This is a genomic window from Rossellomorea marisflavi (assembly GCF_009806575.1).
Taxonomy (GTDB): Bacteria; Bacillota; Bacilli; order Bacillales; family Bacillaceae_B; genus Rossellomorea; species Rossellomorea marisflavi_A.
Genome location: NZ_CP047095.1, coordinates 1,236,233 through 1,292,906 on the forward strand (window position 1 = coordinate 1,236,233; position 56,674 = coordinate 1,292,906).

The following is a 56,674-nucleotide window of genomic DNA, read 5'->3' on the forward strand; positions in this document are numbered from 1 at the left end:
GATCAAATGATCGCATCGCCACCTTTTCAGGTGGGATGAAACAACGACTTGGGATAGCCCAGGCACTCTTACATAAGCCCTCACTCGTCATTATGGATGAACCTGTATCAGCCCTTGATCCTGTCGGTAGAAGGGAAGTGCTCTCGATTCTGGAAGAGATCAAAAATCAGACGACCTTGATCATCTCCACTCATATTCTGAGTGACGCAGAGGAAATCTGTCAGCGCTTCGTCATGATGAGGGAAGGGAAAAAGGTTGAAGATGCCATGCTCCAAGATCTTCTTGATCGTTACTCCCATCCGATCATTCGGTTGGATGCAGCTTCTATCGATAGGGGATGGGTGGATCATGTTGCCCGGTTGTCATTTGTAGACTCGGTCAATGTTACAGGGAGAAGCATGAGCATTCTGCTTGAAGATCCGGTTCGCGATAAGGGAAGACTCTTGCAGGAAGCATTGGACCACTCGGTGGATATCCGTAAATTCGAATTGGGCAGGGATTCCCTGGAAGAGATCTTTATAAGGATGGTGACGAAACCATGAGGAATACCTGGACCATTTTCAAGAAAGAGAGCAGGCAGATGGGAATGGAGTATAAGTGGGTCTGGCTTCCGGTCGTTTTTATCCTCTTAGGGGCTACGCAGCCTGTTATAAGCTATTACCTTCCTTTCATCCTTGAAACGATGGGTGGAGAGCAGGGGATTACCGTGGATCCATCGAAGCTTGTGCAGAACGGAGATACCATACTCGCAACCACCCTCAGTTCTCAGTTTGATCAGATGGGACTCATCATCATCGCTCTCTCGTTCATGGGGATCATACAAGGGGAAAAGGCATCGGGGATGCTTTCATTCATGATGACGAGACCTTTGAATCTACGATCTTATCTTTATGGAAAATGGGTGGCAGCATTCAGTTTGATTGCCTTCAGCATGATGGCGGGGTTCGGAACCTCCATGCTCTATTCTCACTTTCTATTCGAAGGAGTGGATTGGGCTATGGGAATAAAGGCATTTTCGATTTATCTTGTGTGGAGCATGTTCATCCTGACTGTGATCATGACAGTCAGTACGCTCCTGAGTGGGAGCGGGGCCGTGGCATTCGTATCAATCCTCTTCCTGCTGTCATGTAGAATGCTTGCGGGTCTGAATCCAATACTCGATTTGTTCAATCCTGCTTCTTTAAGTGTAGTGGCTGCCGGTGTACTGACAGGTGTAGAGGTCATGCCAGGTATTCTATGGGCATTCCTATTTGCGGTTGTCTGGATCCTCTTCCTTTTCTCCATTAACGAATGGCTGATCAAAAATAAAAAAGTATATCTCCGCCACAGCTAAGGCTGGTTCTCCGAAACTCGGTATTTATAATATGATTCTCCCTCTGTATAATGGATAATATTGGAGGGTTTTGAGATGATACGGAATGCACAGATGAAAGATTACGGGAGTCTCACGGTTTTGATGGGATATCTCGGCTATCCCGCTACATCAGAACAGATGCATGCGAGGCTTGAAAGAATCGTAGAAAAAGAGGATCACTATACACTGGTGGCGGAACTCGACGGCAGGGTCGTGGGAATGATCGGCTTCCATACGGGTTATCTGTACACTCAAGATGAGATGTATGCGAGGGTCATCGCCCTAGTGGTGGATCCATCGATCAGGAACAAAGGCATCGGCGGGGAGCTGCTGAAAGAAGCGGAAACCCTGGCGAAAAGCCTGGGGGCAACCGGCATGGGACTGAACAGCGGGAACCGCACGGAGCGTGAAGACGCCCACCGGTTCTATGAACGAGTGGGGTATACGGCAAAGAGCACAGGGTTTGTGAAGAGCCTTCACTCATGAAAGGGAGGACAGCGATGAATATCACATCACAATGGAACCAGGAGGAACGCGACCTGATACGAAGCAGGGTGATCGAATACAATGGGGACAGGCTCCTGGATGAAGTCAAGCATCCTGTGAAGCAGGTGGGCTTCATGCTCAAAGATGATGACGGAATTGTCTTCGGCGGGATCACCGGTACGATCTTCTGGTACCATCTGCATATTGATTTCCTTTGGGTGGATGAAAGACTCAGGGGGAATGGGTATGGTCAGGATCTGCTACGTCAAATGGAAGAGGCTGCAAAGGAAAACCGCTGCAGGCTCATCCAGCTTGATTCGTTCAGCTTTCAGGCCCCGCACTTTTATCAAAAGCTTGGGTACACTGTTGCAGGTGTGGTGGAATCACATCCGACCCCGGAACACCAGCAGTATTACCTTGTCAAAAGGCTGGACTGATGGTGCAGTGGGATGGAAGCTGGAAGACAAGACTGAAATGGGGGTTCTCGGCGTTAGGGATCGTGTCGATCCTGTTATATGGGTCGATTGTGATCTTCGGGTATAAAGGGTCCGGTGACCTTCAGGGATTTCCTGTCCCTGTGTCGGCCCATGTGATGAATGAAACGAAAAGTATCAAAAACTACAAATGGAAACCGGCTGCCCGTGAAGGAGATCTCCCACTATCCTATAAAATAAGGCTTCTTTCTGCAGGATGGAGGGTGCGGGATAAAGAAGGCCACACCGTGACATACGGGAAGAGGGCCTATCGAGTCGAGATGGTGACGGGAGAAGACTATCTATTCCTTGAACAGGTAAAGTAAAACCGGTTTGGAGAATGGATCTTGGCTTACCGGCATACCTATATATCAGATGCCTCTTTGGGTATCTAAAATCGGTGGAGCGGGAGAAGGGATAGGATGGGTACGGTTGCCATGGTCCTTCAGATTTTACTTGGTGCAGGCTTTCTCATGTTCGGCTGGATGAAGTTCACCTCGAAACAGATGGTGGATGAATTCCATCGTTACCGGATGCCGGTGTGGTTCCGGATCTTTACAGGAGTGGTGGAGGTCTTAACAGCAGTTCTGCTGATTTCAGGTCTCTGGAATGAAACCTGTGCGGCTGTCGGCGCACTGCTCGCTGCCGTGACGATGGTCGGGGCGATCTTCACTCATCTGATCCGTGTGAAGGATCCGGTTGCCAAGTCGGGGATGCCCTTCCTTTTGTTGATCCTGAGCTTGATCGTCCTCTACTTGAACAGGGGAGGATTGGGCCTTTAAAGGAGAGCGGGGATGAAGGAAATGTGGAGAGCCCCCATGTGCCGGCCAGCCGGATCATGGGGGCTCTTCGTATTCTGTTCTGTTTGTTACTGTGTACGGCGAAGCTGCAGGGCGGTTTGGACATAGTTCTTGGCAGTGGCTTGATAGTAGGCAGACTGGACGGTCATGGCGGCTACGATCAGCACGTTCCAGACGACGGTCAAATCTTCTTCTGTCACATCGTGCAGTCCGGGTAACAGGCTCCTGCACTCTTCCTGGATGAACTGGTCGATCGCTTCATTCACGGACGTGTCGCCGGTGGTGGTCGCCGTGGGGAGGGCATGATGGTGGATGCGATCGAATACAGAAGCGTAGGCGCTGTAAAGTTCGATCGGATTGATGATGTCATCATGGCGGTCTTCTATATTATTGAACACAAGGGTAAGGACCCCGCGTATGGACTCGAAATCAAGGGATCCTTTCAGGTCTTCGACGATGAAGAGCATGGCTGCCTGGGCCGTCGTATATTTTTTCCCGTGGAGTGGGGAACCGATGAGTTCCCTTACATCCCGCTTCACCCAGTTCTGTACGGTGCTTTGCGGGAAGTTGGTGAATTCGATCTGGTTCCCCAGGGACACGATCTCATTCAGGGAGAATCCTGTATTCCCGACGGGGGAGTCGAGGACCTTAACCAGTATGGGCGGCATTCCCTGTGAAGGGTCACATGTCCCCCAGGCTTCCATGAGCACTTCCTGCGGACTGCGGGAGATCTGTCCTGATAGGGCCATGAGAAGATCGGCCATGTTTTTTCGTGTAAGTTTGTAGGTCTCCACCGCAATCGCTCCGTTTCTTTGCTTTATCTTCTACTATAGTATCGACTGGGGAGAAGCTCGTCAATCGAAGTTTCATGTGCACTTTATTCTTGTCTTTTATAGGAAGAAAACGTATAATAAACTCATATATAAGTTCATTTGAACTTGAAAATAGGAGTGAGGATCTCGATGGGTAAACGCATATTTTATTTTCTGTTGACGAACGTACTCGTCCTTCTGACCATCAGTATCATTTTTTCACTGACTGGTGCAGGGCGCTACATCAATGCTGATGGCAGTCTTAATCTGGTTGCGCTGCTGATCTTCAGTGCGATCATCGGTTTTACCGGTTCATTCATTTCACTTGCCATGTCCCGTTGGATGGCGAAACGCATGATGAATGTCCGTGTCCTCGACCCGAATGGGGCTTTGACGGCGGATGAGCAGAGTGTCGTGGAAAAGGTCCACCGCCTTTCAAGGGCTGCAGGTCTTACGCATATGCCGGAAGTAGGAATCTACGATTCACCTGAAGTGAATGCGTTCGCGACAGGTCCTTCCAAGAAGAAATCACTTGTGGCCGTATCGACCGGCCTCCTTTACGAAATGGATGACGATGCCGTTGAAGGTGTCATCGCCCATGAGGTTGCCCACGTGGCAAACGGTGATATGGTGACAATGACCCTCCTGCAGGGTGTGGTCAATACCTTTGTGGTGTTCCTGTCCCGTATCGCTGCCTGGATCGCTACACGTTTTGTAAAAGAAGAACTTGCGCCGATTGTCCACTTCATCGCCGTGGTTGTCTTCCAGATCGTGTTCTCCATCCTTGGAAGCCTTGTTGTATTCGCGTATTCCCGTCACCGTGAATTCCACGCTGACCGCGGCGGAGCGGATCTTGCAGGTAAGGATAAGATGGTTCATGCCCTCCGCATGCTGAAGGATTATACTGGACGCATGAAGGGTAACGATGATACAGCCATCGCCACGTTGAAGATCAATAATAAGAAAAAGTCTTCCATCTTCTCGACTCACCCGGATCTTGATGTCCGCATCAGTCGCCTGGAAGGCAAATAAGAAGAATGAAAGCTGCATCCTTATCCGGATGCAGCTTTTTCTTTTTCGCATCCCTTCACTTCGGCGGTTGAACGGGAAATATGATACCATGGGACAAAAGAAGAAATCTATTGCAGATGAAAGGAGCCACTATGACAAATCAGTCAGGCTGGAAACTAGAGAATACGTATGAAGGGTTGTCACCATTCTTCTACTCGTCGATGAAACCCGTTCCCGTAGAAAATCCTGAATGGGTCCTCTTTAATGAAGAGCTCGCCACATCCCTTGGCATCACGGATCAGGATGTGGCCGTCTATGCAGGGAACCGTGTGCCGGAGGGGGGGCACCCCCTTTCCCAGGCTTATGGAGGTCATCAGTTCGGATATTTTAACAGGCTGGGTGATGGTCGTGCCGTCCTCCTGGGTGAACAAGTGACTCCTGAGGGGACCCGGGTGGACATACAGCTCAAAGGCGCGGGTCGCACCCCGTATTCACGCGGAGGAGATGGGAGGGCAGCGCTTGGGCCCATGCTTCGTGAATATGTGATCAGTGAAGCGATGCACGCCCTTGGCATCCCCACCACCCGGAGCCTTGCCGTCGTCAAGACGGGAGAGGACATCGTCAGGGATCGTATCCTTGAGGGAGCAGTGCTCACAAGGGTCGCGTCCAGCCATATCCGGGTGGGGACCTTCCAGTTGGCCGCAAAAGCAGGGAGCCTGGAAGACTTGCGATCCCTCGCGGATTATACGATCGACAGACATTATCCGGGTGTGAAGGGGACAGACCAGCCTTATCTTTCCCTCCTTGAACAGGTGATGGACGCTCAGGCATCACTGATTGCCAAGTGGCAGCTTGTAGGGTTCATCCACGGGGTCATGAATACGGATAATATGGCGATTAGTGGAGAAACCATCGACTATGGTCCATGTGCGTTCATGGATGCATTCAATCCTGAAACGGTCTTCAGCTCCATTGATGAACAGGGGCGCTACGCATATGGAAATCAGCCCCCGATCGCAGGATGGAATGTAGCCCGCTTCGCCGAAAGCCTGTTGCCTCTCCTTGATGAGAATGAGGAAAAGGCGGTTGAGCTTGCACAGGAGACGATTTCCACTTATCCTGCCCTCTATCATTCGTACTGGCTGGACGGAATGAGGTCGAAGCTCGGCTTGTTCCATCCCCATGAATCGGACCAAAAGCTTGTGGAAGATCTTCTGGCGATGATGGGGAATCGCGGGGCCGACTACACGAATACCTTTCTTGACCTGACCCATGACAGGGAAGAGAGGAATCCCCTTGCCGGTACGGTCGAATTTGCCCAGTGGCAGGAAAGATGGGAAGAGCGTTTGGATGAACAGCCGGAGTCAGAAGCAGAGGCAAGAAAGCTGATGCGCGACCATAACCCTGCTGTGATCCCGAGGAATCATCAGGTGGAACGGGCGCTTGATGCCGCAGTGGAGGATGGGGACCTTTCCGTTTTGACCACACTCCTTCACGTACTTAAGACGCCATATGACCATGAGGGAAGTCCTGGAGCGTATCAACAACCACAGGATCCGGAGGACGGACCATACCGCACATTTTGTGGGACCTGATTTTTTAAGCAGCCGCCTTTCGCACTGGGCGGCTCATACATAGAAGAGGAGAGATGGGAATGCTTGAACTAGTAGAGAAGCTGCGAACAGACCGACCGCTTGTCCACAACATCACCAATGTGGTGGTGACCAATTTTACTGCAAATGGTCTTCTGGCCCTTGGGGCATCGCCTGTGATGGCGTATGCAGAAGAGGAAGTTGAAGAAATGGCCGGTATTGCCGATGCGCTCCTTTTGAATATCGGGACCCTTTCTTCGGGGATAGTGAGGTCCATGATCCTGGCTGGAAAAGCGGCGAATAGGAAAGGGATTCCTGTGGTTCTCGATCCAGTCGGTGCGGGAGCCACGAGCTTCCGTACCGAGATGACGGCCCTCATCCTTAAGGAGGTTGATGTGTCCATCATCAGGGGGAATGCGGGAGAAATTGCTTCAGTCCTTGGGGAGAGTTGGATCATGAGAGGGGTCGACTCCGGAGTCGGGGATGGCGACCGTACGGCCTTGGCCGTAAAGGCGTCCCGAGAATTCGCCTGCATCGTCATCCTGACGGGTGAGGTGGATGTCGTGACAGATGGATCCACTGTGTATCGTATACGGAACGGTCATCCGATCATGACCCAAGTGACGGGGACCGGATGTTTATTATCTTCCGTGGCCGCAGCTTTTGCAGCCGTGGGGCACGATCCGTTGCAGAGTGCTGTCGCAGCTGTTGCCTGCTACGGGGTTGCAGCTGAAAAGGCAGAGCGACACTCAAACGGACCGGGTAGCTTCTGCGCTGCATTCCTTGATGAGCTGTCCCGACTTCAGCCAGACGATGAAAAAGACTTCAAGGTGGAAAAGGGGAAAGCGTGATGGAAAAGAGGACATCTGCAATCAAAAAAGCACTGAAGGTGTATTTCATCATGGGAAGCACCAACTGTCACGGAGATCCCGTGAACGTCCTTGAAGAAGCCATCCGCGGTGGAATCACCCTCTTCCAGTTCCGTGAGAAAGGGCATGGGGCCCTGTCGGGTACACAAAAGAAGGAGCTTGCCACAGAACTCCAACAGATATGCCGACAGGCGAACATCCCCTTTATCGTCAATGATGATATCGACCTGGCTGTGGAGATCGATGCAGACGGAGTCCATGTCGGGCAGGAGGATCAAGCGGCCTCCATTGTCCGGCAGCGGCTCGGTGGTGACAAATGGGTCGGCGTTTCTGCCCACACAATCGAGGAAGCCGAGCGTGCGATCAAGGATGGTGCTGATTATCTCGGCCTGGGCCCAATCTACCCGACAAGCTCAAAGGACGACGCAGAGAGCGTAAAGGGAACCGCGATCATCCGGGAATTCAGAGAGCATGGTTTCTCTATTCCCCTCGTTGGCATCGGCGGGATCACGGCAGCCAATGCGGCTGATGTGGTGAACGCAGGTGCGGATGGAGTGTCGGTCATATCGGCCATTTCCAGCGCTGATAATGTGAAGGATGCTGCTATTCAACTAGAGCAGGCCGTTCATTCCGGAAGTGCAAAAGGATAACAAATAATGAAATCCGCCTTGAGTTTTGGCGGGTTTTTTTCGTGTATACGTTGAGCGTTTTATGGAATGGGAAATGGGGAAACTGATCAAATGGTACATCCTATCCACGGCATTTACATAAAAGTATTGTCCGGGCAATTTCTGCGAAAGCTATCCCTATCAGCTTTTGTGAGAATGTGCTGATACAGCAGGATGTTCAAAGTTTATTCATTGTTATGTTACTTAATCTATGATAGGATTTATTTAAGTTACATTAGTGGGGAGGGTTCTGGATGGAATATGTCGATCCCATAAGGGATATTGAAAACATCAATGCCATCAAGGATATCCTGCGAACGCAGTCCCAGCGGGATTTGCTTCTGTTCGTGTTCGGGATCAATACAGGAATACGGATCAGTGATCTCCTTTCATTGAAGATCGCGGACGTCTGGGAAGAGGGGAAAGGGAAGGAGTTTTTATGTCTAAAAGACTCTAAAAGTGAAGAGGAGGGTGCTTTCTATCTGAACGGAAAGATTCAGGAAGAACTTCAGGCTTATCTCAGCCCCCTAGACTATTCACCTGATGATTTTCTTTTTAAGTCTAAGAAGCATGCTCAGGCCATAACCAGACAGCAGGCCTATCGCATCATAAACAAGGCTGCGAAAGAAGTGGGTATACCAGGGAAAATCGGAACCCATACGTTGAGGAAAACATTCGGGTATCATGCCTACAGGAAAGGGATCGCCATTTCCATCCTCATGAAAACCTTCCATCATCATTCTTCCTCTGAAACCTTAAGGTATATCGGGATCCATCAGGACGAACTCCGCTTGGTGAAAGTGGATGTCAATCTGTAAAAAAACATATGAAAAACCCCCGCCCATTAAGGCGGAGGCTCGTGTAGAACTTATAGATAGTCGTCATCTTCTGAATCATTCGGTTGTACGGAAACATTCGTCAAGTCCTTGACGATTCCTTCTTCGACTTGAACCTGGAGGGTTTCCCGGTCTTTCATGAACTTGAAAAGCCCATTGTTGAAATCGGTCCCGGATTCCTTGAAGAAGATTCCTTCGTAGCGCATGGCCTTTGTGTGCTTGAATGTGAGACGATATTGATCGTCTTCTTCCACGAGGTAAGCACGGCAGCCTTTCTCAAAATGTCCGTCAGGGTTCTTGAGGGCGCGGGACACTGAAATGATGTGAAGGTCCACAAATGGGACTTCACGCAGCAAAGAGTTGATGATGGACCCTTTGGCGATTTGTTCCCAGCGGCTCTGGGCAGTCTGTCCAAGGATGATCTGAGTGACGTTCCGCTCTCGTGATACTTCGGCGATCACCTTGGAAATCGGGCGCTTTTCGTTATCTTTTATGATGAAGGCATCGGCATTGTGCTTCTCGGCTAGTTCTTTCCACTGGGAAATGTAGGCCGATTTCTCTGCATCCAGTTCATCGAAGGGTTTCGGATCGACAGTAAGGATGTAAAGAGGGCATTTCATCATATTGGCGATCTTGCATCCGCGCTGGATGAGACGCTCCCCGTTCGGTCCGTAATAGACACACACCAGGATGCTTTCATCCATCCGTTCTTTTATCGGTTTCATGATTATTTTCACCTCGAAGCTGTGTAAATTTCCCTTGCTATCTTCAAACTATGTATGACTATAACGCATGCCATAATAGTCGTCAATGGATTTCTTACTATATCTAGAAGTTCCGAAAGATTAAGAAATAGATTGTTGAAAATTATTCAAAAAGGAGGGGCTCATTTGTCTTGGATCCATTTAGCCGTCTTGCTCCCGATTTTGTTCGCCATCTTGGTTCCATTCATCTATAAACTGGTTTCACCGAAGATCCATACCGGCTGGTTCGTTCTCGTTGTTCCACTTTTGATCTTCATCTACCTATTAACCTTTATCCCCAATATTTCAGCCGGAAATACGTATGAAGCATCTGTGTCATGGATTCCTGCATACGATATCGACTTTGTCCTCACTGTCGATGGCCTCAGTCTATTATTCGGCCTTCTGATCACCGGGATCGGAAGCTTGGTCATCTTTTATTCCATTTACTATATGTCGAAGCACCGTGAAGCGCTACACAACTTCTATGTGTATCTGCTCCTCTTCATGGGGGCCATGCTCGGTCTGGTGTTCTCGGATAATATTTATGTCCTGTATGTTTTCTGGGAAATGACGAGTATATCCTCGTTGCTCCTCATTGCGTACTGGTATGAACGGGAGCGTTCCCGCTACGGGGCGCAGAAGTCCATGCTCATCACCGTGTTCGGCGGTCTTGCCATGCTTGCGGGCCTCATCATGATCAGCATGATGACAGGAACAAACAGTATAAGGGACATCTTGTCACAGGCCAATGGCCTTCAGGATCACCCACTCTTCCTTCCTGCCATGATATTGATTCTGTTGGGGGCATTTACGAAATCTGCCCAATTTCCTTTCAGTATATGGCTTCCGGACGCCATGGAAGCACCGACACCCATCAGTGCCTATCTTCATTCAGCGACCATGGTCAAAGCCGGTATCTATCTTGTCGCACGCTTCACAGCCTTCTTCGGTGGATCGGCCGAATGGTTCTGGATCGTATCCGGCGTCGGTCTCATCACACTCCTGTATGGATCAGTCAACGCCGTTCGCCAGACGGATCTCAAAGCACTCCTTGCGTATTCGACGATCAGTCAGCTTGGAATGATCATGAGCATGCTCGGCCTCGGTTCCGCCGCCCTGTACTTTGGGTATGGGGATGAATCCACCGTCTATGGGACGGCAATATTCGCGGCGATCTTCCATATGGTGAATCACTCCACGTTCAAGGGTGCCCTCTTCATGGTGATCGGTATCATCGACCATGAAACCGGTACGCGTGATATCAGGAAACTTGGAGGGCTCGTACGATTCATGCCAATTTCCTTTACCCTGACTGTTGTCGGTAGTTTTGCCATGGCCGGCCTTCCGCCGTTCAATGGCTTCCTCAGTAAAGAAATGTTCTTCACTGCCTTGGTAAAAGCGTCGGAACTATCGATCTTCAATGTCGGGTTCATCGGCCTCCTCATCCCGATCATCGGGTGGGTGGCAAGTGTCTTCACCTTTGTATACTGCATGATCCTTGTATTCAAAACATTCGGTGGACGCAACAAGCTCGCAAAGAAAGGGAAGGTCTTACATGAAGCGCCATTCGGGTTGCTGTTGAGTCCGGTCATTCTGGCTCTGATTGTCATCATCTCATTCTTCGTACCGAATGTGATGGGGGATTATCTATACAAACCGGCCTTCAACGCCATTCTTCCCGAGCTTCATGAAACCATCAAGCTGAAAGAAATCAGCGCATGGCATGGATTCAATCTGGAGCTGTTCATGACCTTTGGTGTCATCGTCTTCGGTATCATCCTTTACAAGACGCTCCGGAAATGGTTCCGTCTCTATTTGAAATATCCGCAGGCCCTAACGCTGAATAACGCCTACAATGTCGGGATCGAGAAGATGGAGAAAGTTTCAGGTGCTATGACCGATCGCTATATGACAGGGTTCTTGAGGGACTATCTTGTTTATATCTTCGTGTTCTTCATCCTGATGGTGGGAGGCTCCTTGTTCCTTACCGGCGGGTTTGTCCTTGATACATCGAACGACAGTCCGATCACGATTTATGAAGCCGGGTTTGTAGTGATCCTTGTCCTGTCGGGACTATCGGTCCTGTTCGCCAAAACGAGGCTGACAGCAGTCGTTTCCGTAGGGGCTCTCGGGTTCCTTGTGTCATTCCTGTTCGTCTTGTTCAGGGCGCCGGATCTTGCCCTCACCCAGCTGGTGGTGGAAACCGTTACGACGACGCTCTTCCTGCTATGCTTCTACCATCTTCCGCAGCTGAAGAAGGAAGTGAGCAAGATCCCATTCAAGCTGACAAACGCCGTCATCGCCATTTTATCAGGAGTGGTCGTGACCCTGGTTGCCCTGTCTGCAAACGGTACACGAATGTTCGATTCCATCTCGAGCTACTATGAGAATTCGTATGAAATCGCTGGTGCAAAAAACATCGTCAATGCGATCCTGGTAGATTTCCGGGGGATTGATACGATGCTTGAAATCCTGGTTCTTTCGGTGGCAGGACTGGGTGTGTATACATTGATCAAAATGAGAGGAGGAGGGGATAAGAATGAAAAAGCCAAATGATATCATCATCAAGAATGTCACCAGGGTGGCCATCGTCATCATCCTGGCCTTCGCCATCAACTTATTCATTTCCGGACATCATCACCCCGGAGGCGGATTCATCGGCGGTCTGGCGTTTTCTTCAGCCTTGATCCTCCTGTTCCTCACCTTTGATATGGAATCGGTCCGTCGCAACCTGCCTGTCGATTTTAAGGTCCTGTCTGCCGTCGGTGTTCTCATCGCCGTCCTGACGGGTGTCGGGGGAATGGTGTTCGATAAGCCGTTCCTATTCCAGACCTATGATTACTTCGACCTCCCCATCTTCGGTAAGACGGAGCTTGCCACTGCCGTCCTGTTTGATATAGGAGTGGCGCTCGCTGTCATCGGGACGTCCATGACGATCATACTGAGCATAGGGGATGATCGCTGATGGAAACACTGATGTCCATTGTTGTCGGTATTCTTTTTGCCATTGGAATCTATTTGATTTTGACAAAGACGCTTCTGCGAATCATTTTGGGCACTTCAATCCTGGGTCATGCCGTGAACCTTTTGATCATCACCATGGGAGGGCTGAAGAAAGGTGGTCCGCCCCTTCTCGGGATCAAATCCCTCACCTATGCGGACTCACTGCCTCAGGCCCTCCTGTTGACGGCGATTGTGATCAACTTCGCCACGACGGCCCTTTTTCTGGTGTTGAGCTACCGTGCCTACAAAGTGCTGGGCACCGATGACACAGAACAGATGAGAGGTTATGAGAATGAATAATGTGATCATATTGCCCATCATCATCCCGATCATCGCGGGGATGGTGATGGTAATCTTCAGAAAAAACATACCGTTTCAAAGGTTCCTCGGAATCACAGCTCTCCTGGCATCGATTGCCGTTTCCTTCGTACTGATGGAGGAAATCAAAGTGAACGGTCCCCAGTCCCTTCAATTGGGCGGGTGGGAAGCCCCATTCGGTGTCACGATGGTAGCGGATATGCTTTCGGCGCTCCTGCTTTTGATTTCCGGTATCGTGGCCCTATGCTGTCTCTTTTATTCCTTCCGGTCAATCGGAAGGAGCAGGGAAGAGCATTACTTTTATCCGTTATTCCTGTTCCTCATCACCGGGGTGAACGGGTCATTTTTGACGGGGGATATCTTTAACCTGTTTGTCTGCTTCGAAGTGATGCTTGTTGCATCGTATGTGCTAATTTCCCTTGGAGGGGAGAGGGTCCAGCTCAGGGAAAGTTTGAAATACATCCTCATCAACATCATTTCGTCTTTCTTGTTCCTTGTCGGGATTGCGTACCTCTATGCGACCCTAGGGACATTGAATATGGCCGATCTATCCCTGCGGGTGGAAGAAGCAGGTCAGGATGGGCTGATCACGACGATCGCCATCGTCCTGCTCACGGTGTTCAGCCTGAAAGCCGGTCTCTTCCTGTTCTTCTGGCTTCCTGGTTCATACGGTGCGCCTCCGACGGCCGTGTCAGCCGTATTCGCCGCACTTTTGACCAAAGTGGGAATCTACGCCATCATCCGGATGTTCACTCTTGTGTTCTATCATGACCCGCAGGTGACCCATCTCCTCATCGGCATCCTCGCAGCCCTCACCATGCTGTCAGGGGCGATAGGGGCCGTCGCCTACTGGGATATCAAGAAGATCCTGACCTATAACGTCATTGTCGGTGTCGGCTTCATACTGGCGGGGCTTGCTTCGTTCAATCCAAACGGAATGACAGGATCCATCTTTTATCTGATACACGATATGATCGTGAAAGCCCTGATCTTCCTATTGGGATGGACGATCATCCACTTGACGGGAACAAGCAAGCTCAGGGATATCAGCGGACTCATCACGCTCCATCCGCTATTCGGCTGGATGTTCTTCATTGCCGCGCTGTCCCTAGCAGGAATCCCCCCATTTGGAGGGTTCCTGGGGAAAGTCCTCATCACGAAGGGGACATTTGAGGCAGGCTACTACTGGCTGGGCGGCATCGGTCTTTTGACCAGTCTCATGGTCCTCTATTCCATCATGAAGATCTTCATGAACGGGTTCCTCGGAGATACCGAGCTGACCGAGGAAAAAGAAAAAGGAAGCATCAAAGGCCTCATGTGGCCGATCGGTATTTTAACGGCCCTCACCATCTTCCTTGGACTCGGTGCCCAAGGGGTCCAAGAGTATGTGAATATAGCGGTGGAGGGATTGATGAACCCGTCCATTTACATTGAAGCCGTCATTGGTGTCAATCGATAAGAAAAGAGGTGGTACCCCATGCCCATGCAAATCCTGATCAATCTTCTGATCGGTTTCATATGGATGTTCTTTCAGGAAAGCTTCAGCTTCCTCACCTTCTTCAGCGGGTATTTATTCGGTATACTGGTCCTGTTCATTTTGAGGCGTTTCCTGCCTCATAAGTTTTACCTGGAGTCGCTGGTGGCCATCATCCATTTATTCCTTGTCTTCATCCGGGAGCTGTTTGTTTCCAGCGTCCAGGTCTCTCGTCATATCATCAAGCCCAAGATCGATGTGACACCGGGTGTATTCAAGCTTGAGACGGATCTTGAGGGAGAGCTTGAAGTCACGCTTCTTGCCCTCCTGCTGAACTTGACCCCGGGTTCCGTCGTCATGGAGGTTTCTGATGACAACAAACGATTTTATCTTCACGGCATCAATCTTCCGAGTGCAAAAGAATCGGCATACAAATCCCAGAAGAAGCTGGAGACTGCCATAAAGAGGGTGACCAGAAATGATTAAAGCCATATTGATCTGTTCCCTTGTCGTCCTGACCATTGCCATCCTGGCGACCGTCTACCGGATCATCAAGGGGCCGTCAGCCCCGGACCGCGTCCAGGCGTTGGATGCCCTGGGAGTAAAGCTGATCTCGGCGGTGGCGATCTTTTCGGTACTGCTTCAGAATTCGGGCTTCTTCGAAGTCATCCTCCTCATCGGGATCCTTTCATTCATCGGCACGCTTGCATTTGCGCGCTATATAGAGAGGGGTGTCGTCTTTGAACGTAACAAGTCCGATTGAAGTCGTCGCCGTATTCCTGATCCTGATCGGAACGATCTTCAGTTTGCTGAGTGCCATCGGCCTCGTCCGTCTGCCGGACATCTACACCCGGTCCCACTCGGCTTCGAAGAGCTCCACAGTTGGGGTGTTGTTCACCCTCATCGGTGCCTTCCTGTTTTTCATCATGGAAGGGGTCTTCAGCATCCGGCTCTTCCTTGGCATCTTCTTCGTGTTCCTTACAGCCCCTGTCGCGTCCCATGTCATCGTCAGGGCAGCATACCGCTCCAAAGTCGAAATGTGCAACGAAACGGTACAGGATGAATTGAAAGATCTGCTGGAACAGGACGAAGCCAATTATCATACGGAAACGAAGGATGAGGAAACGGATGCTTCTTCATCCAGTAAAACAGAAAAGGCCACTGAGTGAATCGGTGGTCTTTTTTATGTGAAATTTGACTGGTGCTATGCGGTTCATCCACCTTTTTACATGTGTCGAAACACACCAATAAGCACCAAACTTTGTAAAAATATGTTTGCCGTGAGAGAGTGCGGGTATAAAACTGGTAACAAAATGGTTGACAAATAAGGAGGTAGCTACATGAAGCGAAAGGCAGCATGGTTCAGCATTCTACTGGCAATGATATTGACCCTCGGGGGTTGCAGCAGCCTGCAGACAGCCATCAGCGGTGACAAGGAAGAGAAGAAAGAAAAGACGGAACAAACGGGTGAAGAAAAGACCGCCAAGAAAGATGACAGTGATCAATCTGGAGAAGCAAATGCGGAAGAATCGACGGATGCCACGGCAACAGAGGAAGAAGGTACTGCATCGGGGGATGGGGGAACGGCATCAATCGATGACATTCCGGCAGATGGAAGCGTCCAGGATGATTCACTGAGCACTGAAGAAGACCCATTCAATGATGATTCTTCCGATGCGTTCGATAGTCCGGCTGCAGGTGATGCGGAGACCACGATGCCAGGTCAGGGACCCAGTATTGAAGCCAGTGAAGAAGAATTTGCTGCTTTCGATAAAGAAATTCAGCTTGCCTTATTCCAGGCTAGGATGATGGAGGTCATGTTGTACTACGATTATGGAATTGGCAATCCCGATTTTTACATTAAGGAAAACATGACCGAAGAGGATGTACAGATGGTCAAATCGGAACTTCAGACCATCCAGATAGAGGAACCTGTCTATAAGAGCATGCATGATGAGGCCTTGGGTTTGCTTGATTCGATCGACAACAGCAAAGAAGTGGATGGGGATATCAAGAAATACAAAGAAACGCAGGACAAATACCTGGCAATCTCAGAAGAGATGATCAAAACGATTGAGAAAGTGAACGTGGACAATGCTGCGGAAACAAGGAAGAAGCTTGATGATATGACGACAGAATACTTGAGGATTTCCACTGAACTGGGTGTGATCATGAAGGACATCGTCGTCAAACAGGGACTTGACCACGCCTATTTTGTAGAGGCACTAGATGGGATCATGACGAGTGCAGGGATGGACGGCGTCATCTGATAGTAAATAGAGGCTGCGACAAATGTGTTTCAGTCACAGTAAAACCCGGATTCATTTGCGGATAAGGCAAATGAATCCGGGTTTTCAATTGGTTTCATGACGATTACTATTTACTTGTTTCTAGCGATTGATTGGAGTGCAAGACGAAGACTCCTGCGGAAAGCGAAGTTATACTGATTTGTTCGTCATGACCTTTTTTGTTTTGACCAACCTCTTTTTATTTGGATTGACAATGTGGGCAGTAATACAGCCTTCTGGAAGCGGCCGTGATTTTCTCAATCTCGGTCCCGCATCGATAGCATGAGGAACCTTCACGATTGAAGACCCAATGGCGATAACGGGACCGCGTCTCGCCTTCTTTTCTCAGCTTTTCTACCAACTGCAGGTCATTGGTGATCCCGGCGGTTTCATACGATTGCGTCATCAGATGAATGATGGCTTCGGCTGCAAGGGTCAACTGGTCCTCACGACAGTCCATGGGACGGAGGGTCGGATGGATTCCAGAGACGAATAGAATTTCAGACCGAAGGTAGTTCCCGATTCCGGCAACAAAACCTTGATCAAGCAGTAGATGCGCCCATTTGCGCTTCCTGAATGCTTCCATCCGGGTGATGATGTCTCCGCTTGTTACGTGTTCACTGAGAATATCCGGTCCGACCCTTGCAATGAATGGATGTAAATGAACCTCCTCATCCCGCATGACGTTAATATCAGAGGCGCTGTAGAGCAAAGCGGACTTCTTCTCATTGTGTATGGCTACGCGCAGCTGGCGATTGGTTTTGGGGTATTCATAGGCATGCTTTACATACCACCGCCCATACAGCTGGTTGTGTGAATACATCGTATAGCCGTTGTCGAAGCGGATCAACATCGCTTTTCCTTTCGTGTCCACCCTGGTGATCTTTGTTCCCTGCAGGAGACTTTCATATCCCTTTAAGTGCGGGAAGGCAAAGAAAATCTCCATGACGGGAAGACGGGCGAGTGCTTTTTGAACACGGTCTGCGGCCCGTCTGATTTCCGGTCCTTCCGGCATGGTGTCATCCCCCTTTTTCTATATACGTTCCCGTATTCCCGTGGAAATAATCAAAAGGGTGTTTTATTGCTAAGGATGAGGGATGAGCACGCTTACATATTTTTTGTGCGGTCATTTTTATATTGACAGGAATGAGGGTTCTTGTTAATGTTTATACCAATCTCATAATTCTTATCCAGAGAGGTGGAGGGACTGGCCCTTTGAAGCCTCAGCAGCAGATCTTCTTTAGAAGAAACTGTGCTAATTCCAGCGGGTGATCAAACCTGATAGATAAGCAGTTTATTTGTCGGTAACGCACTCGTTTTGAGTGCGTTTTTTGTTTGTCTACTCATCCCAGAATCAAGAACGCGGAGGATGCCAACATGAAAATTGAAGCAAAAGACTTTAAGAGGAAAATGAAAACAAGGCATTTGATCATGCTTTCCCTTGGGGGCGTGATCGGGACGGGGCTTTTTCTCAGCTCGGGGTATACCATCCATCAGGCAGGTCCATTCGGCACGATCCTTTCTTATTTGATCGGAGCCATCGTCGTGTATCTTGTCATGATGTGTCTTGGAGAGCTATCTGTCCATATGCCCGAGACGGGGTCCTTCCACAGCTACGCGGCCAAGTATATCGGGCCGGGTACCGGTTATGCCGTCGGATGGTTGTACTGGCTGACTTGGACGGTTGCCCTTGGATCTGAATTCACGGCTGCCGGTCTGATGATGCAGCGGTGGTTCCCATCGGTGAGCGTATGGATCTGGAGTGGGTTATTCGCAGCCATCATCTTCGGTATGAACGCGTTCACGGTCCGATTTTTTGCAGAATCGGAATTCTGGTTCTCCCTTGTCAAGGTAGTGGCCATTGTCTTTTTCATCATAGCAGGAGGAGCTGCCATCGTCGGCTTCGTGCCGCTTGCCGATTCATCCCCGGCACCATTCTTCACGAATATCACCGATGCGGGGTTATTCCCGAATGGGGCATTTGCCATCATCATGACAATGCTTGCCGTCAACTTCGCCTTCTCCGGCACCGAGCTGATCGGGGTAGCCGCGGGTGAAACGAAGGAGCCCACCAAAACGATTCCAAAGGCGATCCGGACAACCCTTATCAGACTCGTCATCTTCTATGTAGGGACGATCGTGGTACTTTCTGCCCTCCTCCCAAGTGAAGCGGCTAGCGTATTGGAAAGTCCATTCGTCGCCGTACTCAGCAGGATCGGGATTCCATATGCGGCAGACCTGATGAATGTGGTGATCATCACCGCCATCCTCTCCGCAGCCAATTCAGGCTTGTATGCTTCTTCCCGGATGCTTTGGTCCCTTGCAGATAAAAAGACCATCCCGTCTTTCTTCGGCAAACTGACCAAATCTGGCGTCCCGCTCGTTGCCACCATCACCAGCATGTTGGGCGGTGGGCTTGCACTCTTATCAAGCATTTACGCACCCGACACGGTCTATATCCTACTGGTGTCGATTTCTGGACTGGCCGTCGTATTTGTCTGGATGAGCATAAGTGCATCGCAGTTCTTCTTCAGGAGACGCTTCATCAAAGAAGGCAACAGTGTGAAGGACCTGGCATATAAGACCCCATTGTATCCATTCGTTCCGATTGCTTCGTTTCTTCTCTGCCTTGCATCCGTTATCGGGATCGCTTTCGACGAAGGTCAGAGGGTGGCGCTTTACTGCACGATCCCATTCGTGGGCTTCTGTTATGCGGCGTATTATGTGACAAACTATGTGAAAAAGAAAAGGAGTGTCGAGTATGTCAACACAAGTGAAACACAATCCCATTGAAGCCATCCTGAGGACTCACGCCACGGTCATCCTGGACGGGGCGCTCGCCACAGAACTGGAGTCCCATGGATGCGATCTGGATGATCCCCTGTGGTCTGCCCGGACGCTCATTGAAAACCCGGGGGCGATCTCGGCCGTCCATACGGACTACTTTCGTGCCGGGGCCGATTGTGCCATTACTGCAAGCTACCAGGCAACAGTGGAGGGCTTCGGTCAAAGAGGGATAGGAGAAGGAGAGGCCATCGATCTGATCAAGCAAACCGTATTCCTGGCAAAAGAAGCAAGGGATTCATTCTGGGATGAAGAAGGCAGTCGGGACAACGGCCGTCATAAGCCTTTCGTAGCGGCCTCTGTCGGGCCGTACGGTGCGTACCTGGCAGATGGGTCCGAGTATCGGGGAGAGTACGGCATTTCAAAGGAAGAGCTTGCAGCCTTCCATCGTCCCCGCATTCAGGCCCTCATAGAAGCCGGAGCGGACGTTCTGGCATTTGAAACCATCCCTTCTTTTGAAGAAGCGGAAGTGTTGGTGTCCTTATTGCATGAGTATCCCGGTGTTTATGCCTGGTTGTCCTTTTCGTTGAGAGATGGGTCCCGGATCAGTGATGGGACGAGGGTGGCCGATTGCGCACTTGCCTTCAAGGATGAAGAACAGATTGCAGCGATCGGGGTGAATTGTGCACCGATCCCTGAAGCGACGGAAGCTGTCAAAATCCTTCACCAGCATACAGATCAACCGATCATCGTCTATCCGAATTCAGGTGAAACCTATGATGCTGAGACCAAAACCTGGCATGGAGAGGAAGCGTGCGGAAGTTTCATTGACCAGTCCGATGCCTGGTTCGAAGCAGGTGCGAAAATCATCGGTGGCTGCTGCCGAACCGGACCTTCCCATATTCAGGACCTGTCTGATAAGTGGAGGAAACGCGAAAGATAAATCAACAATAAAAAGGAGGCCGATGCGCCTCCTTTTTATGTGGGGTCAACCTGCTGCAATGAGACTTGCCACAATGGCGATGATGGGGACCGCCGTCATGAGGGCATATCCAATGAAAAATGTGGTCTGTACCATCGCTTTTGTTTGCTTATCCGCATGAGGATCTTTCACCACGTCCAAAAATGTCCGCAATAACACGACGAAGTTGACGGCGGTAACCGCAATCGTTATGGCGACAGGAATGACGACGGATCCTGTAAAGGACTCGATCATGATGAAGCCAAGGACGATAAGGATCAATGGGAGTGCTTCTGCTATCGCCACCCCGATGAACATCCTCGACTGGATCTGCTGACGCTGATCAGGATGAGCCACCATCTCCCTCATGGCTTTCCGTATTACAATTCCAATTCCCGTGGTCGCAATGATGGCTGCTAATGCCATTAAGTATAAAGCCAAAGAATCACCTCATCGTTTCATAGTATTGAAGATTTTGCCACATACCCATATTATAGGAAATGCAGGATATGCAGGCAACCATTAACAAAAGTAGATTCTGAGAATGGAGTGGAAAGATGAATGCAGACCTTGAATCACTGGGATTACCCCTTCGGGACCTGGAGAGGGAATTTAAAGAAAAAATCGAGCCATACCGGTCCGATCTATGGAGATACTGCCGGACCTTGACGCGATCCCCGTGGGATGCAGAAGATCTGGTCCAGGATACGCTCCTCCGTGCGTTTTCATTATTGCCCAAGCTCTATCAGCCTATTGAACCTAAAGCCTATCTATTCAAGATTGCAACGAACCGTTGGATCGATCAAAGGAGGAAGCAGGAACGGATCGAGATGAGGGAGGACATGGAGGAAATCAATGCAGCAGGAGAATTCGACTATCAGCTTCTGGAAAATCTGGAGCATCTCGTCCACATTCTTACCCCTGTTCAATACGTATCGATCATTTTGACTGATGCATTCCTATACAAAGGGAAGGAAGTGGCTCATATCATCGGGACGACGGAAGCGTCCGTCCATGCTCATGTAAGCCGTGCACGAAAGAGTTTGCGGAAGTATAATCCTGTCTCTAATGCCAAATCAGGAACGAGCGCATCTGTGGATTCTCTTCAAGCTGATCAGGTCATCGCCACCATGTTGGAAGGATTCCGGTCCAAGGACCCCGAAAGGATCGCATCTGTCCTTCATGAAGAAATCCAGACGGAGATTGTCCATTCAGGGCTGGAGATCGGCTTGGAAGAGACAAAGAGGCATTCCTTGGAGGATTGGCATCAGAATGTCCAGGATCAACAAACCATCATCGGGGAGTACCGTCTGCTATGGGGTGCCCCGGTGATTGTGGAACTGGAGGAGAAGGAGGACGGGAAGAGGTATCTCAACAATCTTCACCGTATCAAGATCGAGGAAGGCCTCATCATCTCCTGGAGATTCTACTGCTTTTCATGGGATCTGATGAAGCAGGCTGCCGAAGAACTGAATGTAGAATTGAACGCAGCCTACTTTTATCATGTGTTCTAAATACCATTCTCCCTGATGAAGGTAATCAGGGAGAATGCCTGATCGTCACAATTCGATAGTACGGTGATCATCCGGTCGTCCTCCGGGATGATCACAGATCTGAAGCTCACGCCAGGATCAAGGCCCATCAACGAATAAACCGGCGTATCATCCCCTTCGTCCTGGATTACCCATACCCCATATCCATAAAAGGTTCCCGTACCGGACGCTACGTGCGGCTTCAGGATGAGATCCGTGCTTTCTCTCGTCAGGAGATGGTGCTTAAAGAGGGAATCGAGCAGGGCATGGAAATCCTCTGTTGTCGTATAGGCGCCTCCGTCGGGTCCTCCTTTCACGGGAAGGGAGTAGATATTGCTTTTATACAGCCCATCCCCTAGACCGATGTAGCCCGTGGCTGTTCCATCCGGCAGCTGGTCCATCCTGAAGTAACCCGACTTCTCCATGCCTGCCGATTCGAATATATGGGTCTCCACATATTCGGAAAATGTGATTCCTGTGTGTGCCTCGATGATCAAGCCCAAAAGCACATAGCCCGAATTATTGTAGGAAAAGCGCTCACCGGGTGTGGATTTCATAGGCTCTTGTTCAAACAAGGGGAGGAAGTCAGCCGGTGATTCCATCCGGTAGGAAGGACGTTCTTTCCATAGATCCTCGAAGTCATCCATCTCTTCTTCATCAAAATAATCCGGTATGCCGGAAGTATGGGTCAACAACTGGTGAACCGTGATGCTTTCGTGAAAGTGAGAGTGCTTCAGGGGAAGTACATCCCGTAGCCGTGAATCCAAGGAGAAACAGCCTTTCTCGATCAGCTGCAGGATGGCAATTGCCGTGAAGAGCTTGCAGCCAGAAGCTATCCCGAAACGGGTGTGAGTGGAATTGGATATGTTGTGCACCCGGTCTGCCAGGCCGTAAGCCTGCTTGAATTCTATCTGGGATCCATTTGTCACAAGGATGGATCCTTGGAAGTCCGTATTGATACAGTGGGTATGAAGATCATGTTTTTTCATGGAATCAGTCCCTTCGTTTCCTTCATCATACCGTTTCCCGTGATAGGTTGATAGGCAAAGAATGGTGATAGAATAAGTTTTCCTTATGGCGATTTTGGGGATAAGGTTGTATGAAAGCCAAATGCAGGAAAAATCCACAATAGAATGAAAAAAGTCTGTCAGGTTTTCATCGTTTCATCCGTCTTACTAAATGAAGACAAAAAGGAGAGTGAACCATGAAGACGCCAATTCAAAATAGGATCCACACCATCTTTATCCATGTGAGTGATTTGAAAGCCTCTGCCCTCTGGTATGCAGAGCTCCTCGGGCAGGAAATCGACCTGAATGATGTCACAAGACCGGTCCACACGATTCCTGTCGCCGATTATACGAGCCTGACGTTGGATGCAGGGCCTGAAGGGGAGCAAAAGGACATCGTGCCTGCCCGCTTCCCGATCTTCAATTTTCATGCGGACGATATTCATGAAGCCCATGGCTACGTGGAGGGAATCGGAATCGAAGTCGTCCAGCCCATCACGAGCTTCGATGATTTCTCGTTTTTTACGGTGAAGGATCCTGACGGTCATCTTATCATGATCTGTACAGGATGAAACAAAAGCATCCCATATCGCGGGATGCTTTTGTTATGTTATGTATGGAAGAGTGTGCCTTCAAGTGCGGCAATATAGCGTTCTGCCGATGCCTGAACCTTCGCATTAGCTCCACGCGTGACGATCCGGTGAAATGCGTTGTATAGCCTGTCGAATGGGAGCGGCTTCACCTGGTCCGCCATCTCCTTAACTTTAAGGGCAGGGAGCGGGATGAGATTCGGATAGCTGTACATGAAGCTGACCCAGTTCCGGTCTGCTACCACCTGGATGACATCCCCTGTGAGGAGCACGCCGAGCTTTTCTGCACCGCTTCTCCAGTGGAGGATGCTTCCTCCTTTGAAATGCCCGCCGATGCGATGGATGGTGACTTCTTCGTGCAGTTCAAGCGCTTCCCCGCTCCAGTAAATGATGCGCTCACTCGGCCGGGTCACCCATTCCCTGTCGTCTTCGTGAATATAGATCGGTGCATCGAACTCTTCTGCCCATTCCACCTGGGTGGAGTAATAGTGCGGGTGGGACAGGGCAATCGCCTGGATGCCGCCTAACGTACGGATGGTCGCAATGGTTTCATCATCAAGGTAGGAGATGCAGTCCCATAGGACATTGAAGCCTCCTTCTTGGATGAGATAAGCGGTTTGACCGATGCCGAACGAAGGAGTGGTGGTGATGCTGAAAAGGCCCTCTTCTTCTTGAATAATCTCATTCTTGTATTCTCCTGATGCAGTAAGCTGCTCAAGAGTGGTCCACGACTGACCGTTTGGACTCACGTATTGTCGTTCCTCCGTACAGATCAGACAAGATGACGGCTCTGCAGCCGAGTGGTATTGCACGCCGCATGTGGTGCATATTTTCTCATTCATGATGATCTCACTTCTCCTCTTATTGGGAATTCATTAAAATTATACCATGAACAGGCTGGGATCAACGTGTTTTAGTCATAGTAAAACCTGAATTCATTTGCCTAAGATAAGGCAAATGAATTCAGGTTTTTAATATGTTTTATGACCCTTACGATTTCATTGTTTCCAGCGGTTGATTGGGGTGCAAGACGTAGACTCCTGCGAGTAGCTGATGTGAGACCCCGCAGGATTGGCTCACGGGCTACCCGCGGAAAGCGAAGTCTTGCATGGAAATCATGAGCAGTAGTATGAACCTACACTAATCGTGTTCGTTTATTTTGTCCCAACCTACTACTAATTAAAATGCCTTCTTCCAATGAATCAGATACGCTGTCACTTGAACGAAGGGCAGCAGCATGAAGAGAATCACTGGATAGTAGGGGAGCTTTTCAGCAACGAGTGGATAAAAGACAAGCAGAGCGGCGATGACCGGAGCAGCGATCATCATGCTCATATAGGCGGTCTTACAGGCTTCCGCGGTGATCTGCTTTTCCCTTTCATCGCTTTCCTGGAATTCATCCGGGACCATGAGGGAAAGCTTCCTTCTTTTTTTAGAGCGGTAGGACAGGATGGATAGGATGCTACACACGATCAAGATCAATAGAAAAGGGAAAGCATTTCCTTCAAACATGACGTCTCCGTCCGGGTTTTTGTTGAACGCAGCAATTTGGGTTGTCATATCAAAAAACTCCACCATTGCCCAGCCAAATAAACCAAATACTACGACATACATCCAAAACAGTTTCATCCATTTCATCTTTCTTCCTCCTCCAGATAGAATATCTCTTCAACGGGCAGTCCGAATGCCTTGGCTATTTTCATCGCGAGAAGCAGGGAAGGGATATAGCTCCCTTTTTCCAGGGCGACGATGGTCTGTCTCGTCACATCGACGGACTCAGCAAGCAGGCCCTGTGTTATTCCATGCCTTGCCCGCAATTCTTTTACACGGTTTGTCAGCATCCCATCACTTTCCTTTTCTTGAGTTTATACCCATATTGTATGGTGAACTTTACATTTTGTAAAGTCTATTTTACATCTATTTTTAAAATGGGTACCGGCAAGCTTGCCGACTGTACGAAATAGCTGTGATACAATAAGAGGAGTACGTTATTTTCATACGGAGTTGATTATCATCAGAAAACATCTATACACTTACTCCTGGGAACCGAACGAAGTATCGTTGTGTGCATTGGAAAGAAGGGCGTTGTTCGGCGAAAATCCTAGTACCTTGATCCAGGAAAGCACACGCTTGATCGATCCGAGCAGGAGTCCATTCATAAAAGAACGTCTCACCGTCATCACGGAAGGAACAAGCTTTGAAGAGTTCCTGGGGAAAGTCCATCAATTGGCCACCGTAGATGGTTTCAAGGTCATATATGTTCAAAATCCCGATCGGGAGAAAACAGGCTTCAAGGAAGTACGCAGGGTCGAAAAAGAAGTCGGTCTCCAGCTCAAGGGTGAAGCGGAGCTGGTCAATCCCACGATTTTATTTGGTGTGATGGAGACAAATAGCGGGTGGGTGTTCGGGGAATATGCCCGCAACGAGGCCGTATGGCTGAAGCACCAGTCCAAGCCCCACAGCTATTCGACCTCATTGAATACTCGTGTGGCCCGTGCAGTAGCCAATATTGCCGCCCCGGATCCGGAAGGTGTGACGATGATCGATCCGTGCTGCGGAATCGGGACCGTCCTTGTGGAAGCATTGTCCATGGGGATGGATATCAAAGGAAGTGACCGCAACCCCCTGATCTTGGACGGTGTGAGGGAAAACATCGCCCATTTCGGTCTGGAGGGGGAGGTCAGCCTCATGGACATCAATGACATAACCGACCATTATGACGTTGCCATCATCGATCTGCCTTATAATCTCTGCTCGGTCATTACAGATGATGAAAAGCTCGAGCTCCTTCAGAGTGCCAAACGGATTGCAGACAAGGCTGTGATCGTGACCCTTGAGGATGTCGATGATGCCGTGCGGGATGCCGGTCTAGCCATAGATGACCGGTGCGAAGTGAAGAAGGGTCGATTCGTCCGGGAAGTTCTTGTTTGTTCATGAACGAAACCCACTCCATTTACACAGATGGAGTGGGTTTTATGTTATTCACGAGGAGAATATGACTTTTTTCAGATTTTCTTGATTTTCCTTTACCTCTGCAAACCCCTGCTGTGAAAGCATTCTCAATCGCGCCCCGCCTGGAAATATGACAAGTGTCATATCCCTCACATGACACCTACTACTAACACCATGACACGCTCTCCCCCTATACTATGGGTAAGACAAAGAGAAAAGGGGATTGTACTCACATGACCAATATAAAAACGCTGAAAAAAGAAGTAGCTCCTTATGAGAAATCCACAACAAAGGAAAGTGTATGGCAGCTGATCAATACGTTGGGGCCGTTCTTCCTTCTATGGTTCCTCGCCTATGAGAGTTTATCGGTATCCTACTGGCTGGCCCTCGTTCCCATCATCCTGGCAGCTGGATTTTTGACAAGGATCTTCATCATCTTCCATGACTGCACCCATTACTCATTCTTCAAAAGCCGAAAAGTCAATCGTGCAGTCGGTACAGCCATGGGCATCATGACCCTTTTCCCTTTCGATCAGTGGGGGCATGACCACGCTGTCCACCATGCAACAAGCGGGAATCTTGATAAAAGGGGTACAGGTGATATCTGGACGATGACGGTGGACGAATATCGTGCAGCTCCTTTGAAAACACGCCTTGCGTATCGCTTTTACCGTAATCCGTTCGTGATGTTCATCCTTGGCCCGATCTATGTATTCTTGTTGAAAAATCGCTTCAATCGTAAAAACGCCAGGAAAAAGGAAAGAAACAATACGTACTTTGTCAACCTAGTATTAGTTGTCCTGGTCACCCTGTTCTGCCTGACGCTCGGCTGGCTCCCCTTCCTGCTCGTACAAGGATCGATCTTCATGATCTCGGGCGCTTTCGGAATCTGGTTATTTTATGTGCAACACACGTTTGAAGATTCCTATTTCGAGGAAGATAAAGAGTGGGAATATGTGCTTGCGGCAGTGGAAGGAAGCTCGTACTACAAGCTTCCGAAGGCCATTCAATTCCTGACGGGGAATATCGGGTTCCACCATGTACATCACTTGAGCCCAAGGGTTCCGAATTACAAGCTGGAAGAGGCTCATAAAAACACCAAGCCTTTACAGAATGTCCCGACGATTTCCCTGATGACAAGTCTCAGCTCCCTCAAATTCAAACTGTGGGATGAAGAACAAAAGAACTTTGTCACCTTCAAGGCAGCGAAGGTCCAAAAGCCTGCCCGTATCACTCCGCAAGCCAAACCGGAATTATAATCGCAGGTTGAAGAGGAGAGACACGCATGATTTCTATTTTAGTCGCCGAAGTGGATGAAGCATACTTGAGAACCATCTGCACCCTTCTGGAACTGGAAGAAGATGCAGTGGTGATCGGGCAGGCAGACTCCCTTGAATCGGCAGGGAGCATCCTGGAGAAAGACCGACCCGACATTTTCATTGCCGACATCAGCTGGTTATATGCACGGGACTTCATTAAAGATGTAGCGTCCAAGGGCATCAAGATGATCATCCTGTCCACGTTTGCCGATCGGGGGAACGTGCGGATGGTGATGGAGTCCGGTGCTCATGGCTACCTGATCAAGGACAGCACGGGAGATGAATTGATCGGAGCGATCCGTACCGTCATGACGGGAGAACACGTGTATTCTCCCAAGCTCGAAGAACCGGGTGAGGAGTCTAGCGTGCACTCCCTCCCGGTCAGGAAGGTCGGTCCCATCGCTTCTATCGTGAACAGATTCAAATCTTCTGCTGTTTGAGCCTCCCCTTGGGAGGTTTTTTCTTTTTCTGTAACATGTTCATCAGGTCGGGTTTCGGGTAAAATGGAAGGGTCCGGGCTTTTGTAAGGAGGAATGCAGAGTGCCAACGATCAAAGAAGTAGCGAAGATGGCTGAGGTCTCAAGTGCCACGGTCTCACGCTTTTTAAATAATTCAGGTTATGTGGGGGAAGAGGCAAGGAAAAGGATTCTGAAAGTGATTGAGGAGACAGGCTATGTCCCGAGTGAAAATGCAAAGTCCCTCAGAACGAAACAAACGAAAGTCATCGGTGTCATCCTGCCGAAAATCAGCACGGAAACGTCGAGCCGACTTGTCCGCGGGCTGGATGAAGTCCTGGCAAAAGAGGGATATCAGATCCTGCTTGCCAACTCGGGCTTGAGTGCGGAAAAAGAAATTGAACACCTGAGGCTTCTAAAGAGCCGCGATGTGGATGGAATCATCCTCTCAGCCACCACAAACGGAGCCAACCTGAAGTCTGAAATCCAGCGTCTGGATATACCGGTGGTTGTGGTGGGGCAAGAGGTAGACGGTACGCCGAATGTAATCTTTGACGAATATCAGGCTGCTAAGGACATGGTGAAACACCTGATCGACCACGGTCATGAACGCATCGGATTCATCGGGGTTTCAGAAGAAGACCCGGCTGTCGGTGTGTTGAGGAAAAAAGGATACCTCCAAGCGATGCAGGAAAAGAATCTTCCGATAGAGGAAAGTTGGATCGAGAAGGGGATCTTTGATGTGGAATCCGGAGCGGTGGCCATGGAGCGGATGATGGAGGCTGCCATACCTCCGACTGCCGTTTTTGCCGTGACCGATCGCCTGGCCATCGGCGCCATGAATTACGTAAAGTCAAAAGGATTAAGGATTCCTGAAGATATGGCTTTTGCTGGAATCGGTGCTTCGGAGCTGTCCAGGTACATCACGCCTTCCCTCACCACGATGGACTATCAGAACAAGGAGTCCGGCAGGGTTGCAGCTGGGTTGATCCTGGAAGCGATCAAGGGCGGAATAACTTCTCCAGAAAAGAGACTGATAAATGTTCGACTTCTTAAAGGTGATAGTGTATAATCCGAATTAAGTAATCGGTTTCATTCAAATGATGTGGAATCGATTACATCATTTTTATGATTTTGTGTAATCGATTCCACATTTGGTCTCATAGATTAAGTGTTTTTATTTTCGATATTGTGTAATCGATTCCACAGATGAACATGGAGGGGAGAATGACTATGTCAGAGAATCGGAAGATTGCAGAAGAAATCGTCAAAGCTGTCGGCGGGGATGAAAACATCCTTTCTGTAGCCCACTGTGCCACGCGACTGCGCATCATGGTCAAAGACAAGGATGCGATTGACCAGGAAGCGGTGGAAGCAACGGATAAAGTGAAGGGGGCCTTTTTCAATTCAGGTCAATACCAGGTGATCTTCGGTACGGGTACGGTGAACAGGATCTATGAAGAAGTCATGAACCTTGGCTTGAAAGGGGCCACGAAGTCTGAGCAGTCCTCTGAAGTCGCGAAAAGCGGAAGTGCCTTCCAGCGTGCGATCAGGACATTCGGGGACGTTTTCGTTCCGATCATCCCGGCCCTTGTGGCTACAGGACTATTCATGGGATTACGAGGTCTTGTTCTTCAGGAACAGATCCTTGCCCTATTCGGTATGACTCCGGATGATATTTCTCAAAACTTCATCTTATTCACTGAAATCCTGACTGATACTGCCTTCATCTTCCTGCCGGCCCTCGTGGCATGGTCCACATTCCGGGTATTTGGAGGATCGCCGATCGTCGGGCTGGTACTCGGCCTCATGCTTGTAAGTCCGTCGCTGCCGAACGCATGGGGAGTAGCAGGCGGGGATGTCGATCCCATCGAGTTCTTCGGATTCATCCCGGTCGTAGGCTACCAAGGCTCCGTCCTTCCTGCCTTCATAGCGGGGATACTCGGTGCGAAGCTTGAGAAACAGATACGAAGACGGGTCCCGGAAGCATTGGATCTGATCATTACACCATTCCTTACGTTACTGGTCATGATCACCCTCGCCCTTTTCATTATCGGGCCGATCTTTCACAGTCTGGAAAATGTCATTCTTGACGGGACGATTGCGGTCCTTGAATGGCCACTTGGAATCAGTGGGTTGATCATTGGTGCCCTCAATCAGCTTATAGTCGTCACAGGGGTCCACCACATCTTCAATATGCTAGAAATCCAGCTTCTTGCAAACCTTGGAAGCAATCCGTACAATGCCATCATCACCTGTTCTGTAGCTGCCCAGGGGGGTGCTGCCCTTGCTGTCGGTTTGAAAACCAAATCCAAGAAGCTTAAAGCACTTGCACTTCCATCGTCATTCTCTGCATTCCTAGGGATTACCGAACCCGCCATCTTCGGGGTGAACCTGAGATATGGGAAACCCTTCATCATGGGTCTTGTCGGAGGTGGAGTAGGAGGATTCGTCGCATCCCTCGTCGGTCTGAAGGGAACAGGCATGGCCATCACGGTCATCCCGGGTACCCTTCTATACTTGAACGGCCAGATCCTGTTATATATCTTGGTGAATGTCATTGCGATCGGGGTTGCATTTGCACTTACGTGGATGTTCGGCTATTCGGATAAACTGAAAAACGACGTTGAGAAATAATGACAGCAAGGAGCTTTGCATATGAATGAAAATGAAAAGAGACTGCTCACAGCTGTAGAAGAAAGAATACAGTCATTTCAACAGAAGGCAGAGGCTGATCCGTACCGCTTAACCTATCATCTCATGCCGACCATCGGACTGCTGAATGACCCGAATGGATTGTCCTTTTTCAATGGGCGTTATCACTTCTTCTATCAGTGGAATCCCCTTGAAGAAAGTCACGGAGCGAAATTTTGGGGGCACTATTCCTCAGAGGACCTTACTGCATGGAGACATGAACCAATCGCCCTCGTACCGAGTGAATGGTACGAGAGGAATGGCTGCTACTCTGGTTCGGCAGTCGTTTCGGATGATCATCTGTACTTGTTCTATACAGGAAACGTGAAGAACGATTCAGGAGAAAGGGAAACGTATCAATGTCTCGCCGTCTCGGAAGACGGGGTGCATTTTGAGAAAAAAGGTCCGATCATCACCCTGCCTGAAGGCTTCACCGCCCATTTCAGGGATCCGAAGGTATGGAAGAGGGGAGCCACCTGGCATATGGTAATCGGCGCACAGACGTTGGAAGGGTGCGGAGCGGTCGTCTTGTATACATCAGACGATCTTTATCACTGGACTTATAGGGGGATCATCGCAGGTGCTGGAAGGAGCGGTCTGGGTGATTTTGGATATATGTGGGAATGCCCTGACCTGTTGGAGTTTGAAGAAGGAGATGTCTTATTGATCTCTCCTCAAGGGATCGAACCTGAGGAAGATCGGTATCAGAATCTCTTTCAATCCGGCTATATGATGGGTTCGCTGGATGTTGACTCATCCCGATTCTCACATGGCGATTTTTCAGAGCTTGATAAGGGCTTTGACTTCTATGCTCCCCAGACGATGACAGACGAAGCGGGGAGGCGGATCCTGGTGGCCTGGATGGGGATGACGGACTCTCAGGAGCCATATCATCCCACCCTTGATTACCGCTGGATCCACGCGTTAACCATTCCAAGGGAACTGGAACTCAAGGACGGCGTGTTACTCCAACGACCGGTCAAGGAACTGAAAAAGCTAAGGGCAGGTGCATTCAACGTCCGCTCAAAAAAACTCCTTGCCGGTGAAAGGTGGGACTTTGACGGGATGGGAGTTGAGAGCAAGGAGCTCATCCTAAATGTTCTGGAGGCAGGCTCTTTCTCTATTCGCATCAGGAATGAAGCTGAGATCCACTATGATTGCCAGAAAGGCAGGGTTACCTTGACTCGGCATCGCCTCGATGACGGGTCTGTAGAGAGAAGGAGGGTGGACGTGAGTCACGTCCATCAACTTCATCTCTTCCTGGACCACTCTTCCCTGGAACTGTTCTTGAACGACGGGGAGCATGTGTTCACCGCGCGCTATTTTCCCGATGTGTCGGACGACTCCATTGTCCTTCTTCCGAAACAAAACGTCATGTTTTCAGTGGAGGCGTATTCCTTAACATCGACTTTGAACGTCCATTCCTGATAAAAGGTGGACGTTTTTTTGTGTAGGAAAAGGTTTGGTGAGCGGGAATATGGGGTAAAGGACATTTCGGGAAAAAGAAAGACCGTACCAGTGGATCGGCACGGTCTGCATTGCTTTGCTTTCTTACAAGAAAAGGTCGATTACATAATAGATCAGGGCTGCCAGCGTAGCAGAAATCGGAAGGGTAATGACCCAGGTGATGAGCATGCGCTGTGCTGTTCCCCATTTGACTCCTCTCAATCGGTGGGCAGAACCGACACCAAGGATAGAGGAGGAAATGACGTGTGTCGTGCTGACAGGAAGGTGGATCGCTGTCGCACCGAAGATGACGGCCGCACCTGTAAGGTCCGCTGCCACTCCATTGACCGGGCGGATCTTCATGATTCCTGCACCGACCGTTTTGATGATCTTCCATCCACCGATGGAAGTCCCGAGCCCCATGGCCGTTGCACAGGCAAGCTGTACCCACGTCTGGATGTCGTCGGAGGTTTGATAGTTATTGACAATCAAGGCCATGGTGATGATCCCCATCGCCTTTTGCGCATCATTGGTACCGTGCGTAAACGATTGGAGGGCAGCCGTAGCGATCTGGATGCTTCGGAAGTTCCGGTTCGTCTTGGCGAGGTTCCGGTTTTTAAATACAACCTTGAAGATGCTGTAGATGATGAAACCGACCACGAAAGCAAGGATTGGCGATAGAATAAGCGCTTCGACGATTTTGATGAAGCCTGTATAATTCAGTGATGATAATCCGGCTGCAGCAATCGCTGCACCTGCGATTGAACCGATCAGGGCATGTGAGGAGCTGCTCGGGATTCCGAAATACCATGTCACAAGGTTCCAGATGATGGCGGCAATCAAAGCCGCCAGGATGACAATCGTCCCGTTTTCAAGTGCAAAGGGGTCGACGATATCCTTTGTGATCGTTTTGGCCACACCGGTGAAGGTCATGGCCCCGATGAAGTTCATGCTTGCCGCCAGGATGATGGCGTGTCTTGGCTTCAATGCCTTGGTCGATACGGAAGTAGCAATCGCATTCGCTGTGTCATGGAATCCATTGATGAAATCGAATGCAAGGGCAAAGAAGACGATCAAGACGGTCAGAATTAATACTGTATCCATATTGAACTAAGCTCCTTACGCATTTTTCATGATAATGGTTTCGAATGTGTTTGCTACGTTCTGACAATAATCCGCTACAAGTTCAAGTTCTTCGTATATTTCTTTGTATTGAATGATACGGATCGGGTCTTTCTCTGTATTGAATAGATGTTTGATAGACTGACGAAGGATTCCGTCACATTTAGATTCAAGGTCTTTGATTTTGATTGCAGATTCACGCACCTTGATCCATTTCTTTGTGGAAAGGAGCTCAACGGCTTCTTCAATTTCATTTGAACATTGACGGATGGCTTCCACGAACTGCAGCATGAACTCATCTGCCTTCGTAATCGAGTACATTTCAAACATGGCCGCAGTATGCTCGAGACCGTCCAATACATCATCCATGCTCATGGACAGGGCAAGGATGTCTTCCCGTTCGATCGGTGTGATGAACACTTTGTTCAAGTCGAGGATGACTTCGTGCACATAGTTATCGCCTTTTGTTTCATAATCCTTCATGGTTGTAGAGAATTCTTTCAGGTCACTGACATTGTTCAATTTATAATCAGCGAAATAATGAGCACTCTCTTTCAGATTTTCTGCGATGTTGCTCAAAATCGTACCGAATTTATCCTTCTTTTTGAAAACCATATATTTTCAAACCTCCAACATTTCGAATATGGAATTAATAAACCTTCATAATGATATCGCAAATTGTCGAAAATATGTAGAATTTTGATCGAAAATTTACATTAACTTAACATAAGAACGGTTTCTTTTTTAATAGTATCTTCGAACACAGGTATTTCATCCTGGTTCACCAATGAAAAAAAGGCCGATTTTCCTAGGACCGGCCCCGTCATCTTCATTTCTTTTCTTCTGTTTTCTCATCCTCCATGATCCCCTGGGTCGCCTTCTTGAATTCCCTCAGTGTGACCCCGACGGCTTTCCCGAGTTCAGGAAGCTTGCTGGGACCAAAAAACAATAAAGCCACAAATACAATCAATGCAATTTCTCCAAATCCAAGATTCATACTCAGACCTCTTTCCTTCATGTAAATGAGTGGCGTTGCTTCTTATATCGTACTTCTTTTTTTGTGGAAATCAAGTGGGGCTCTGCTTTTTTCTGTGAATTATATAGGTAATTGGAATAATATTCTGAATATGGGGTATGAGGATATTAGTTCCTTGATAGAAACTAGCAAAAAAGTAATAGGAAGAAAACAAAAAACAATCCGAATTTCCTATATAAGACAAAAATGGTTTTTGTAATAATGAGGAAGGAAAATAGTAGGAACAAGAATATGTACATAAAATGCCAAGGGAGGAGTGTCATCATGGAGATCAAAGTAGAATATTCAAGTGTGGAGTCCCAAATATCGAATGTAAAGGGATCACTTCAGGGCCTGAAGGCGAAAAGCGAGGGGTCCATTGAAGGGAACGTCCTCGATACAGCCGATAAGCTGAATGAACTGGCCTCAAAGCTCGACACCATTCTCGCTTCCTATAAAAGTGTGTTGGAAAAAAACCTTGAAAGCACAAGGCAAGCCGTGGAATCCATGCGGGAAGCCGATGCCACCATCGCCGGCGGAATGCAACGCAAATAACCAATGAATGTGAGAGATGAGAGATGAAAACATTAAAAGTCCAATCACTTCAGGAAGGGATTTCCCGAAGCAAGTCCATGCTCGATACCCTTGATGGAGAAATCCAATCTCTTAAACAATCGATTACCGCCTTTTCTGGAATGGAAGAGGCACTGAAAGGAAAGGGCGGGAGCGCCATCCGATCTTTTTATGACGAATGCCACGTGCCCCTTCTTGATTTTATTGTGAAATTCAGCAGTGAATACAAGTCCACCCTCGAAAAGATCAAAAGCGAACTAAGCACCCTCGAACCAAGCTCAGACGGCTACATCCATCAACCCTTTCTCGACCAGGAACTCGAACAGAGCTTAGACCGCATCAAGCAGCATACGGAAAGCCTCGTTGCAGATGCCAATAGTACCATCAGCTCCATTTCTGATATCGTCTCCATCTCCAGCATCCAGGATTCTTCCTTCATCCAAGGCGTCCAAAGCGCCAAAACGGAATTGACTGAAACCGTCGACAAACTGACTGAGTTCGACTCCAGCCAGTCAAAGGCACTCTCCACTGCTGAAGAAGACCTCGTCATGATGGAGAATTGGATCTCTGATATCGAGGGGTTGATGCAAGATGGGAAGGTAAACGTGAATTTCCCCACCACCGTTTGGAAGGAATATGCCGAACTGAACCCTTTAACGAATAAATTGAATGGGACGACTCCTAAGATAGAAGAACTCGAAATCAAAGATGATAAGGATAAAACCGGTGATGTAAGCGGGGGTGCTAGTTCCTTCCTACTCACAGCGAAAAAGAACCTGGATCAGTTCGATCAGTTGAAGTCCAGGGGAACCCTGTCGTTCACAAGCTTGAGGACCTTCTATGCCGCGAGAAAAAATGGTCTCAAGACGTATAAGGTATGGGATCCTAAGAAAGGTCAATACGGCTACCGCATCACCGCGACACCGGATGCCCTTCGGAAGCTGGGGGTAGAACCGGACTCACGTGCGTTTAAAGAATTGATGCATGGTGTGCCTAAGGGCGGTAAGAAGCTTTCTCCTAAGCATAAGGAAATTGCTAAAAACAATACGGTCACCCTTAAATACGCGACTCAAAAGAAAGGCCAGACAGGCTGGTCACCGGTTGGTGAGAAAGTACTCGAGAAAAATCCGCACCTGAAGAATTGGAACAACAATGAACTGTCTGCCAAAGATAAATTCAAGACCATCGGTAAAGCAACGGCAAAAGGTGTCAAGGACTCATATAAGGATATCGTCGACATCAAAGGCATTGCGAAGCCCCTTCAAGAGAGCGGACCTGTCAAAGGCGTATTGAAAAGCAGCCTGAAAGGCCTTGCGCCGATCTCAGCAGGCCTTTCATTCTACGAGAATCACACAAATGCCAAAGCTGACGGATTGACCGGTGCAGAAGCAACGAAGCGCGCAACAGTGGATACGGCCATTGACGTCGGGGTTTCAAGCGGTGTACAGACGGCCTTCACTGCAGCAGGTACGGCCCTTATCCCTATCCCAGGTGTCGGTACCCTCGTCGGGATGGGCGCAGGAATCGCCGTGAATACACTCCTGAACCATAAGTTTGGTAAAGGTAAGGACGGTAAAGGTAAATCCGCTATGGACGTAGTGAAAGGCTGGTTCAGATAGCCTGCATGACGTTTAGAACAAAAGGAGCGTACCGCTTATGTTAAGAGATGTACCTGAAAGTCATTTTTATGTATTGAAAGGGCCATTCGAAAGTGGGCGTCAAAGTCCTGCTGCCCTTACACCCAGCCTGATCGTTTCGGTTTTCATCAGCTGGCTCCTTTACTTTTTAACCTACACCCTGATGGGAGGTTCATCCGCTTTCCCGGCAATTGAATTGGTGAAGGAAGCGCACTTCTACATCACCATACTGCTTTCCATCCTATGTCTGATTGCAAGCGTTCCGTCATTCTACAAGAAGTATCAGAAGGCACAATACGCCATTAGCATCTTTGCCATCCAATTCCTTTTCGGTATTTGTTTGTATCTGATATCCATGATGTTTATCGGAACACAGCAAGGCGTGACCGAGGGGAATATGAAGACGCTGCTTCTGCTGACTATCGGGGTCGGGGTCCTCCTGCTTGCAGTTACCGTCATCCGATTCTTCCGGCTGTTAAAAAACGGAGAGTATAAGTACGGATCGGCTAAGTGGAAAAGCCGGATGAACCTGGAATTGAAATCAAACGTACCGCTTGCCATCGTCATCGGTGTGAGCATTGTACTGATCCTTCAATATATCATACGAAATTTCAATGCTGATTCGCTCGAATTCTATATCATTGCGCTCATGCCCCTTGCGCTATTTTATATGATGCTCTTCATCCTGCCGGAACAATTGGTTCTTCTCTATTGTAAGAAGAGATTCACCAGCTTTAACTTTGAAGCAGATGGGAAGACCCTGAAGCGTGATACGGCAAAGGGTGAAGCCCAATTTATACCCAATGTACCAACCACTATATTGGAAAAGAAAGTGTCTCCACACGAAAAGAAGAACAGCTGGTTTCAATGAAAATAAAAACAAATGATGAAAGGGAGTAGGTCATGGCTATCGAAAAAAAATCCTTACAATTTGATCATGTATTAGTGTATAAGATGGAAGGCAAAATGGAGGACTGGCAGGAAGGCTTTGCTGTCATGGAGGAAGCAGAACTGGAACAGGTAGTATATAGGAACGGCCCCGTCATCTTTACATATGAAGCGAAGGGAGAGAGCGGGACCTTTACGTATTATATGCCGGTGAATGACGAAGTCGAGCTTGCCGATGATTCAGACATTCAATATGAACGCAGGCTGGACCTGAAAGATGCCCTCGTCTTAAGGCAGGCACAGGAAATTCAGGATTTCTCAACGGCCTTTGAACAAGTGAAAACGTATGGCGAAGTTAACGGAATTCCCCTCACAGACCAATTCTACTGTGTCCTGTTAGAGGTATACGGTGATATCATCATCGATCTCTATGTGCCGAGGAGTGTGCCTCATGCTATTCACTGATCACACCCTGACGTATAAGAATGTAGCCTCCAAGCTCTACCGATTCGCACCCGAAGAATTGGAAATGGCATTTGAAGACTTTGCAGGCATCCTGGAAAACAACGGATACAACCCAACAGGCGATCTGTTCTTCTGCATCATGAGCAACCCTCTAGAAGACGAAATCATGACAGCCGAAATCTTCCTACCGATTGAAGAAGACCGCATAGATTTACCTGAGAGTGAGAACGTTCACTTCAGAAGCTACTTCTACTTGAAGGATATGGTCATGTCCCGCGTGATGGAGAACTTTGATGAATTCTCCCAATACAAGTTCTGGGAAATCGTAGAGTACATTGAGCGAAGTGGCCAAACCCAATCGACACCGATGTTCGTTGTCTACAAGCAGTCGCCTTCAGGGAAGACCTATGTGGAGATGAGCGCGGGGGCTGAATGAAAGAATAACCCCTGACGGGTCGTCAGGGGTTATTCTTTCATTCAACATTTGTTGAAGAAGAGAACTGAAGTGGAAAAATAAATCAGCTTCCGTAAAAGGGGTCCAGATAGATTAGGGGTGGGTTCAATGTTTAGAACATTAAGAGAAAAAGACTTCGAAGCTATTAGAAATTCTGCATTAAGCAGGCAAACACCCTCTAATTTAGCAGGTGCATTCATCATTTGTATTCCATTACTTTGGTTAATGTATTTTCTAGTTTTTTATGTAGCAGGTGATGCGACGGGAGATGTCACGAATTACCCTTTATTTTCAGAAATGATGTTAATTTGTTTTTGGTTTACCGTAGTATTAACAGTATTGATGAGCGTGTTTACATTTCGGTACTTCTACATGAAATTTCAGAAGATCCAGTACATACTGGCAATTGTATTGTCTCATGCATTATTTAGCTTAAGTGTTTACTTAGCTGCACTATTTATTATAGGAAAGTCTGATAGAGTATCAGAGGATGTATTAACGAAGATAACCCTGATAAGCCTCAGTTCAATGGTGCTCGTTGTTATTGTGACTATAATAAGGTTCATTATATTACTAAATAAAGGTGCATATCGAAAAGGTACTGCGAAGGATATTCAAAGGGCTAAGTTTGAAGGGTATTCTTATGTGCCAGCTGTTGTTACAGCTTCAACAGGCTTAGTTATCAGCCTGCAAATGATTATAAGTAGCTATGGTTTTCAAGGATTCAGAGAAATTATTGTTATAGTAATCGGATTTTTAGTGATACATGTTATGAGTTTTGTTCTACCTGAACAACTAGTGATTCTCTATTGTAAATATCGTTTTAAGAGTTTTAATTTTGATAATAGAGGGGAATTACATTTAATGGAATGAAACCACTGTGGTTCATGGACTATGGTGAGGGCATTTATTAGGAGAAATATTTGTAAGCACTGGTTTTGAAAAATGGGATCTCAGACTGGAGCTGTAACGTTAATGACTAAATTACCTGTTGAGTACTATGCTGTATTAAGGAAACCCCTTGAATCAGGTAGACAAAGCCCGAAGAAGCTTGCCGAGGCTTTCTTACTAAGTGTTCCTATTGTTTGGTTATTGTACCTTGTAACTTTTACAGTAGCATCGGATTCTACAAACTATCCTAACGTGGAAAAAATTCGTACCACTCAGTTTATTATGACTGTAGTTGTTTCTATACTAGGGATTATATTTTCATTTCCAAGCATATATAGAAAAACTGGTTGGTTACAGTATGCATATAGCGTCCTATTAGCACAATTCACTTTTACTGTGTACCCATTTATCAGTGCATTTTTCATTATGGGCCAACAGGAAAATGCAAGCCGTGAAATCCTTATAAAACTGACTTATTATGCAATAATTTTAGGTATTTTAGTACTCCTGGTTACTAGTATAAGATTTTCCATCCTATTAAGAAAAGGAGCCTACAAAAAAGGGAGTAGCAGAGATGAAACGAGAAGCAAGTTTGAAAACAAATCCTACATACCAATTGCAATAGTGGCTTCTACAGGGTTTGTCCTTATTATGCAATATGCTATTCGGAAAATTCAATTCGTCTCTTTAGAAGACGCTATACTTACTTATTTACCGCTTCTTATTTGTTACGTATCCGTTTTTGTTCTTCCTGAACAAATAGTTATAACCTATTGTAAGATCCGATTTAAAGCATTTAATTATAATTCAAGAGGGTACTTACACGATATAGAGAAAATAGAACTAAAAAGGAAAAATGTTTAGTCTTTACAATGGAATGATGAATGGTAGAACCAACTCCAACTCTTTTAAAATCATTCTCCTTACCATTCGCGCTAGGTAACCATGTACAGAACGCGGGACATAATTAAGATACATTAGTTGAAATATAATTGTTGAGAAGTACTTCAGAAATGGTCGGAAAACTTGGGGTGAAAATGTGGCTGGGAAATTAACATACAATGACTTTGTCGTATTGAGAAAACCTTTTGAATCCGGGAGACAAAGTCCAAGTAATTTGGCGGCTACACTTTTATTGGGAATACCGTTTCTTTGGTTATTTTATTATTTGACCTTTTCTATTGCTGCGGAAATGACAGTATTTCCAAACGTTGAACAAATGAAGAATATTCAATTCAGTTTTACATTAATCATTTCTATTTTGTGTTTACTGTTTTCTGTACCGACAATCTATAAAAAACTTGAGTGGGTTCAATATGTCATTAATACACTGTTTTCACAACTGCTTTTTTGTGTCTACCCATTTCTTATCGCCCTATATATTTTAGGGGAACAAGACAGTGCGAGCCGGGAGTCACTTATGAACTTTACCTATATGGCACTTGCAATTGGTATCGTCATTTTTTGGGTGACTTGTGTTCGATTTTATCTATTGTTAAGAAAAGGTGCTTATAGAGAAGGAGGCAGCAAAGATCGAGTAAGAAATAGATTTGAGAAGTCCGATTACTTGCCAGTTGTAATTGTAGCTTCAACGGGACTCGTTCTGCTCATACTATATGCTATAAGAACAATACCCTCCCATTCTATTGAGGACTTACACCTGATCTATTTCGGACTGATCATTTCATATATGATGATTTTTGTGTTGCCGGAACAGCTGGTATTGATTTATTGTAAGCTGCGGTTCAAAGCATTTAATTTTAACTCCCGCGGATACTTATATGATCTAGAAGATAAAGGCCATCAATAATTATACGAAAAAGACCTAATAGTGCAGCGTAATGGCACCAGAAAGTTTTATTAAATGGCTGACTATGTTAAGGCTGAACTTCTATTCTATATGTCCAATAGTTGAGGGGGCTCTAATGAAGTGGTTTCATGAAAAAGATGTAGAAGTGTTGAGAGAGTCACTGGCTAACAGCCAATCTCCAGGAGGTTTGTCTTCAGCTCTTCTTTTTAGTGTTCCCCTGATATGGTTGCTGTATTATCTCGTATTTCATTTAGCAGGGGAAGCCGCAATATATCCTCACATAGAAAAAATAAAAGAGGGATCATTGTGGTTTCTCGTTAGTTTGACCATAGCCATCATTATGTTCTCGTTTAAGAAAATCTATAGTAAGTTTCAGAAAACCCAATATGTACTTTCAATCGTTTTCTCACAATCCCTTTTTGGAATTTTACCTTATATGGCAGTAATATTTTTAGTATGGGATCAACATACTATCACTCAGGGGGCGTTATTCAGCTTTATATATAGTACGTTGATTGTTGGGCTTCTAATCTTTGCCTGCTCACTCATAAGACTCATCATTTCAATCATGAGGGGTTCATATAGAGCCGGTTCAAAAAAACATCAGACAAGATCCAAAATGGAAAACCGTTCATATATAGGGATTGCCATTGTGAGTGGACTTTCTATTTATTATACCCTGCACTATTTGATTAGGAGTTTCGGTGGGATTGGGTTCCTTTTAGGAGAGGGCTTGATGATTCTGTTGGGACTACTTCTCTATTATGCCATGCTGTTTATCCTACCTGAACAATTAGCTATCCTTTACTGCAAAGCTGCATACAAAAGTTTTAATTTCAGTCCTATATCCGGGCGACTATACTCTATTGAGGATGTTTAATCTGGTCATTCATGAAAAATGGTTAAGACAGGATCATATTACGAAGAGGCTTCTGAAAGAATCATTATGAATAGTTACCTATTCCACCACTCATCAGAATTAAAGAGTGGTTTTTTCATTTCCCCCTTTACCTTCACGCAACGTCAACGTGTACAGTAGACCTAGGAGGTGCCACATGGAATACACAATAAAGAAGCTGAGTGATTTGGCGGGAGTCAGTACGCGGACACTGAGGTACTATGATGAAATCGGGTTGCTGACACCGTCCAGGATCAATTCATCCGGCTACCGGATCTATGGACGTGTGGAGGTCGACCGCCTTCAGCAGATCATGTTTTATCGGGAAATGGGTATGGAGCTTGAAGGGATCAAGCTCATATTGGATGATCCAGACTTTGATTCAGTGGGAGCGCTGAAAGAGCATCGGAGCCGGCTAGTCGAGAAAAAGGAACGCTTGCTGATGTTGATCCGAAATGTCGATCAGACGTTGGAAGATAAGGGAGGAGGAGCCACAATGAGTGATCGGGAAAAGTTTGAAGGGTTCAAGAAAAGGCTCGTCGATATAAACGAGAAGGAATACGGGAAAGAGATCCGGGAGAAATATGGAGACGAGTCGATAGATGCATCGAATCAGCAGCTCCTGAGCATGGACAAGGAAACATATGAAGAAACCAAGCACCTGGAAGAACAAATGATAGCCTTGCTAAAAATAGCGCATGAAAAGGGCGATGCAACTGGTGAGGAGGCACAGGAAGCTGCGCAGCTCCACAAAGAATGGATCACCCGCCAGTGGGGTCATTATAATAGGGAAGCCCATAAAGGCCTTGTACAGATGTATGTGGACGATGAACGTTTCAGGTCATACTACGATAAGTACCAGAATGGTATGGCAGAATTTCTTCGCGATGCGGTGGGTCATTATATGAAGAATGAGGGGAAGTAAAACAACAATTCGAACTGATTAAGAAAAAAATCCGAAACCCCATTGCTATATCTCCCACTATCTGTTATTATTAAGTTAATTATTTTTGTTCGGTATATAGGGAGGGAGCAATCCTTCCACCTGAATTGAGCAATAATAGTAATAATTGTGGAGCACAATCCACGCAGGAGGAAATAACATGCAAGAAGGTACAGTAAAATGGTTCAACGCAGAAAAAGGTTTCGGTTTCATCGAAGTTGACGGTGGAGAAGATGTATTCGTACATTTCTCAGCTATCCAAGGCGACGGCTTCAAAACACTTGACGAAGGTCAAAAAGTGACTTTCGAAGTTGAAGAAGGCCAACGTGGACTTCAAGCTGCTAACGTTGTAAAAGCATAATTTCTGCTTTTATCATGAGAAAGATCCCCGGTTTCGGGGGTCTTTTTTTGTTTTAAATCACTATGCATCCTCCGCATGGCAGGGGATTTTCGACAGCAAATTTCCCCGGAAATATACAGAGATGGGGAAAAGATTGTATGTGACAGTTAGATGAACATACTTCTTTCCTGAACGTTATTGCGATATAATAGCTAAATTGACCAAATGATGCCTGTTCACGACTAAAATGGGTATAGTAAACGGTAATACAAGATACGACAGAAAGGTAGTAAGAGAACATGAAAAAAAGCTGGAAGATATTCTCGCGGGACGGAAGAAATCTTGTTACGAACTATGTAGCCCTCATCGTCATCGGTGGTTTGATGATTCTCCCGTCCCTCTATGCATGGTTTAACATTGAAGCATCTTGGGATCCGTACGGAAAGACCGACCAGCTACCCGTAGCGGTCGTCAACGAAGATGAGGGAGCGACGATCAGGGACGAATCGATCGACGTCGGAGGAGACCTTGTCAAGGAATTGAAGAAAAACAATGATATGGACTGGCACTTTGTCAATCGTGAGAAAGCCATGGACAAAGTGGAATACGGTGACTATTTTGCTGTCATCGTCATTCCGAAGGACTTTTCTCAAAAGCTTTCGACCGTCATTGAAGATAAGCCTGAGAAAGCGAAACTTGAGTATTATGTAAATGAAAAAATCAACGCCATCGCCCCGAAGATCACGGAAAAAGGGGCAGGGGCCATTGTTGATAAAATTACAAGCTCATTCATTTCGACTGTGAATGAAACGATTTTTGATATGTTCAATGAGCTTGGACTGGAAATCGAAGGCGATCTTCCTGATATCAAAAATTTCGAGAACTATGTGTTTGAAGCAGAAGAAAGACTTCCTGACATCGGGAAGACCTTGAACGATTCACTCTCTGATGCTGAAAAGGCCCAGGGGATGATCGATGATGCCCAAAGCATGATCCCGGAAGCAAGCCGGGTGACCAATGAAGGGTTGGAAACCATCGACAACACAACAGCCTTCCTTGATAAGGCCGAAAAACGATTGGATGAAATTGCACCTCAGGTACAAAAAGACCTTGAGCAGGCTCAAAGCACATCAAAGAAAATCAATGATTTCCTTCAGAGTGTGCAGACATCCGATATCGACCTTAGTCAAGGCGACACCATTTCAAACGATGTCCAAAAACAGGTGGATTCGACCATTCAAAACATTGAGGCCATTGAGTCGAGCCTCCAGCAAGTAAAAGAACAGAACCCTCCACCACAAGAGGGGGAGGACAATCAGAACGAAGAGTCCCAGCAAAACCAGGAGCAGATTGATCAGGCTCTTGAACAGTTGGCTCAAGTGAAGAAACAACTTCAACAAGTCCAAACGGATGGGGATAAGATCAACGACTTCCTTTCTGGAAAACAGAAGGAAGTGGATGATGTCATCAACGGCATTCAAGAGCGTTCTGCTGAGACAAGTTCCAATATCGATGCGTTTGTGAAAGAATATAACAATAACATCGAACCGGCTGTCCGCTCAGAAGTGGCGAGCGCCAAAAAGACGCTGAGCGATGCTCGTTCGATCTTGGTTGATATCCAATCCACCATTCCTGAAGTTGAGAAAATCCTCTCCAGTACGGAAGGGAATCTTTCAGACGGGGAGAAAACATTGAAAGATGTGTTGGGTGAATACCCGTATGTGAACACAAAAGTGAATGAACTCGCAGACCGGATCAGAGAAATCCAGGGTGAGACAGACATCAATGAAATCATCAAGCTCCTTAAAAATGATCCGAAACTGGAGAAAAGTTTCTTTGAAGAACCGGTGAAAATGAACAAAAACAGCCTGTATCCGATTCAGAACTACGGTACGGCCATGACGCCATTCTATACGGTCCTTGCTATTTGGGTAGGAGGTCTGCTCCTCATCTCCCTTCTTGCTACCGACGTGATGGAAGGCATTCCGGACCTCAAAGAAAGGCATATTTACTTCGGTAAGCTTATGACCTTCCTGTCAATCGGGTTCATCCAGACAATCATCGTCACCCTGGGGGATATCTTCCTTCTCGGAGTAGACATCTCGTCACCAGGATGGTTCGTCTTATTCGGCCTATTGATCAGTGCGGTATTCATCACCATTGTCTACACATTTGTATCGGTGTTCGGAAACGTCGGTAAAGCACTGGCCATCGTCCTCCTTGTCCTGCAGATAGCAGGTTCGGGTGGTACGTATCCGACTGCATTGCTGCCTGAGTTCTTCCAGATGATCCATCCATTCCTGCCATTCTCCTATGCGATCGACCTTATGAGAGAAGCGGTAGGCGGAATCGTCTGGGAGCGTGTCACAAAGGATATCCTGTTCCTAGTCCTATTCTGGGCCATCGCGATCTTCCTGGGCACGTTCCTGAAACAACCGCTGAGCAAACGAACCAAAGCCTTCATGAAAAAATCCAAGGAATCCGGATTGTTCCATTAATACAAACAGCCGCAACGATATCGTTGCGGCTGTTTTTTTGTGCCTGGCACCGAATGCAATGCTGGTGCCAGGCACAAAAAGGGGAAAAGGTGCCAGGCACAAAAAGGGGAAAAGGTGCCAGGCACAAAAAGGGGAAAAGGTGCCAGGCACAAAAAGGGGAAAAGGTGCCAGGCACAAAAAGGGGAAAAGGTGCCAGGCACAAAAAGGGGAAAAGGTGCCAGGCACAACAAAAAAAGAGAAGCGGCCATGCGGCCTGCTTCTCTTTCAATATGTTTACGCACCTGCCCAGACGTCTTTGCCGTAGCGTCCTTCTTTTTCGAGGGTTTGAAGCCAGTCGATGGCTTCTTGCTGGGTGGTGTGGTACAACGTTTGGTAGTGCTGTTGCAGGGTGGTTTCCACGTCGGGTGCCATCTTGCTTCCGTCTCCGCAGATGTAAAGGTGTCCACTTTCTTTCAGCAGTGGGAGGATGACGTCGGCATTGTCGGCGAGTGCATGCTGGACGTAGCGTTTGTCTTCACCCGGGCATCGGGAGAAGGCAGTGTGAAGGGTGACGAGGCCTTCTTTTTCGGCTTTACGCAGTTCGTCTTCGTAAAGGAAATCATGCTGCGGGTTGCGGCATCCGAAGTAGAGGTGTGCCTGACCCAATGTTTCTCCGTTTTCCTTGCGATGGCGTCTTTCCTGGATGAATCCTCGGAATGGGGCGATGCCCGTTCCTGGTCCCACCATGACGATCGGTGCTTCGCTTTGCTCTGGAAGCTGGAAGTTCGATTGTGGTGTATGGATGAAGCAGGCGATTTTGTCACCTGAAGTTCGATTGGCAAGGTAGTTGGACGCAATTCCAGCGTACTCCCCTTTTCCACTCCATGCGGCACCGCGGACGACGCTGACAGTGAGACTCGCTTTTCCTTCCTGATGGGATGGAGCACTTGAAATCGAGTAGTATCTCGGTTTCAATGCAGGCAGTAGTGACAAGAATTGTCCGAATGGAATTTCGCATGCCATGTAGGCTTCCACGAGTTCTAGCATGGTGACGCGTTTTGTCAATACTTCATCCCTGTAAGTTGAATCTTCGAGTAATGCCTCCAGTTCCACAACATGGGGAGGACAAACCGTTGTGGCAGCAACTGCACGGATTTGTGCGCGTGTTGCAGGTTCTTGCATTTCCACATGGTTGGCAAGCAACTCGGAGATCTTCACTGGCATGCCTGATGGAAGATGGGAGGTTGTTCCGCTCTCGGCATTCAGCTGAACATAATCATCCCCGTTTAACGCAAATCGTTCAAGGACCCGTTCGATCAATTCAGGTGGATTTTCCGGAAGGACTCCGATATGGTCTCCTTCACGATAGCTGATTCCTTCTGGGAGACTGACTTCGATATGACGTGTGCTTCGGCCGCTATCTTTATGAAGCAACTCGCGATTTTCGCTGATTACGGCAGTGAATGCATGGTGGGCACGGGCGATCGGCGTGTGACTTACGTGGCTCACATATTCAAGCTCGATGCTTGTATCCGCTGTTTGCTCACTTGGGAGATCAAGGTCGAATGCATCGGCTAGAGCCGGCCAAATGTCTTCTTTCCACGCATCATACTGACCTTCGAAGTCATCACTTGCGTCTCCGAATCCAGGGCTGGTCAGTCTGATCCCACCGCCTTCTGCAAGTTTCTCATCGATCAGGAATGGGATGCGCTGATACGTATTGGCCCAGTTTTTATCCCCGCACCCGAATACGGAAAAGTGTACATCTCCGATGGCAGGTGAGGTTTCCAGCCAAGAAACGAATTCGTCTGCATTATCCGGGGCATTCCCGTTATATGAGGCAGATGCGATGAGTATGGCACCTTGGTGAGGGAGGCCGTTGCTGTATTCATTAAGCGGAGCAGTCTCTACATCGAATCCGAAGCGGCGGCCTTTCTCGGCAAGCTCCATGGCAATTCCTTCGGCCGTTCCCATATTCGATCCATACAGGACAAGAAGGGGAGTACCGTGTGAGTCGATCACTTGTGAGTCGTCTTCCTTTTTCTCATCTGTAGCTGTGGCGGGTGCTGCAGCCAAGGACACGGCTCCTTTGCGAGGCTTCACTTGCATGGTCAGCCCATCAGGCTTCAGGGTCAATGCTTCCTTGATGGAAAGCTTATAGTCTGCGTCCTCGATGAAATCGAAGTGCTGGATGACCATACCGAGTACCAATACGGCCTCGTGCATGGCGAATTGTTGCCCGATGCACGCGCGCTGTCCGTTTCCGAACGGCTTGAACGCATGATGCGGCACCTCGGAAGGATTCTCGAATCGTTCTGGGATGAAGGATTCCACGTCGTCGCCCCATACGGAGGCGTCGCGATGAAGTTGTGGGGACAGGATCGTGAACTCATCCCCTGCGGCTACGGAATACCCGCCTGGAAGGGATGTATCTTCCTTCGCATAAAGTGTGAAGGCTGGAGCGGTCGGCCATAACCTGAGAGATTCGTTCAGGATCATCCTTACGTACTTCAGTTGTTTCACCTGTTTGTAATCTGGTATCCCATCGCCTACGACGCTTTCTACTTCCTTCTGGGCTTTCTTTAGCACCTCTGGATGCTTCATCAGATAGTACAGAGTGAAGGAGAGCAGTCCGCTGGTTGTTTCATGCCCTGCAATCAGGAAGGTGATGATCTGGAAGCGGATGTTCTCGTCACTGAGTGCTTCACCTGTCTCTGGATCGACACCTTTCAGCATATGAGAAAGAAGATCGTCTTCTCCTTGATCTCCGTTCTCCTTCCGTTCTGCGATCAGGTTGTCGACTATGGAGAACATATACTCGATATCTTCCTTGAACTGACGTTTATTCTTGATCATCAGTTTATCCTGGATGCCGAGACGCTGATTCTGATTCATTGCTTCATCCAGTGCGCGCACCATGGAATCGACGAATGGATGTGAATCTTCACGGTAAAAACTGTTAAAGCGGAAGTTGAAGCCGCACAGTCCGATCGTATCAAGGGTCAGGCGGGTCATATCCTCTGGAATATCAACAGCCTCCCCCGGATTCAAGCGCGCCCATTTCTGGATGAGTTGGGACGCGATGTCGACCATTTTGGCATGATAGCCTTTCATGGCCTGCTGGCTGAAACTGGGTAGGAGGATGTTATGGGCCTTTTTCCAGTTCACCTCTGTCGTTTCGCTTGTGAACAGTCCATCACCACCGAATGCGCGCACTTTTTGAAGGGCGGGGCCGACTTTTTTATCGAATTGTTTTTCATTACAAATGGCTTTGGCGAATTCGGCTCCCGATACAAATGTGCTCTTGTGTCCCGGGAATTGGAATTGATAGATCGGACCGAGTTCCTGTGCGAGTTTGATAAATGACTGGACCGGCTTTTCACGGTCGATGAGCGGCATGCTGCCGAGTGGTCCATAGGTTCGTGCGAGAGGATAACTGGTTGTTTGAGTCATGTGGTCATGGCACCTCTTTCAGTGATTTTATGACGGAATGAATATTCATTCCGCTTGCGGTTTGATTAATTGGATGGCGTTCCATAAGCTTTCTTCCACATCTTTCAGAAGGGAAGCATCGGGTTGGATATCGCCCGTTTCCACGATTCTCTGAAGCTCCAGGAATGCTCCATATATGATGGAGAATAGCACGGGAGATGGCAGAGGCTTCAGCTCCATCATCGTTTTTCCCGATTCAAAAAATTGCCCGAGAAGCTTGGTGAGCTCATCAAAGCAATCATGGCTGTCCTGGTTCAGGAAATGGGCACTGCTATGCATCTTGATGAAATAAAGAGCATGAGGATTACAGGTCGTAAACGAAATCATGGAGCTGAAGATATGGTGAAATTGCTCCCGGATCGATGACGAATACGGGTAATCCGTCCGCAATGCATCGGTGAAGCGGGTGACATTCTCTTGGAAGAGATGATTGCCGAGAACTTCTTTATTCTCGAAATAACGATAAATCGTCCCTGCTCCCACGCCTGCTTCTGTTGCGACCATTGGAATGGTAGTGGCAGCGAATCCTCTTTCTGCGAAGGTTTTCAGTGCCCCGTGGATGATGCTTTGTCGTTTTGTAACAGTGGCGGTCAAAAAATGCACCCCATTTCAGTAGTTGATTCTGCATGAACTTCGATGAATACGATGTCCATTACGTTATAGTGTATACCTTTTGGAGGGATGAACTCAATCAAGCATTGGACCCATAATATATGACGTTTTGGTCAAAATTGGGCAGGAAGTTGGGGGTCATTCAGGATTCACTGTATGGAAACCATTCTTATATAGAATTTCATGAATCAGGAAAATGCAAAAAAGGAAGAAGACACAGTCTCCTTCCTTTTTAGTGGATGGCGGGGAATTTAAGCTTTACTTCGAAGTGCTGATCTTTGTGGATGAAATCAAGGTAGCCTCCGTACTCATTCACAATTTCCATGATCATGGCGGACCCTAATCCCTGGTGCTCTCCGGATTTCGTGGTGATCCCGTGGGTTTGATACAGCTTATCCAGGACCGGCCCTGGAATCTTGAGGCTAGGATTGACGACCTTCAAGATATAAAGGCCACTCCGTTTGGAAAATTGCATGGTGATGGTTCCTTTTTCACCGGTTTCCTCCTGCCATTCAGCTGCGGCATCGATGCTATTGGAGAGGAGGTTCCCTAAGAGCATCACCAGCTTTTTATCCGTCATCGGCATCGTAGAAAGAGGGAGGTCCGTATCATACACCATGCTGAGCCCTGCCTTGGTGGCATCACGATACATCTGATGGAGGATGCCCGCGATGCTCCCGCGTTCTCCCTTGATGGAGAGGTTGGTTTCTTCATATCCGTCCACTAGGTCATTCAGGTACATCTTTGCTTCGGAATGCTGGTCGTGGTCGAGCATGAAGTGGAGGGCTGAGACATGCTTCAGGAAATCATGCCGCTCGCTCCTGACGATCCGGAACGTCTCATTCAAATGTAGTCTTTCTGTTTCAAAGTGTTGTTTCTCGATCATCATGATGGAAAGCTTTACTGATAAATCCGTGCGAAGCCACTCCAATCCTATAAAGACAAGTAGAAGGAGAATTCCTGTGATCAAGGCCGTCCCCATGAGAGAAGGGATAATCAGGAAAAGCTGCAGGAGATAGAACATCCCATCCCAGCGGTTACCCATTGAATGGAGAGGGGTTTTGCGGGAGATGGCGTACATCACCCCCATGACCAAGAACGCAGGTAATAGATAAGAAACGATCCAGTGGTAGCCCGTGAGGATCCCGTGGAGATGGATGAATCCCAAGACGATGATGATACCCCGGTGAATGAATGGTTTTGTCAATATGCGTACACCTCTTAAAAATAATGCTCTTGCAGGAAGTCGACTTTTTCCTTGGTGATCATGGCCTGTTCTTCAATGCCTTCAAAAGTGATCACATATGAATTCTTCGCATACAACGAAAAGTTCTTCACGTAATGGATGTTGATGATGAAGGATCGGTGAGACCGGATAAAATCGCGCTCCCTTAATTCTCCTTCCAGTTCATTGAGGGTGAGATACGTTTTGATCTGTTCGTTCCTTGTGTATATGGTGGTGGAACGTCCGGAACGCTCGATGAAGATGATGTCCTTCTTCTGGACAATATGGATGTTGTTCTTTTGTTTCAAGTACAGCCTGCCCGTCATCTCGGCGGATTTGGACTTTTCCATGAGCCGCTGTACCGATTGCTGAAGGCGCTCCTTGGAATAGGGTTTCATGATGTAGTCGTGCACATTCAGTTCGAAGGCGTGGACGGCATATCCGCTGTTGGCCGTTACGAAGATGACGGCAATGCTAAGGGCATGGGAGTGGATGATATCCGCAAGTTCATAGCCTGATAGATGAGGCATTTCAATATCGCAGATCAGTAGATCCACCGTTTCTTTTTTTATTTGTTCATAGGCTTCTTCGGCCGACGTGGTGGAGAAGACGATGTCTGCACCCTCCACACCTGATACGATGACCTGAAGTTTATCAAGATCGATGACCCGATCGTCAACAAGTCCAATTTTCATAGCAATCGCCTTTCATTTGGGTTTCTCTGACCATTTTACCATTTTCAAGAGGGGTTATGGCATTTTCACGACAGAAAAAGGAACATTCGCGACCACTCCGGAGACGGACTGCGCTTTCCCTAGTAAGATAAATACAAGAAACCAAACAAGGAGCGGTGAAGATGATTGAAATCAATGAGGTCACAAAGAAATTCCAGGATAAGAAAAAATCCATCACGGCACTGAAGCATGTGAGCTTTACCATCGGGAAAGGGGATACGGTCGGATTGCTCGGGGAGAACGGGGCCGGCAAGACGACCCTCCTCCGCACGATTGCGACCCTTCTGGAGCCGACCGATGGCAGCGTGAAGGTGGGGGGCTACGATCCGGTCAAGAATCCGGATCAGATCAAGCGGAAAATCGGCGTGCTCTTTGGCGGGGAGACCGGTTTGTATGACCGCCTGACGGCGAAGGAAAATCTTGAGTACTTCGCGAGCCTGTACGGGATGAGCAAGCATGACACGAAGGTAAGGATCGACGAACTCGCCAGGATGTTCGGCATGAGGGACTATCTTGGTCGGAAAGTCGGCGGGTTCTCGAAGGGGATGCGCCAGAAGGTGGCGATTGCCCGCACCCTGATCCATGACCCGGAGATCATCCTTTTCGATGAACCGACGACGGGGCTTGATATCACCTCTTCCAATGTGTTCCGTCAGCTTGTCCATCAGCTGAAGCGGGATGGGAAGACGATCATATTCTCGAGTCATATCATGGAGGAAGTCACGATGCTGTGCGACAAGGTGGCGATGGTCCATAAAGGCGAACTCGTCTATCATGGACAGCTGGAAGACCTCTACGCGCAAGAAAACAGCCGCGATCTGAACTTTATCTTTATGAGCAAGCTTGTGAGGGGAGATGAGTACCATGCTTCTTAATATCTTTAAAAAGGAAATGAAGGATGCGTTCAGGGATCGACGTACGCTACTGTTAACAGTGCTTTTGCCTATTCTCATGATGACGGCATTGACTTTCTTCTATGAGGGGATGATGTCTGACAGTGAGGGAGATTCCTACACACTTGCAGTGAGCAAGGATGTATCAGACGAGCAATTGGCCTTGTTCCAGGGAGATAAGAGTATCGATGTGGCCAAAGTCGAAGATCCTGAAAGCAGTGTTAAAGATGGAGATGCCCTTGCAGCTGTCGTTTTCAGCAACGATTTCATGGGGAGCGTCCAGAGAGGGGAAGAAGCAACAGTCACCATCGTAGGTGATTCCATGAGTGAAAACTCCAGCCTCTTGATGAGCAAAGTGACTGCCTATCTATCAGGCTATGAAAAATCTGTCACGGCAGAGAGATTGAAGAGTGAAGGCTTGGATGAATCGACGATCCAACCCTTCACGATGACCCAGCAGGAGTTGTCTGAAGAAGATACCGGGCTTTTCCTCATTGCCCTGATCATCCCGATGATGATGGCCCTTGCCATTGGAATAGGGGCGGGACCTGTATCAGCTGATCTGTTTGCCGGTGAAAAAGAAAAGAAAACAATGGAAGCCCTCCTGATCACGCCGGTGAAGCGTTCTACTCTTCTATGGGCGAAATGGTTGACCATCTCATCACTGGGGCTCATTACAGGGATGATCACATTGCTCGTGGTGACCGTGGAAATTGCATTCTTTACTGAAAACTTGAGGAAAGGCATTTCCTTCGGGGATCAGCTTCCGCTCATCGTAGGGCTTGCGTTGGTAGTGGCTGTCGTGTACGCCATGTTTAACGCATCGATCTTGATGCTGACGAGTATCGCGGGGAAAACAATCAAAGAGGCTCAGAGCTATAGTACTCCAGTGATGATGCTGGCCGTATTCCCAAGTTTGTTCATTTCGGGAGTCAGCGTCAACGAACTTGCTGCCCATCACTTCCTCATCCCGATCCTGAATATGTTCAGCATCCTGAAGGAACTGATCTACGGGGTTGTCGACCCCGTCCACCTATCCATGATGATCGGTACGAACCTGATCGTCGTCGTGGTCATCTTCATCATCGGTCGCATCATGTTCCTGAAGGATAAATGGGTGATGAATTAAACAAATGAACACCGCTCCACGAAGGGACGGTGTTCACTTTTGTACAGCCTATTTTCTTGAATCTAGTAATCTAGCTTATACCCTCTAGTATTCCGTGCATATGATAGGAGTAAGAAAGGGGGAGATTCATTTGATACAAGGCTGCGCAGACTTTGCACTTGCCATGGTCCTGTTGATCCTTTGGTACATTACATCATGGACACCTTGCTCCATTTTGCGTAATACGCTGAAGAACAGACTGTGCTGTGTCATAGGATGCTAGTGAGAGGACCTGGTCGTTCGGCCAGGGCTTCTTTTCTTTTTGGGCGGCTTTTTGAAAAAGGACCGGACAACAAGGAAGATACCTATAATGGCCGAATAGATCAGGAAGAATGCGAGGAATCCCCATAGGCCGATGATGGCATCGGCGAATTCCATGTTCCCCCGCTGGGTGATCGCCTGCTGGATCTCGATGGCGAAGACAAGGACGAACATGAAGGTAAGGGTGTACATAAAAGAGAGGCCTGCGATCCCAAACGGCATCTTTGCCGCTACTTTGGATACGGCATAGACAAAAAAGAATACGAGCATCCCGATGATGCCCATCACCCAGAAATGCAAATCTTTGTCGGTCAGGTTCAATCCCAGGCCATCTGTGACTTCAATAACGATGTCGTGGAAGTTATTGATCACTTCTACGATGGAAATGATGGCTTCTTTCAATCTCATCCCGCCTTTACTCAATATGCACTGATTATAGCAGGGGAAGAAGGGGATGGCTACTAATGTTAGGAAATGAATGGAAAGGGTGAGGAGCTCATGCTCATGAAAATCTGCGTGGATGTGGTGATTGACCTGCTTCATCTGGTTTTCGTTTTTCTAGGATGGGGTACGCGGATGTAATAGAGAAGATGAAGCGGTTGCCTGTAGCGTAGGAAACATCCTTATGTTTACTTCTTCACAAATCGGGAAAACTCCCATTAGACAACCAATCGAACAGGAGGATTCAGAATCATGGGAAGATTAGACAACAAAGTATCCATCATCACAGGAGCTGCAAACGGTATCGGTGAAGCCACGGCAAATGTATTTGCGGCAGAGGGGGCCAAAGTCATCCTTGCCGATGTAGATGAAAAACAGGTGATTAAAACCGCAGAAAATATCCGGAAAGAAGGTGGACAGGCAGAGGCGTATCACCTTGATGTGTCCAGCGAGGAAGGCGTCAAAGCGTTTGCATCCCATTTGAAAGAGAAGTATGGCACGATCGATGTGCTCTTCAATAACGCCGGAGTCGATGAGCAGGGCGGGAAGGTCCACGAATATCCTGTGGAGCTCTTTGATAAGATCATTGCCGTTGATCTACGCGGTACATTCCTTGTCAGCAAATACCTGATCCCCCTCATGCTCGAGAAAGGCGGATCCATCATCAATAACGGATCCATGTCTGGACACGCAGCGGACCTTGATCGCTCAGGATATAATGCCGCCAAGGGAGGCATCATCAACTTTACCAAAGCAATGGCCATCGACTATGCACGCCACGGCATCCGGGTGAATTCCGTTTCTCCGGGCACGATCGAAACCCCTCTCATCGATATCCTTGTCGGTGGGAAAGAGGATGACATGGGTGAGAAGTTCCGCGAAGCCAATAAGTGGATCACCCCGATGGGTCGCCTCGGTCGCCCGACAGAAATGGCGACGGTAGCCCTGTTCCTAGCATCTGATGACAGCTCATATGTCACGGGAGAAGACATCAAGGCCGACGGAGGCATCATGGCGTACACCTGGCCAGGGAAGATGCTGATTGAACAAGATGAATGGAAGAAGGGAACTGAATAAGATCCATCATCAAAAGAGGCTGGGACAAGAGTGTTTTAGTCATAGTAAAACCCGAACTATCTTGCCTGAGATAGTTCGGGTTTTTGATTTGTTTCATGACCATTACTATTTACTTGATCCTAGCGGTTGATTGGAGTGCAAGACGAAGACTCCAGCGGGAAGAGTAGCTGATGTGAGACCCCGCAGGCTTGCCGAGGAGGCTCACGGGCTACCCGCGGAAAGCGAAGTCTTGCACGGAAATCATGAGCGGTATAAAGAAGCCATACTGATTGTTCGTCATGACCTTTTTTGTTTTGTTTTGTCCCAATCTCTTTTTGTGATTAAATAAAAACTGCATTGCTAAAGATGGAAACATTTGATAAACTAAAACTACTTTGTAATGCAACCTAGTTTGCATTGCATTCTTTTTCCTCAACTATGTTGTAAAGCAAAATAGTTGAGGGAGAAAGGAGGACGATATGTCATCGAGCCAATTATTGAAGGGTGTACTGGAGGGTTGCCTCCTTTCCATCATCTCAAAAGGGGAAACATACGGCTATGAAATGATCGAGAAATTGGCCCAGCACGGCTTCACGATGGTGAAGGAAGGAAGCATCTATCCGTTGCTCCTGCGCATGAAAAAGGATGGGCTGGTGACAACGGTCCAGAAGGAGATGCCTTCAGGAGGGCCTAAACGAAAATATTATCACCTCACCCCTGCAGGGCAGGAAGAATTGGAACAGTTCAAGGTCAGGTGGAGGGACATGTCGACGAGCGTGAATCGATTGATGGAGGAGGAAGAGAAATGA

At 47.9% G+C, this 56,674-nt stretch carries 62 protein-coding genes and 1 riboswitch (2 of these 63 cut by a window edge); of the genes, 46 read left to right on the forward strand and 16 right to left on the reverse strand.

What is annotated here, in order from left to right:
- The 6 genes from D5E69_RS06555 to D5E69_RS06580 form a co-directional block, all read left to right on the forward strand.
- Positions 1-542: the 3' portion of an ABC transporter ATP-binding protein gene (locus tag D5E69_RS06555; protein WP_048015142.1), read on the forward strand. 364 nt of this gene lie to the left of the window's left edge; only the last 542 of its 906 coding nucleotides appear in the window; the start codon falls outside the window, past its left edge; the stop codon is at positions 540-542.
- On the forward strand, positions 539-1,333 hold the full coding sequence (locus tag D5E69_RS06560) for a hypothetical protein (RefSeq protein WP_048015143.1): 795 nt from the start codon (positions 539-541) through the stop codon (positions 1,331-1,333). The genes D5E69_RS06555 and D5E69_RS06560 overlap by 4 nt, the downstream gene beginning before the upstream one ends.
- A gap of 75 nt (positions 1,334-1,408) precedes the next feature.
- The gene (locus D5E69_RS06565; RefSeq protein WP_048005123.1) at positions 1,409-1,840 is read left to right on the forward strand and encodes a GNAT family N-acetyltransferase; all 432 of its coding nucleotides are present in this window, start codon (positions 1,409-1,411) and stop codon (positions 1,838-1,840) included.
- Positions 1,841-1,854: 14 nt separating this feature from the next.
- Positions 1,855-2,277 (forward strand): GNAT family N-acetyltransferase, encoded by a 423-nt coding sequence (locus D5E69_RS06570; RefSeq protein ID WP_063191051.1) that lies wholly within the window; start codon positions 1,855-1,857, stop codon positions 2,275-2,277.
- Positions 2,277-2,639, forward strand: coding sequence for a hypothetical protein (locus tag D5E69_RS06575; protein WP_048005122.1), 363 nt, complete (start codon positions 2,277-2,279; stop codon positions 2,637-2,639). The genes D5E69_RS06570 and D5E69_RS06575 overlap by 1 nt, the downstream gene beginning before the upstream one ends.
- 96 nt (positions 2,640-2,735) lie before the next feature.
- A complete protein-coding gene (locus tag D5E69_RS06580; protein WP_048005121.1) occupies positions 2,736-3,095 on the forward strand; it encodes a DoxX family protein in 360 nt (119 codons plus the stop codon).
- A gap of 86 nt (positions 3,096-3,181) precedes the next feature.
- Here the strand turns inward: D5E69_RS06580 and D5E69_RS06585 are convergent, their stop codons facing one another.
- Entirely contained in the window at positions 3,182-3,907 is a 726-nt protein-coding gene (locus D5E69_RS06585; protein WP_048005120.1) for a DUF1836 domain-containing protein, read from the reverse strand.
- Between the two features lie 168 nt (positions 3,908-4,075).
- Here D5E69_RS06585 and htpX point away from each other — a divergent pair, with 168 nt between their 5' ends.
- The 5 genes from htpX to D5E69_RS06610 all read left to right on the forward strand — a co-directional run bounded on the left by htpX (position 4,076) and on the right by D5E69_RS06610 (position 8,883).
- Positions 4,076-4,957, forward strand: a complete 882-nt coding sequence (gene htpX / locus D5E69_RS06590) for a protease HtpX (RefSeq protein ID WP_048005119.1) — start codon at positions 4,076-4,078, stop codon at positions 4,955-4,957.
- Between the two features lie 131 nt (positions 4,958-5,088).
- Entirely contained in the window at positions 5,089-6,531 is a 1,443-nt protein-coding gene (locus tag D5E69_RS06595) for a protein adenylyltransferase SelO (RefSeq protein ID WP_249931575.1), read from the forward strand.
- A 53-nt stretch (positions 6,532-6,584) separates the two neighbouring features.
- A complete protein-coding gene (gene thiM / locus D5E69_RS06600) occupies positions 6,585-7,379 on the forward strand; it encodes a hydroxyethylthiazole kinase (protein ID WP_048015144.1) in 795 nt (264 codons plus the stop codon).
- The gene (thiE, locus tag D5E69_RS06605) at positions 7,379-8,047 is read left to right on the forward strand and encodes a thiamine phosphate synthase (protein WP_159129451.1); all 669 of its coding nucleotides are present in this window, start codon (positions 7,379-7,381) and stop codon (positions 8,045-8,047) included. The genes thiM and thiE overlap by 1 nt, the downstream gene beginning before the upstream one ends.
- Positions 8,048-8,319: 272 nt before the next feature.
- Positions 8,320-8,883, forward strand: a complete 564-nt coding sequence (locus D5E69_RS06610) for a site-specific integrase (protein WP_048005116.1) — start codon at positions 8,320-8,322, stop codon at positions 8,881-8,883.
- Between the two features lie 50 nt (positions 8,884-8,933).
- Here the strand turns inward: D5E69_RS06610 and D5E69_RS06615 are convergent, their stop codons facing one another.
- Complete coding sequence (locus tag D5E69_RS06615) at positions 8,934-9,626, reverse strand: universal stress protein (RefSeq protein ID WP_048005115.1); 693 nt, start codon at positions 9,624-9,626, stop codon at positions 8,934-8,936.
- A gap of 165 nt (positions 9,627-9,791) precedes the next feature.
- Between D5E69_RS06615 and D5E69_RS06620 the strand changes: the two genes are divergently transcribed.
- The 8 genes from D5E69_RS06620 (at position 9,792) to D5E69_RS06655 (ending at position 16,712) form a co-directional block, all read left to right on the forward strand.
- On the forward strand, positions 9,792-12,203 hold the full coding sequence (locus D5E69_RS06620; protein ID WP_048015146.1) for a Na+/H+ antiporter subunit A: 2,412 nt from the start codon (positions 9,792-9,794) through the stop codon (positions 12,201-12,203).
- Positions 12,187-12,612, forward strand: a complete 426-nt coding sequence (locus D5E69_RS06625) for a Na(+)/H(+) antiporter subunit B (protein WP_048005113.1) — start codon at positions 12,187-12,189, stop codon at positions 12,610-12,612. Before D5E69_RS06620 ends, D5E69_RS06625 begins: the two co-directional genes overlap by 17 nt.
- Positions 12,612-12,950 (forward strand): Na(+)/H(+) antiporter subunit C, encoded by a 339-nt coding sequence (locus D5E69_RS06630; RefSeq protein ID WP_048005112.1) that lies wholly within the window; start codon positions 12,612-12,614, stop codon positions 12,948-12,950. The genes D5E69_RS06625 and D5E69_RS06630 overlap by 1 nt, the downstream gene beginning before the upstream one ends.
- A complete protein-coding gene (locus D5E69_RS06635; RefSeq protein WP_048005111.1) occupies positions 12,943-14,427 on the forward strand; it encodes a Na+/H+ antiporter subunit D in 1,485 nt (494 codons plus the stop codon). The genes D5E69_RS06630 and D5E69_RS06635 overlap by 8 nt, the downstream gene beginning before the upstream one ends.
- Before the next feature lie 18 nt (positions 14,428-14,445).
- On the forward strand, positions 14,446-14,928 hold the full coding sequence (locus D5E69_RS06640) for a Na+/H+ antiporter subunit E (RefSeq protein WP_048005110.1): 483 nt from the start codon (positions 14,446-14,448) through the stop codon (positions 14,926-14,928).
- Positions 14,921-15,205 carry a Na(+)/H(+) antiporter subunit F1 gene (locus D5E69_RS06645; RefSeq protein ID WP_048015147.1) on the forward strand — a complete coding sequence of 95 codons (285 nt, stop codon included), beginning with the start codon at positions 14,921-14,923 and terminating at the stop codon, positions 15,203-15,205. The genes D5E69_RS06640 and D5E69_RS06645 overlap by 8 nt, the downstream gene beginning before the upstream one ends.
- Positions 15,174-15,611, forward strand: a complete 438-nt coding sequence (gene mnhG, locus D5E69_RS06650) for a monovalent cation/H(+) antiporter subunit G (protein ID WP_373921165.1) — start codon at positions 15,174-15,176, stop codon at positions 15,609-15,611. The genes D5E69_RS06645 and mnhG overlap by 32 nt, the downstream gene beginning before the upstream one ends.
- A gap of 171 nt (positions 15,612-15,782) precedes the next feature.
- Positions 15,783-16,712: an ICP22 family protein gene (locus D5E69_RS06655; RefSeq protein WP_048005107.1), complete on the forward strand. Its 930-nt coding sequence runs from the start codon at positions 15,783-15,785 to the stop codon at positions 16,710-16,712.
- A gap of 217 nt (positions 16,713-16,929) precedes the next feature.
- Here D5E69_RS06655 and nei read toward each other — a convergent pair whose 3' ends face one another.
- The gene (gene nei / locus D5E69_RS06660; protein ID WP_159129452.1) at positions 16,930-17,745 is read right to left on the reverse strand and encodes an endonuclease VIII; all 816 of its coding nucleotides are present in this window, start codon (positions 17,743-17,745) and stop codon (positions 16,930-16,932) included.
- A gap of 168 nt (positions 17,746-17,913) precedes the next feature.
- A riboswitch (SAM riboswitch) is annotated at positions 17,914-18,022 on the forward strand.
- A gap of 85 nt (positions 18,023-18,107) precedes the next feature.
- On the opposite strand from nei, the gene mmuP reads away from it, so the two are divergent.
- Positions 18,108-19,523: an S-methylmethionine permease gene (gene mmuP / locus D5E69_RS06665; protein ID WP_048005105.1), complete on the forward strand. Its 1,416-nt coding sequence runs from the start codon at positions 18,108-18,110 to the stop codon at positions 19,521-19,523.
- Positions 19,492-20,457: a homocysteine S-methyltransferase gene (gene mmuM / locus D5E69_RS06670; protein WP_048005104.1), complete on the forward strand. Its 966-nt coding sequence runs from the start codon at positions 19,492-19,494 to the stop codon at positions 20,455-20,457. Before mmuP ends, mmuM begins: the two co-directional genes overlap by 32 nt.
- A 45-nt stretch (positions 20,458-20,502) precedes the next feature.
- Here mmuM and D5E69_RS06675 read toward each other — a convergent pair whose 3' ends face one another.
- Positions 20,503-20,916, reverse strand: a complete 414-nt coding sequence (locus tag D5E69_RS06675; protein WP_053072082.1) for an ATP synthase subunit c family protein — start codon at positions 20,914-20,916, stop codon at positions 20,503-20,505.
- A gap of 116 nt (positions 20,917-21,032) precedes the next feature.
- Between D5E69_RS06675 and D5E69_RS06680 the strand changes: the two genes are divergently transcribed.
- A complete protein-coding gene (locus tag D5E69_RS06680) occupies positions 21,033-21,989 on the forward strand; it encodes an RNA polymerase sigma factor (protein WP_159129454.1) in 957 nt (318 codons plus the stop codon).
- Here D5E69_RS06680 and D5E69_RS06685 read toward each other — a convergent pair.
- A complete protein-coding gene (locus tag D5E69_RS06685) occupies positions 21,986-22,996 on the reverse strand; it encodes a serine hydrolase domain-containing protein (RefSeq protein ID WP_159129455.1) in 1,011 nt (336 codons plus the stop codon). The genes D5E69_RS06680 and D5E69_RS06685 overlap by 4 nt on opposite strands.
- Before the next feature lie 215 nt (positions 22,997-23,211).
- On the opposite strand from D5E69_RS06685, the gene D5E69_RS06690 reads away from it, so the two are divergent.
- Positions 23,212-23,586: a VOC family protein gene (locus D5E69_RS06690; protein WP_048005101.1), complete on the forward strand. Its 375-nt coding sequence runs from the start codon at positions 23,212-23,214 to the stop codon at positions 23,584-23,586.
- Between the two features lie 38 nt (positions 23,587-23,624).
- On the opposite strand, the gene D5E69_RS06695 is transcribed toward D5E69_RS06690, so the two are convergent.
- The 3 genes from D5E69_RS06695 to D5E69_RS06705 form a co-directional block, all read right to left on the reverse strand.
- Entirely contained in the window at positions 23,625-24,446 is an 822-nt protein-coding gene (locus D5E69_RS06695) for an MBL fold metallo-hydrolase (protein WP_048005100.1), read from the reverse strand.
- A gap of 337 nt (positions 24,447-24,783) precedes the next feature.
- The gene (locus D5E69_RS06700; protein ID WP_048005099.1) at positions 24,784-25,242 is read right to left on the reverse strand and encodes a hypothetical protein; all 459 of its coding nucleotides are present in this window, start codon (positions 25,240-25,242) and stop codon (positions 24,784-24,786) included.
- Positions 25,239-25,445 (reverse strand): helix-turn-helix transcriptional regulator, encoded by a 207-nt coding sequence (locus D5E69_RS06705; protein ID WP_048005098.1) that lies wholly within the window; start codon positions 25,443-25,445, stop codon positions 25,239-25,241. The genes D5E69_RS06700 and D5E69_RS06705 overlap by 4 nt, the downstream gene beginning before the upstream one ends.
- A 268-nt stretch (positions 25,446-25,713) precedes the next feature.
- On the opposite strand from D5E69_RS06705, the gene D5E69_RS06710 reads away from it, so the two are divergent.
- From D5E69_RS06710 to D5E69_RS06735, 6 genes are all read left to right on the forward strand, one after another.
- Positions 25,714-26,541: a TRM11 family SAM-dependent methyltransferase gene (locus D5E69_RS06710; RefSeq protein WP_331458294.1), complete on the forward strand. Its 828-nt coding sequence runs from the start codon at positions 25,714-25,716 to the stop codon at positions 26,539-26,541.
- Between the two features lie 248 nt (positions 26,542-26,789).
- Positions 26,790-27,815: a Delta(5) desaturase DesA gene (gene desA, locus D5E69_RS06715; RefSeq protein ID WP_048005097.1), complete on the forward strand. Its 1,026-nt coding sequence runs from the start codon at positions 26,790-26,792 to the stop codon at positions 27,813-27,815.
- Between the two features lie 26 nt (positions 27,816-27,841).
- Positions 27,842-28,315, forward strand: a complete 474-nt coding sequence (locus tag D5E69_RS06720; RefSeq protein ID WP_159129456.1) for a response regulator — start codon at positions 27,842-27,844, stop codon at positions 28,313-28,315.
- Positions 28,316-28,415: 100 nt separating this feature from the next.
- Positions 28,416-29,402 carry a LacI family DNA-binding transcriptional regulator gene (locus D5E69_RS06725; protein WP_048005096.1) on the forward strand — a complete coding sequence of 329 codons (987 nt, stop codon included), beginning with the start codon at positions 28,416-28,418 and terminating at the stop codon, positions 29,400-29,402.
- A 161-nt stretch (positions 29,403-29,563) separates the two neighbouring features.
- Complete coding sequence (locus D5E69_RS06730) at positions 29,564-30,967, forward strand: sucrose-specific PTS transporter subunit IIBC (RefSeq protein ID WP_048005095.1); 1,404 nt, start codon at positions 29,564-29,566, stop codon at positions 30,965-30,967.
- Between the two features lie 21 nt (positions 30,968-30,988).
- Positions 30,989-32,452, forward strand: a complete 1,464-nt coding sequence (locus D5E69_RS06735) for a sucrose-6-phosphate hydrolase (RefSeq protein WP_048005094.1) — start codon at positions 30,989-30,991, stop codon at positions 32,450-32,452.
- A gap of 123 nt (positions 32,453-32,575) precedes the next feature.
- Here the strand turns inward: D5E69_RS06735 and D5E69_RS06740 are convergent, their stop codons facing one another.
- From D5E69_RS06740 to D5E69_RS06750, 3 genes are all read right to left on the reverse strand, one after another.
- Positions 32,576-33,574: an inorganic phosphate transporter gene (locus D5E69_RS06740; protein ID WP_048005093.1), complete on the reverse strand. Its 999-nt coding sequence runs from the start codon at positions 33,572-33,574 to the stop codon at positions 32,576-32,578.
- A gap of 15 nt (positions 33,575-33,589) precedes the next feature.
- Positions 33,590-34,207, reverse strand: a complete 618-nt coding sequence (locus D5E69_RS06745) for a DUF47 domain-containing protein (RefSeq protein WP_048005092.1) — start codon at positions 34,205-34,207, stop codon at positions 33,590-33,592.
- Positions 34,208-34,421: 214 nt separating this feature from the next.
- Positions 34,422-34,589 carry a twin-arginine translocase TatA/TatE family subunit gene (locus D5E69_RS06750; RefSeq protein ID WP_048005091.1) on the reverse strand — a complete coding sequence of 56 codons (168 nt, stop codon included), beginning with the start codon at positions 34,587-34,589 and terminating at the stop codon, positions 34,422-34,424.
- A gap of 303 nt (positions 34,590-34,892) precedes the next feature.
- Here D5E69_RS06750 and D5E69_RS06755 point away from each other — a divergent pair, with 303 nt between their 5' ends.
- The 12 genes from D5E69_RS06755 to D5E69_RS06810 all read left to right on the forward strand — a co-directional run bounded on the left by D5E69_RS06755 (position 34,893) and on the right by D5E69_RS06810 (position 46,004).
- Complete coding sequence (locus tag D5E69_RS06755; RefSeq protein WP_048012578.1) at positions 34,893-35,162, forward strand: YwqI/YxiC family protein; 270 nt, start codon at positions 34,893-34,895, stop codon at positions 35,160-35,162.
- Positions 35,163-35,185: 23 nt separating this feature from the next.
- The gene (locus tag D5E69_RS06760) at positions 35,186-36,799 is read left to right on the forward strand and encodes an LXG domain-containing protein (RefSeq protein WP_159129457.1); all 1,614 of its coding nucleotides are present in this window, start codon (positions 35,186-35,188) and stop codon (positions 36,797-36,799) included.
- Between the two features lie 37 nt (positions 36,800-36,836).
- Positions 36,837-37,688 (forward strand): hypothetical protein, encoded by an 852-nt coding sequence (locus D5E69_RS06765; RefSeq protein ID WP_053072991.1) that lies wholly within the window; start codon positions 36,837-36,839, stop codon positions 37,686-37,688.
- 32 nt (positions 37,689-37,720) lie between these two features.
- On the forward strand, positions 37,721-38,170 hold the full coding sequence (locus D5E69_RS06770) for a hypothetical protein (protein WP_053072243.1): 450 nt from the start codon (positions 37,721-37,723) through the stop codon (positions 38,168-38,170).
- Positions 38,157-38,606 carry a DUF5085 family protein gene (locus D5E69_RS06775; protein WP_048005088.1) on the forward strand — a complete coding sequence of 150 codons (450 nt, stop codon included), beginning with the start codon at positions 38,157-38,159 and terminating at the stop codon, positions 38,604-38,606. The genes D5E69_RS06770 and D5E69_RS06775 overlap by 14 nt, the downstream gene beginning before the upstream one ends.
- 126 nt (positions 38,607-38,732) lie before the next feature.
- Positions 38,733-39,497, forward strand: a complete 765-nt coding sequence (locus D5E69_RS06780) for a hypothetical protein (RefSeq protein ID WP_048005087.1) — start codon at positions 38,733-38,735, stop codon at positions 39,495-39,497.
- A 102-nt stretch (positions 39,498-39,599) separates the two neighbouring features.
- Positions 39,600-40,379, forward strand: coding sequence for a hypothetical protein (locus D5E69_RS06785; RefSeq protein ID WP_159129458.1), 780 nt, complete (start codon positions 39,600-39,602; stop codon positions 40,377-40,379).
- A gap of 175 nt (positions 40,380-40,554) precedes the next feature.
- A complete protein-coding gene (locus D5E69_RS06790) occupies positions 40,555-41,325 on the forward strand; it encodes an ABC transporter ATPase (RefSeq protein ID WP_159129459.1) in 771 nt (256 codons plus the stop codon).
- Between the two features lie 115 nt (positions 41,326-41,440).
- The gene (locus D5E69_RS06795; RefSeq protein ID WP_159129460.1) at positions 41,441-42,205 is read left to right on the forward strand and encodes a hypothetical protein; all 765 of its coding nucleotides are present in this window, start codon (positions 41,441-41,443) and stop codon (positions 42,203-42,205) included.
- A gap of 175 nt (positions 42,206-42,380) precedes the next feature.
- The gene (locus D5E69_RS06800) at positions 42,381-43,148 is read left to right on the forward strand and encodes a MerR family transcriptional regulator (protein WP_048005083.1); all 768 of its coding nucleotides are present in this window, start codon (positions 42,381-42,383) and stop codon (positions 43,146-43,148) included.
- A 178-nt stretch (positions 43,149-43,326) separates the two neighbouring features.
- Positions 43,327-43,527, forward strand: a complete 201-nt coding sequence (locus tag D5E69_RS06805; RefSeq protein ID WP_048005082.1) for a cold-shock protein — start codon at positions 43,327-43,329, stop codon at positions 43,525-43,527.
- A 278-nt stretch (positions 43,528-43,805) separates the two neighbouring features.
- Positions 43,806-46,004, forward strand: a complete 2,199-nt coding sequence (locus D5E69_RS06810; protein WP_159129461.1) for a YhgE/Pip domain-containing protein — start codon at positions 43,806-43,808, stop codon at positions 46,002-46,004.
- Positions 46,005-46,277: 273 nt separating this feature from the next.
- On the opposite strand, the gene D5E69_RS06815 is transcribed toward D5E69_RS06810, so the two are convergent.
- From D5E69_RS06815 to D5E69_RS06830, 4 genes are all read right to left on the reverse strand, one after another.
- The gene (locus D5E69_RS06815) at positions 46,278-49,436 is read right to left on the reverse strand and encodes a bifunctional cytochrome P450/NADPH--P450 reductase (RefSeq protein ID WP_159129462.1); all 3,159 of its coding nucleotides are present in this window, start codon (positions 49,434-49,436) and stop codon (positions 46,278-46,280) included.
- Positions 49,437-49,481: 45 nt separating this feature from the next.
- The gene (locus D5E69_RS06820; protein ID WP_048005078.1) at positions 49,482-50,069 is read right to left on the reverse strand and encodes a TetR/AcrR family transcriptional regulator; all 588 of its coding nucleotides are present in this window, start codon (positions 50,067-50,069) and stop codon (positions 49,482-49,484) included.
- A gap of 250 nt (positions 50,070-50,319) precedes the next feature.
- Positions 50,320-51,294 (reverse strand): sensor histidine kinase, encoded by a 975-nt coding sequence (locus D5E69_RS06825; RefSeq protein ID WP_053072424.1) that lies wholly within the window; start codon positions 51,292-51,294, stop codon positions 50,320-50,322.
- 14 nt (positions 51,295-51,308) lie between these two features.
- Positions 51,309-52,007, reverse strand: coding sequence for a LytR/AlgR family response regulator transcription factor (locus D5E69_RS06830; protein WP_048005077.1), 699 nt, complete (start codon positions 52,005-52,007; stop codon positions 51,309-51,311).
- Between the two features lie 161 nt (positions 52,008-52,168).
- Here D5E69_RS06830 and D5E69_RS06835 point away from each other — a divergent pair, with 161 nt between their 5' ends.
- Positions 52,169-52,921, forward strand: a complete 753-nt coding sequence (locus D5E69_RS06835) for an ABC transporter ATP-binding protein (RefSeq protein WP_159129463.1) — start codon at positions 52,169-52,171, stop codon at positions 52,919-52,921.
- Positions 52,911-54,068 carry an ABC transporter permease gene (locus D5E69_RS06840; RefSeq protein WP_048005075.1) on the forward strand — a complete coding sequence of 386 codons (1,158 nt, stop codon included), beginning with the start codon at positions 52,911-52,913 and terminating at the stop codon, positions 54,066-54,068. Before D5E69_RS06835 ends, D5E69_RS06840 begins: the two co-directional genes overlap by 11 nt.
- Positions 54,069-54,326: 258 nt before the next feature.
- Here D5E69_RS06840 and D5E69_RS06845 read toward each other — a convergent pair whose 3' ends face one another.
- Entirely contained in the window at positions 54,327-54,911 is a 585-nt protein-coding gene (locus D5E69_RS06845) for a hypothetical protein (RefSeq protein WP_231888736.1), read from the reverse strand.
- 150 nt (positions 54,912-55,061) lie between these two features.
- Here D5E69_RS06845 and D5E69_RS06850 point away from each other — a divergent pair, with 150 nt between their 5' ends.
- On the forward strand, positions 55,062-55,886 hold the full coding sequence (locus D5E69_RS06850) for an SDR family oxidoreductase (protein WP_063191431.1): 825 nt from the start codon (positions 55,062-55,064) through the stop codon (positions 55,884-55,886).
- A 458-nt stretch (positions 55,887-56,344) separates the two neighbouring features.
- Positions 56,345-56,674: a PadR family transcriptional regulator gene (locus D5E69_RS06855; protein WP_063191336.1), complete on the forward strand. Its 330-nt coding sequence runs from the start codon at positions 56,345-56,347 to the stop codon at positions 56,672-56,674.
- A protein-coding gene (locus D5E69_RS06860) for an HAAS domain-containing protein (protein ID WP_063191335.1) crosses the window boundary here: on the forward strand, positions 56,671-56,674 show its beginning. The gene runs 761 nt beyond the window's last position; only the first 4 of its 765 coding nucleotides appear in the window; it begins with the start codon at positions 56,671-56,673; its stop codon lies off the right edge, out of view. The genes D5E69_RS06855 and D5E69_RS06860 overlap by 4 nt, the downstream gene beginning before the upstream one ends.

Coding starts and splice junctions, on each gene's coding strand:
- D5E69_RS06845 (WP_231888736.1), bottom strand. CDS start 54,911: ATGAAGCAGGTCAATCACCACATCCACGCAGATTTTCATGAGCATGAG.
- D5E69_RS06630 (WP_048005112.1), top strand. CDS start 12,612: ATGGAAACACTGATGTCCATTGTTGTCGGTATTCTTTTTGCCATTGGA.
- D5E69_RS06560 (WP_048015143.1), top strand. CDS start 539: ATGAGGAATACCTGGACCATTTTCAAGAAAGAGAGCAGGCAGATGGGA.
- mmuP (WP_048005105.1), top strand. CDS start 18,108: ATGAAAATTGAAGCAAAAGACTTTAAGAGGAAAATGAAAACAAGGCAT.
- D5E69_RS06840 (WP_048005075.1), top strand. CDS start 52,911: ATGCTTCTTAATATCTTTAAAAAGGAAATGAAGGATGCGTTCAGGGAT.
- D5E69_RS06685 (WP_159129455.1), bottom strand. CDS start 22,996: ATGAAAAAACATGATCTTCATACCCACTGTATCAATACGGACTTCCAA.
- D5E69_RS06770 (WP_053072243.1), top strand. CDS start 37,721: ATGGCTATCGAAAAAAAATCCTTACAATTTGATCATGTATTAGTGTAT.
- D5E69_RS06610 (WP_048005116.1), top strand. CDS start 8,320: ATGGAATATGTCGATCCCATAAGGGATATTGAAAACATCAATGCCATC.
- D5E69_RS06595 (WP_249931575.1), top strand. CDS start 5,089: ATGACAAATCAGTCAGGCTGGAAACTAGAGAATACGTATGAAGGGTTG.
- D5E69_RS06855 (WP_063191336.1), top strand. CDS start 56,345: ATGTCATCGAGCCAATTATTGAAGGGTGTACTGGAGGGTTGCCTCCTT.
- D5E69_RS06700 (WP_048005099.1), bottom strand. CDS start 25,242: ATGAAATGGATGAAACTGTTTTGGATGTATGTCGTAGTATTTGGTTTA.
- D5E69_RS06575 (WP_048005122.1), top strand. CDS start 2,277: ATGGTGCAGTGGGATGGAAGCTGGAAGACAAGACTGAAATGGGGGTTC.
- D5E69_RS06800 (WP_048005083.1), top strand. CDS start 42,381: ATGGAATACACAATAAAGAAGCTGAGTGATTTGGCGGGAGTCAGTACG.
- D5E69_RS06750 (WP_048005091.1), bottom strand. CDS start 34,589: ATGAATCTTGGATTTGGAGAAATTGCATTGATTGTATTTGTGGCTTTA.
- desA (WP_048005097.1), top strand. CDS start 26,790: ATGACCAATATAAAAACGCTGAAAAAAGAAGTAGCTCCTTATGAGAAA.
- D5E69_RS06565 (WP_048005123.1), top strand. CDS start 1,409: ATGATACGGAATGCACAGATGAAAGATTACGGGAGTCTCACGGTTTTG.
- D5E69_RS06730 (WP_048005095.1), top strand. CDS start 29,564: ATGTCAGAGAATCGGAAGATTGCAGAAGAAATCGTCAAAGCTGTCGGC.
- D5E69_RS06740 (WP_048005093.1), bottom strand. CDS start 33,574: ATGGATACAGTATTAATTCTGACCGTCTTGATCGTCTTCTTTGCCCTT.
- D5E69_RS06615 (WP_048005115.1), bottom strand. CDS start 9,626: ATGAAACCGATAAAAGAACGGATGGATGAAAGCATCCTGGTGTGTGTC.
- D5E69_RS06680 (WP_159129454.1), top strand. CDS start 21,033: ATGAATGCAGACCTTGAATCACTGGGATTACCCCTTCGGGACCTGGAG.
- D5E69_RS06795 (WP_159129460.1), top strand. CDS start 41,441: ATGAAGTGGTTTCATGAAAAAGATGTAGAAGTGTTGAGAGAGTCACTG.
- D5E69_RS06835 (WP_159129463.1), top strand. CDS start 52,169: ATGATTGAAATCAATGAGGTCACAAAGAAATTCCAGGATAAGAAAAAA.
- D5E69_RS06580 (WP_048005121.1), top strand. CDS start 2,736: ATGGGTACGGTTGCCATGGTCCTTCAGATTTTACTTGGTGCAGGCTTT.
- D5E69_RS06850 (WP_063191431.1), top strand. CDS start 55,062: ATGGGAAGATTAGACAACAAAGTATCCATCATCACAGGAGCTGCAAAC.
- D5E69_RS06830 (WP_048005077.1), bottom strand. CDS start 52,007: ATGAAAATTGGACTTGTTGACGATCGGGTCATCGATCTTGATAAACTT.
- D5E69_RS06635 (WP_048005111.1), top strand. CDS start 12,943: ATGAATAATGTGATCATATTGCCCATCATCATCCCGATCATCGCGGGG.
- D5E69_RS06765 (WP_053072991.1), top strand. CDS start 36,837: ATGTTAAGAGATGTACCTGAAAGTCATTTTTATGTATTGAAAGGGCCA.
- D5E69_RS06785 (WP_159129458.1), top strand. CDS start 39,600: ATGACTAAATTACCTGTTGAGTACTATGCTGTATTAAGGAAACCCCTT.
- D5E69_RS06805 (WP_048005082.1), top strand. CDS start 43,327: ATGCAAGAAGGTACAGTAAAATGGTTCAACGCAGAAAAAGGTTTCGGT.
- D5E69_RS06720 (WP_159129456.1), top strand. CDS start 27,842: ATGATTTCTATTTTAGTCGCCGAAGTGGATGAAGCATACTTGAGAACC.
- D5E69_RS06625 (WP_048005113.1), top strand. CDS start 12,187: ATGAAAAAGCCAAATGATATCATCATCAAGAATGTCACCAGGGTGGCC.
- D5E69_RS06735 (WP_048005094.1), top strand. CDS start 30,989: ATGAATGAAAATGAAAAGAGACTGCTCACAGCTGTAGAAGAAAGAATA.
- thiE (WP_159129451.1), top strand. CDS start 7,379: ATGGAAAAGAGGACATCTGCAATCAAAAAAGCACTGAAGGTGTATTTC.
- D5E69_RS06760 (WP_159129457.1), top strand. CDS start 35,186: ATGAAAACATTAAAAGTCCAATCACTTCAGGAAGGGATTTCCCGAAGC.
- D5E69_RS06810 (WP_159129461.1), top strand. CDS start 43,806: ATGAAAAAAAGCTGGAAGATATTCTCGCGGGACGGAAGAAATCTTGTT.
- D5E69_RS06755 (WP_048012578.1), top strand. CDS start 34,893: ATGGAGATCAAAGTAGAATATTCAAGTGTGGAGTCCCAAATATCGAAT.
- D5E69_RS06775 (WP_048005088.1), top strand. CDS start 38,157: ATGCTATTCACTGATCACACCCTGACGTATAAGAATGTAGCCTCCAAG.
- D5E69_RS06640 (WP_048005110.1), top strand. CDS start 14,446: ATGCCCATGCAAATCCTGATCAATCTTCTGATCGGTTTCATATGGATG.
- D5E69_RS06695 (WP_048005100.1), bottom strand. CDS start 24,446: ATGAATGAGAAAATATGCACCACATGCGGCGTGCAATACCACTCGGCT.
- D5E69_RS06780 (WP_048005087.1), top strand. CDS start 38,733: ATGTTTAGAACATTAAGAGAAAAAGACTTCGAAGCTATTAGAAATTCT.
- mmuM (WP_048005104.1), top strand. CDS start 19,492: ATGTCAACACAAGTGAAACACAATCCCATTGAAGCCATCCTGAGGACT.
- nei (WP_159129452.1), bottom strand. CDS start 17,745: ATGCCGGAAGGACCGGAAATCAGACGGGCCGCAGACCGTGTTCAAAAA.
- thiM (WP_048015144.1), top strand. CDS start 6,585: ATGGGAATGCTTGAACTAGTAGAGAAGCTGCGAACAGACCGACCGCTT.
- D5E69_RS06690 (WP_048005101.1), top strand. CDS start 23,212: ATGAAGACGCCAATTCAAAATAGGATCCACACCATCTTTATCCATGTG.
- D5E69_RS06745 (WP_048005092.1), bottom strand. CDS start 34,207: ATGGTTTTCAAAAAGAAGGATAAATTCGGTACGATTTTGAGCAACATC.
- D5E69_RS06815 (WP_159129462.1), bottom strand. CDS start 49,436: ATGACTCAAACAACCAGTTATCCTCTCGCACGAACCTATGGACCACTC.
- D5E69_RS06570 (WP_063191051.1), top strand. CDS start 1,855: ATGAATATCACATCACAATGGAACCAGGAGGAACGCGACCTGATACGA.
- D5E69_RS06705 (WP_048005098.1), bottom strand. CDS start 25,445: ATGCTGACAAACCGTGTAAAAGAATTGCGGGCAAGGCATGGAATAACA.
- D5E69_RS06645 (WP_048015147.1), top strand. CDS start 14,921: ATGATTAAAGCCATATTGATCTGTTCCCTTGTCGTCCTGACCATTGCC.
- htpX (WP_048005119.1), top strand. CDS start 4,076: ATGGGTAAACGCATATTTTATTTTCTGTTGACGAACGTACTCGTCCTT.
- D5E69_RS06655 (WP_048005107.1), top strand. CDS start 15,783: ATGAAGCGAAAGGCAGCATGGTTCAGCATTCTACTGGCAATGATATTG.